Origin of the sequence: Microbacterium pumilum (assembly GCF_039530225.1) — a bacterium.
Taxonomy (GTDB): domain Bacteria; phylum Actinomycetota; class Actinomycetes; order Actinomycetales; family Microbacteriaceae; genus Microbacterium; species Microbacterium pumilum.
Genome location: NZ_BAAAOH010000001.1, coordinates 2,976,766 through 3,033,821 on the forward strand (window position 1 = coordinate 2,976,766; position 57,056 = coordinate 3,033,821).

General features: G+C 68.1%; 53 protein-coding genes, 3 tRNA genes and 1 pseudogene. 18 read left to right on the forward strand and 39 right to left on the reverse strand.

What is annotated here, in order from left to right; genetic code table 11:
• Nucleotides 1-11 precede the first annotated feature (11 nt).
• The 12 genes from ABD188_RS13320 to rplU form a co-directional block, all read right to left on the reverse strand.
• Nucleotides 12-1,283 (reverse strand): tyrosine-type recombinase/integrase, encoded by a 1,272-nt coding sequence (locus ABD188_RS13320; RefSeq protein ID WP_344063097.1) that lies wholly within the window; start codon nt 1,281-1,283, stop codon nt 12-14.
• Entirely contained in the window at nt 1,280-1,513 is a 234-nt protein-coding gene (locus ABD188_RS13325) for a helix-turn-helix transcriptional regulator (protein WP_344063100.1), read from the reverse strand. Before ABD188_RS13325 ends, ABD188_RS13320 begins: the two co-directional genes overlap by 4 nt.
• Before the next feature lie 157 nt (nt 1,514-1,670).
• Nucleotides 1,671-1,746, reverse strand: a tRNA-Ala gene (locus tag ABD188_RS13330).
• A gap of 73 nt (nt 1,747-1,819) precedes the next feature.
• Nucleotides 1,820-2,197, reverse strand: a complete 378-nt coding sequence (rsfS, locus tag ABD188_RS13335) for a ribosome silencing factor (protein ID WP_344063103.1) — start codon at nt 2,195-2,197, stop codon at nt 1,820-1,822.
• The gene (locus tag ABD188_RS13340; protein WP_344063106.1) at nt 2,194-3,399 is read right to left on the reverse strand and encodes a hypothetical protein; all 1,206 of its coding nucleotides are present in this window, start codon (nt 3,397-3,399) and stop codon (nt 2,194-2,196) included. The genes rsfS and ABD188_RS13340 overlap by 4 nt, the downstream gene beginning before the upstream one ends.
• Nucleotides 3,396-3,992, reverse strand: a complete 597-nt coding sequence (nadD, locus tag ABD188_RS13345; RefSeq protein WP_344063109.1) for a nicotinate-nucleotide adenylyltransferase — start codon at nt 3,990-3,992, stop codon at nt 3,396-3,398. Before nadD ends, ABD188_RS13340 begins: the two co-directional genes overlap by 4 nt.
• A gap of 9 nt (nt 3,993-4,001) precedes the next feature.
• Nucleotides 4,002-4,226: a hypothetical protein gene (locus ABD188_RS13350; protein WP_344063112.1), complete on the reverse strand. Its 225-nt coding sequence runs from the start codon at nt 4,224-4,226 to the stop codon at nt 4,002-4,004.
• Nucleotides 4,227-4,279: 53 nt separating this feature from the next.
• Entirely contained in the window at nt 4,280-5,539 is a 1,260-nt protein-coding gene (locus tag ABD188_RS13355) for a glutamate-5-semialdehyde dehydrogenase (RefSeq protein ID WP_344063115.1), read from the reverse strand.
• Nucleotides 5,536-6,378: a glutamate 5-kinase gene (gene proB / locus ABD188_RS13360; protein ID WP_344063118.1), complete on the reverse strand. Its 843-nt coding sequence runs from the start codon at nt 6,376-6,378 to the stop codon at nt 5,536-5,538. Before proB ends, ABD188_RS13355 begins: the two co-directional genes overlap by 4 nt.
• On the reverse strand, nt 6,375-7,880 hold the full coding sequence (obgE, locus tag ABD188_RS13365; RefSeq protein ID WP_344063120.1) for a GTPase ObgE: 1,506 nt from the start codon (nt 7,878-7,880) through the stop codon (nt 6,375-6,377). The genes proB and obgE overlap by 4 nt, the downstream gene beginning before the upstream one ends.
• 94 nt (nt 7,881-7,974) lie before the next feature.
• Nucleotides 7,975-8,232, reverse strand: a complete 258-nt coding sequence (gene rpmA / locus ABD188_RS13370) for a 50S ribosomal protein L27 (RefSeq protein ID WP_344063122.1) — start codon at nt 8,230-8,232, stop codon at nt 7,975-7,977.
• An 18-nt stretch (nt 8,233-8,250) separates the two neighbouring features.
• Nucleotides 8,251-8,559 carry a 50S ribosomal protein L21 gene (rplU, locus tag ABD188_RS13375; RefSeq protein WP_344063125.1) on the reverse strand — a complete coding sequence of 103 codons (309 nt, stop codon included), beginning with the start codon at nt 8,557-8,559 and terminating at the stop codon, nt 8,251-8,253.
• A gap of 232 nt (nt 8,560-8,791) precedes the next feature.
• Between rplU and ABD188_RS13380 the strand changes: the two genes are divergently transcribed.
• Nucleotides 8,792-9,067: a DUF4031 domain-containing protein gene (locus ABD188_RS13380; protein WP_344063128.1), complete on the forward strand. Its 276-nt coding sequence runs from the start codon at nt 8,792-8,794 to the stop codon at nt 9,065-9,067.
• Between the two features lie 22 nt (nt 9,068-9,089).
• Here the strand turns inward: ABD188_RS13380 and ABD188_RS13385 are convergent, their stop codons facing one another.
• Nucleotides 9,090-11,438 carry an Rne/Rng family ribonuclease gene (locus tag ABD188_RS13385; protein ID WP_344063131.1) on the reverse strand — a complete coding sequence of 783 codons (2,349 nt, stop codon included), beginning with the start codon at nt 11,436-11,438 and terminating at the stop codon, nt 9,090-9,092.
• A gap of 303 nt (nt 11,439-11,741) precedes the next feature.
• On the opposite strand from ABD188_RS13385, the gene ABD188_RS13390 reads away from it, so the two are divergent.
• Entirely contained in the window at nt 11,742-12,344 is a 603-nt protein-coding gene (locus ABD188_RS13390; protein ID WP_344063134.1) for a vitamin K epoxide reductase family protein, read from the forward strand.
• 6 nt (nt 12,345-12,350) lie between these two features.
• Here ABD188_RS13390 and ndk read toward each other — a convergent pair whose 3' ends face one another.
• The 4 genes from ndk to ileS are packed head-to-tail and all read right to left on the reverse strand — an operon-like array spanning nt 12,351 to nt 18,046.
• On the reverse strand, nt 12,351-12,764 hold the full coding sequence (gene ndk, locus ABD188_RS13395) for a nucleoside-diphosphate kinase (protein WP_344063137.1): 414 nt from the start codon (nt 12,762-12,764) through the stop codon (nt 12,351-12,353).
• Nucleotide 12,765: 1 nt separating this feature from the next.
• Entirely contained in the window at nt 12,766-13,206 is a 441-nt protein-coding gene (locus tag ABD188_RS13400) for a DUF4233 domain-containing protein (RefSeq protein WP_344063140.1), read from the reverse strand.
• The gene (locus tag ABD188_RS13405; protein WP_344063143.1) at nt 13,194-14,546 is read right to left on the reverse strand and encodes a bifunctional folylpolyglutamate synthase/dihydrofolate synthase; all 1,353 of its coding nucleotides are present in this window, start codon (nt 14,544-14,546) and stop codon (nt 13,194-13,196) included. Before ABD188_RS13405 ends, ABD188_RS13400 begins: the two co-directional genes overlap by 13 nt.
• Nucleotides 14,543-18,046: an isoleucine--tRNA ligase gene (gene ileS, locus ABD188_RS13410; protein WP_344063146.1), complete on the reverse strand. Its 3,504-nt coding sequence runs from the start codon at nt 18,044-18,046 to the stop codon at nt 14,543-14,545. Before ileS ends, ABD188_RS13405 begins: the two co-directional genes overlap by 4 nt.
• A 389-nt stretch (nt 18,047-18,435) precedes the next feature.
• On the opposite strand from ileS, the gene ABD188_RS13415 reads away from it, so the two are divergent.
• The 8 genes from ABD188_RS13415 (at nt 18,436) to ABD188_RS13450 (ending at nt 26,110) form a co-directional block, all read left to right on the forward strand.
• Nucleotides 18,436-18,897 (forward strand): hypothetical protein, encoded by a 462-nt coding sequence (locus tag ABD188_RS13415; protein ID WP_344063149.1) that lies wholly within the window; start codon nt 18,436-18,438, stop codon nt 18,895-18,897.
• Nucleotides 18,898-20,325 carry a sensor histidine kinase gene (locus ABD188_RS13420; protein ID WP_344063151.1) on the forward strand — a complete coding sequence of 476 codons (1,428 nt, stop codon included), beginning with the start codon at nt 18,898-18,900 and terminating at the stop codon, nt 20,323-20,325.
• Nucleotides 20,322-20,936 (forward strand): response regulator, encoded by a 615-nt coding sequence (locus tag ABD188_RS13425; RefSeq protein ID WP_344063153.1) that lies wholly within the window; start codon nt 20,322-20,324, stop codon nt 20,934-20,936. The genes ABD188_RS13420 and ABD188_RS13425 overlap by 4 nt, the downstream gene beginning before the upstream one ends.
• Nucleotides 20,937-20,983: 47 nt before the next feature.
• Nucleotides 20,984-22,324 (forward strand): MFS transporter, encoded by a 1,341-nt coding sequence (locus tag ABD188_RS13430; RefSeq protein WP_344063156.1) that lies wholly within the window; start codon nt 20,984-20,986, stop codon nt 22,322-22,324.
• Nucleotides 22,325-22,328: 4 nt separating this feature from the next.
• A complete protein-coding gene (locus ABD188_RS13435) occupies nt 22,329-22,988 on the forward strand; it encodes a pentapeptide repeat-containing protein (RefSeq protein WP_344063159.1) in 660 nt (219 codons plus the stop codon).
• A gap of 13 nt (nt 22,989-23,001) precedes the next feature.
• Complete coding sequence (locus ABD188_RS13440; protein WP_344063162.1) at nt 23,002-23,199, forward strand: hypothetical protein; 198 nt, start codon at nt 23,002-23,004, stop codon at nt 23,197-23,199.
• A 63-nt stretch (nt 23,200-23,262) separates the two neighbouring features.
• Nucleotides 23,263-25,860 carry a valine--tRNA ligase gene (gene valS / locus ABD188_RS13445; protein ID WP_344063165.1) on the forward strand — a complete coding sequence of 866 codons (2,598 nt, stop codon included), beginning with the start codon at nt 23,263-23,265 and terminating at the stop codon, nt 25,858-25,860.
• 1 nt (nt 25,861) lies between these two features.
• Nucleotides 25,862-26,110 (forward strand): hypothetical protein, encoded by a 249-nt coding sequence (locus ABD188_RS13450; RefSeq protein ID WP_344063168.1) that lies wholly within the window; start codon nt 25,862-25,864, stop codon nt 26,108-26,110.
• Here the strand turns inward: ABD188_RS13450 and ABD188_RS13455 are convergent.
• The 3 genes from ABD188_RS13455 to ABD188_RS13465 are packed head-to-tail and all read right to left on the reverse strand — an operon-like array spanning nt 26,107 to nt 28,332.
• On the reverse strand, nt 26,107-27,480 hold the full coding sequence (locus tag ABD188_RS13455; protein ID WP_344063170.1) for an MFS transporter: 1,374 nt from the start codon (nt 27,478-27,480) through the stop codon (nt 26,107-26,109). The genes ABD188_RS13450 and ABD188_RS13455 overlap by 4 nt on opposite strands.
• Nucleotides 27,477-27,692, reverse strand: a complete 216-nt coding sequence (locus ABD188_RS13460) for a hypothetical protein (protein ID WP_344063173.1) — start codon at nt 27,690-27,692, stop codon at nt 27,477-27,479. The genes ABD188_RS13455 and ABD188_RS13460 overlap by 4 nt, the downstream gene beginning before the upstream one ends.
• 1 nt (nt 27,693) lies before the next feature.
• On the reverse strand, nt 27,694-28,332 hold the full coding sequence (locus ABD188_RS13465; protein WP_344063176.1) for an ArsR/SmtB family transcription factor: 639 nt from the start codon (nt 28,330-28,332) through the stop codon (nt 27,694-27,696).
• 105 nt (nt 28,333-28,437) lie between these two features.
• Here ABD188_RS13465 and ABD188_RS13470 point away from each other — a divergent pair, with 105 nt between their 5' ends.
• A complete protein-coding gene (locus ABD188_RS13470; protein WP_344063179.1) occupies nt 28,438-30,489 on the forward strand; it encodes a M3 family metallopeptidase in 2,052 nt (683 codons plus the stop codon).
• A gap of 56 nt (nt 30,490-30,545) precedes the next feature.
• On the opposite strand, the gene ABD188_RS13475 is transcribed toward ABD188_RS13470, so the two are convergent.
• The 8 genes from ABD188_RS13475 to ABD188_RS13510 all read right to left on the reverse strand — a co-directional run bounded on the left by ABD188_RS13475 (nt 30,546) and on the right by ABD188_RS13510 (nt 36,896).
• Nucleotides 30,546-30,716, reverse strand: coding sequence for a hypothetical protein (locus tag ABD188_RS13475; protein ID WP_344063181.1), 171 nt, complete (start codon nt 30,714-30,716; stop codon nt 30,546-30,548).
• Nucleotides 30,713-31,828, reverse strand: a complete 1,116-nt coding sequence (locus tag ABD188_RS13480) for an epoxide hydrolase family protein (RefSeq protein WP_344063184.1) — start codon at nt 31,826-31,828, stop codon at nt 30,713-30,715. The genes ABD188_RS13475 and ABD188_RS13480 overlap by 4 nt, the downstream gene beginning before the upstream one ends.
• Nucleotides 31,829-31,874: 46 nt before the next feature.
• Entirely contained in the window at nt 31,875-33,143 is a 1,269-nt protein-coding gene (gene clpX / locus ABD188_RS13485) for an ATP-dependent Clp protease ATP-binding subunit ClpX (protein ID WP_344063187.1), read from the reverse strand.
• 211 nt (nt 33,144-33,354) lie between these two features.
• Entirely contained in the window at nt 33,355-34,026 is a 672-nt protein-coding gene (locus ABD188_RS13490) for an ATP-dependent Clp protease proteolytic subunit (RefSeq protein WP_344063189.1), read from the reverse strand.
• 28 nt (nt 34,027-34,054) lie between these two features.
• Nucleotides 34,055-34,639, reverse strand: coding sequence for an ATP-dependent Clp protease proteolytic subunit (locus tag ABD188_RS13495; RefSeq protein ID WP_344063191.1), 585 nt, complete (start codon nt 34,637-34,639; stop codon nt 34,055-34,057).
• 94 nt (nt 34,640-34,733) lie between these two features.
• Nucleotides 34,734-35,222 carry a tetratricopeptide repeat protein gene (locus ABD188_RS13500; protein ID WP_344063194.1) on the reverse strand — a complete coding sequence of 163 codons (489 nt, stop codon included), beginning with the start codon at nt 35,220-35,222 and terminating at the stop codon, nt 34,734-34,736.
• Between the two features lie 69 nt (nt 35,223-35,291).
• On the reverse strand, nt 35,292-36,737 hold the full coding sequence (tig, locus tag ABD188_RS13505) for a trigger factor (RefSeq protein WP_344063197.1): 1,446 nt from the start codon (nt 36,735-36,737) through the stop codon (nt 35,292-35,294).
• An 85-nt stretch (nt 36,738-36,822) separates the two neighbouring features.
• Nucleotides 36,823-36,896: transfer RNA gene (locus ABD188_RS13510), tRNA-Pro, on the reverse strand.
• A gap of 235 nt (nt 36,897-37,131) precedes the next feature.
• Here ABD188_RS13510 and ABD188_RS13515 point away from each other — a divergent pair.
• Nucleotides 37,132-37,205: transfer RNA gene (locus ABD188_RS13515), tRNA-Gly, on the forward strand.
• Between the two features lie 212 nt (nt 37,206-37,417).
• Nucleotides 37,418-38,314 carry an alpha/beta fold hydrolase gene (locus ABD188_RS13520; protein WP_344063200.1) on the forward strand — a complete coding sequence of 299 codons (897 nt, stop codon included), beginning with the start codon at nt 37,418-37,420 and terminating at the stop codon, nt 38,312-38,314.
• Nucleotides 38,315-38,318: 4 nt separating this feature from the next.
• Here the strand turns inward: ABD188_RS13520 and ABD188_RS13525 are convergent, their stop codons facing one another.
• Genes ABD188_RS13525 through ABD188_RS13535 form a run of 3 tightly spaced genes read right to left on the reverse strand, consistent with a single transcriptional unit; the run spans nt 38,319 to nt 41,376 of the window.
• Nucleotides 38,319-38,678: an A1S_2505 family phage non-structural protein gene (locus ABD188_RS13525; protein ID WP_344063203.1), complete on the reverse strand. Its 360-nt coding sequence runs from the start codon at nt 38,676-38,678 to the stop codon at nt 38,319-38,321.
• 1 nt (nt 38,679) lies between these two features.
• Nucleotides 38,680-39,219, reverse strand: coding sequence for a gamma carbonic anhydrase family protein (locus tag ABD188_RS13530; protein ID WP_344063205.1), 540 nt, complete (start codon nt 39,217-39,219; stop codon nt 38,680-38,682).
• 9 nt (nt 39,220-39,228) lie between these two features.
• Nucleotides 39,229-41,376: an acyltransferase family protein gene (locus ABD188_RS13535; protein ID WP_344063207.1), complete on the reverse strand. Its 2,148-nt coding sequence runs from the start codon at nt 41,374-41,376 to the stop codon at nt 39,229-39,231.
• Between the two features lie 174 nt (nt 41,377-41,550).
• On the opposite strand from ABD188_RS13535, the gene ABD188_RS13540 reads away from it, so the two are divergent.
• A complete protein-coding gene (locus ABD188_RS13540; protein ID WP_344063209.1) occupies nt 41,551-42,033 on the forward strand; it encodes a Dps family protein in 483 nt (160 codons plus the stop codon).
• Nucleotides 42,034-42,074: 41 nt separating this feature from the next.
• Here the strand turns inward: ABD188_RS13540 and ABD188_RS13545 are convergent.
• The 8 genes and pseudogenes from ABD188_RS13545 to ABD188_RS13580 form a co-directional block, all read right to left on the reverse strand.
• Nucleotides 42,075-42,743, reverse strand: a pseudogene (locus ABD188_RS13545) (response regulator transcription factor); the annotation flags it as partial.
• 20 nt (nt 42,744-42,763) lie between these two features.
• A complete protein-coding gene (locus ABD188_RS13550; protein ID WP_344063212.1) occupies nt 42,764-44,134 on the reverse strand; it encodes a sensor histidine kinase in 1,371 nt (456 codons plus the stop codon).
• Complete coding sequence (locus ABD188_RS13555; RefSeq protein WP_344063215.1) at nt 44,115-45,671, reverse strand: multicopper oxidase family protein; 1,557 nt, start codon at nt 45,669-45,671, stop codon at nt 44,115-44,117. Before ABD188_RS13555 ends, ABD188_RS13550 begins: the two co-directional genes overlap by 20 nt.
• Before the next feature lie 90 nt (nt 45,672-45,761).
• Nucleotides 45,762-47,267, reverse strand: coding sequence for an amidohydrolase (locus tag ABD188_RS13560; protein ID WP_344063218.1), 1,506 nt, complete (start codon nt 47,265-47,267; stop codon nt 45,762-45,764).
• Nucleotides 47,264-47,905, reverse strand: a complete 642-nt coding sequence (locus ABD188_RS13565) for an FMN-binding negative transcriptional regulator (RefSeq protein ID WP_344063221.1) — start codon at nt 47,903-47,905, stop codon at nt 47,264-47,266. The genes ABD188_RS13560 and ABD188_RS13565 overlap by 4 nt, the downstream gene beginning before the upstream one ends.
• A gap of 40 nt (nt 47,906-47,945) precedes the next feature.
• Nucleotides 47,946-48,992 carry an Fpg/Nei family DNA glycosylase gene (locus tag ABD188_RS13570; protein WP_344063224.1) on the reverse strand — a complete coding sequence of 349 codons (1,047 nt, stop codon included), beginning with the start codon at nt 48,990-48,992 and terminating at the stop codon, nt 47,946-47,948.
• Nucleotides 48,993-49,001: 9 nt separating this feature from the next.
• On the reverse strand, nt 49,002-49,547 hold the full coding sequence (locus tag ABD188_RS13575; RefSeq protein WP_344063226.1) for a ribose-5-phosphate isomerase: 546 nt from the start codon (nt 49,545-49,547) through the stop codon (nt 49,002-49,004).
• Nucleotides 49,548-49,610: 63 nt separating this feature from the next.
• On the reverse strand, nt 49,611-50,816 hold the full coding sequence (locus tag ABD188_RS13580) for a ferrochelatase (RefSeq protein ID WP_344067104.1): 1,206 nt from the start codon (nt 50,814-50,816) through the stop codon (nt 49,611-49,613).
• Between the two features lie 332 nt (nt 50,817-51,148).
• Here ABD188_RS13580 and pepN point away from each other — a divergent pair, with 332 nt between their 5' ends.
• The 4 genes from pepN (at nt 51,149) to ABD188_RS13600 (ending at nt 57,056) form a co-directional block, all read left to right on the forward strand.
• Entirely contained in the window at nt 51,149-53,695 is a 2,547-nt protein-coding gene (gene pepN / locus ABD188_RS13585; protein WP_344063229.1) for an aminopeptidase N, read from the forward strand.
• A gap of 66 nt (nt 53,696-53,761) precedes the next feature.
• Nucleotides 53,762-54,868 carry a mechanosensitive ion channel family protein gene (locus ABD188_RS13590; protein ID WP_344063232.1) on the forward strand — a complete coding sequence of 369 codons (1,107 nt, stop codon included), beginning with the start codon at nt 53,762-53,764 and terminating at the stop codon, nt 54,866-54,868.
• Complete coding sequence (locus ABD188_RS13595; RefSeq protein ID WP_344063235.1) at nt 54,865-55,362, forward strand: globin; 498 nt, start codon at nt 54,865-54,867, stop codon at nt 55,360-55,362. Before ABD188_RS13590 ends, ABD188_RS13595 begins: the two co-directional genes overlap by 4 nt.
• Before the next feature lie 23 nt (nt 55,363-55,385).
• Nucleotides 55,386-57,056, forward strand: a complete 1,671-nt coding sequence (locus ABD188_RS13600) for an FAD-binding dehydrogenase (protein ID WP_344063238.1) — start codon at nt 55,386-55,388, stop codon at nt 57,054-57,056.

The window sequence follows — 57,056 nt, forward strand, 5'->3', positions numbered from 1 at the left end:
TCGAACAGTCGCTACGCCGCTTCGATGTCTTCGTCGTCGAGGAAGTCGAGCGCCGGATCGTCGGCCGCTCCATCGTCGTTCGAGAGCAGCGAGGTGTCGAGGCTCTCGCGGCGGAGGGTCCGCTCGAGGATTCCGGCCGGTCCGCGGTCCACGGTGCGGTCGGGCTCGATGTAGTGTCCCTCGGTGATTGCGGTCGACCCGTGGCCGAGGAAGGTGGCGGCAGCATCGGCGCTCGCCCCGCGCGCGATGACCGTTGCGCCTGTCCGCCGATACCAGCGAAGTGTGATCCCCTCCCCCGCAAGGTCCGCCAACTCGAGGAACGCTCGGAAAGTCCGTCGCACATTGAACGGGCTCAGTGGCTTGCCGGCGCGATTGGCGAAGATGGTTCGCTGAGAATCGGAGGTCGGGATGCCGGCGAGCCGCGCACGAAGGACGACCGCGGCGAAGTTAGGGACCGCGATTCGTCGGATGGAGTGCTCGGTCTTTGGGTGATCTTGGCGCACAGCTCCGCTGCCCGTGCGCAGCACGACCGTGCCCGTCACCGAGATCGTCATCCCGCCGGGAGCGTCCTCGACATCGCACCCACGGAGAGCGAGGCACTCGCCGATGCGCAACGCGGTTCCGAGGAGCACTTCGATGATGTCGCGCACCTGGCCGTCGGGCTGGGGTCCCTTGACGTCCGGTCCGGTGCGCCAGCGACCTGCGGCGTCACGGATCGCGCTGATTTGATCAACGGTCAGCGCCCGCGGCTCGCCCTTCGGGCGGCGGAGTGGGCTCGTCCCCTGAACCGGGTTCCGCGGGATCGCGTCGTGGCGCAGCGCGAATCCGAATAGAAGATTGAGCATTGTCCTCGAATGCTTCGCGCGGGAGTACGACACCGAAGCCTCCGAGCGAAGGAACCACTCGACGCGGCCCGTCGTAATCTCACCGAGCGTGAAATGCTCGAACTGCGGCACCACGTGGAGGCGCAGGTCGTCGCGGTAGTTCTCCTTCGTTCCGGCTGAGAGCTTCTGCAACTCGAGATCTTCCAGCCACAGGTCCGCGAGGTCACCGAAGGAGCTGGTGAGATCGAGCAAGCCACCCGTTCCAAAGGCGGGCCGCTCCAGCATGCGCTGCTTCAACCGAGCGCGGGCCGCCGACTCCGTGCGCGCGGCACCCGTCACTCTCCGAAGTCGCCCATCGCCGTCGCGGATGCGCGCGAGAGCCACGTACGAGGCGCCGCGCCTGCTGACGTTGATGGTTCCGTAGGAGCCGATCAGGGTGCGTGGCCGCCCGCCGTTCATGATGCGCCGCCAGCGCGACGCTGTTCATCGGCCCGCTCCATGCGCTCAACCCATGCGTCGATCTCGCTCTCACGAAACCTCAGTTGCGTGCCGACACGGAACCCGCGGGGGCCGCGACCTTTGCTCCGCAGGTCGTAGATCGTCTGGACCGAGACTTTGAGCAGCTCCGCGAGCTCGGCTAACGAGACGTAGTTCCCGTGTGCCGACTGAGAGGTGCCCATGCCATCCATACAGCGAAGGTGCGTGGGCGTTGCCGCGTACCTTCCAGATACTCCGAGAAGGCTCGAGAGCGCGCTGCGGCGGACTCCCGAAGTGTCCAGTAAACGACTACCAAACATTCAAACTCCCTGATCAGGGAGTGAAGATTCGGTGCTTTACCGGGAGTTTTGGTGGACCTGAGGGGACTCGAACCCCTGACCCCCTGCATGCCATGCAGGTGCGCTACCAGCTGCGCCACAGGCCCGGATGATGCCCTCGCTCGCGCGAGGCAACCCGACCAGATTACTACATCCGGTCGTCGGGTCAGAACACGAGCCTCACTCGGCGGGGGCGGCCGCCGTCACTTCGATCGGCACCACAGGGCAGTCTTTCCAGAGCCGCTCCAGGCCGTAGTAGATGCGTTCCTGCTCGTGGAAGACGTGGACCACGAGGTCTCCGAAGTCGAGGAGCACCCACCGCGATTCCTGGCGGCCCTCACGGCGCAGGCGCCGGTGGCCCGCCTCGAGGAGCCTGTCCTCGATCTCATCCGCGATGGCTGCGACGTTCCGCTCGCTGCGGCCCGTGACGAGCAGGAAGATGTCGACGAGCGGCAACGGCTGCGACACGTCCAGCGCGACGAGGTCCTCGCCGCCCTTCGACTCTGCAGCGGCAGCGGCGACGTTCAGCATCTCGCGCGATTGTGATCCAGCCGTCATCGGAACACGCCCGTCACGAATGCCAGGATGAGCACGCCGACGAGGGCCAGCGCGAGCACGCCCGCGGTGATGGCGAGGGTCAGCATGAGTTTGCTCCCCTTCTCGGGCGCGGGTGGCTTGATGATCTCGCCGGAGTTCTTCACCGTGCTGATCGCGGCGCTGGCGGCGATCGGCGTCGGCGACGAGTGGGCGGGGAGCTCACCATCGATGAGAGATGCATCCACCTCCTTGCCGTCGGTGGAGCCGGGCGCATGACCGTTCGAGCCGAGGCCCTCGGGCAGATTCAAGGTGCCGGTGATGAGCACTTCGCCGGTGGCCGTGACAGGCGCGACGATCGATCCGCTGGGCGTCGCCTGGGACATGATCAGAGCGTGAGGTGTTCCTCCGGTGCCGGACGAACGCGACAGCAGCTGATCGAACGAGGGCGGCAGCTCGACGGCTGCGACGTCGCCCGCGAGGAGCTCGGCGCCGAACGTGGGGCTCACGACCGCGCGATCGGATGCCGCGCCGGCTGTGTCCGAATCTTCTTCCTGCGCGGTCTCGCTCGGCTCGGAGGCGGCTGCATCCGTGACGTCATCGGCCGCGACCTGCTCGCCGCTCGCCGCCCACGGGTCGGCGGTGTCGGTCTCGGCGGTGCCGGTCTCGACGCCCTCAGTCTCGATGACCTCCGCCTCGACCACATCCATCTCGCCGGTGCCCGGCAGCCCGAACAGGTCGCGGACCCCGGTGTCGAGTCGTTCGTCGGTCGAGTCCGCCGACGACGCCGGCACGGGCTCGGCGGCGGGTGCCGCCGCGGCCGAATACGCCGCGGCGATCTCGGGCGTGATCACGGGCACGGATGCGGTGCGGATGCGCTCCTGCTGCCGCGCCTGGCGGCGCGTCAGCGGCGATACTCCGAGGTCTACCGATGCGTCGGGAACCGGCGGCTCGCTGAGCACGACGGGTTCCGCGGCGCGGGCCAGCGACGCGACGGGAGCGTAAGCGGGTGCAGGCGCGGGCGCGGGCTGCGACGGGGGTTCGACGTCGGCCGATGCCTGCGCGGCATCTTCGGTCGTCGATTCAGGCGCATCTTCGGGTGCGGGTGCGGGTTCTGGTTCTGGCGCGGCTTCCGCGCTGACAATCGCATTCGATCCGGTGTTGCGGATCTCACGCATCTGCTTGCGCGTCAGCGGGGGCGTCGCCGGCTGCTCGGTTGTGCTCATTCCTGGCTCCGGTAGAGGTGGTGCTTCGCGATGTATTGGACAACCCCGTCGGGCACGAGGTACCACACGGGGTGACCTCGCTCGACGCGATCACGGCAGTCCGTCGACGAGATGGCGAGGGCGGGGACCTCGAGTTGGCTCACGTCATCAGTCGGCAGGCCGTCAGTGCTCAGCACGTGACCAGGTCGGGAGACGGCGACGAAATGAGCCAGGTTCCACAACTCATCATGGTCCCTCCAACTGAGAATTTGCGCTATTGCATCCGCACCGGTGATGAAGAACAGCTCCGAACCGGGCCGATCCGCCCGAAGATCCCGAAGGGTGTCGATCGTATACGTCGGTCCGCCGCGGTCGATGTCGACGCGACTGACGGTGAATCGTGGGTTCGAAGCGGTCGCGATGACGGTCATGAGGTAGCGGTGCTCGCTCGCCGAGACGCCCGACTTCTGCCAGGGTTCCCCGGTCGGGACGAACACGACCTCGTCGAGGTCGAACCACTGCGCGACCTCGCTCGCTGCCACGAGGTGACCGTGGTGGATGGGATCGAACGTCCCACCCATCACCCCGATCCTCGGGGTTCGCGTCACCGACATGCAGTCGGCCTAGTGGCCGTGGCCCGCCTGCTGGACATCGTCAGCGTGAGCTCGGGTGTATGCCTCGGCCTTGCGCGAGTGCCGGTTGGCGACGTTGCGGTACGACACGGTCACCAGCGCGAGCGTACCGAAGACCGCGAGCGCCGTGATGCCGTAGCCGACCGTCTCGAGGGCGACGTTGCCGTGGTGCTCGGACTCTTCGGCGGCGAAGGTGAGAATCGTGGCCAATGTCATTCGAGCTCCGTTTCGGATTCGCCTGGGGGCGCAGGCTCCCACCAGTTTATGCGTCAGGTGCGTACTTGTCCGTCACCCCGTGCCAGCCACTTGGTGCTGGTGAGTTCCGAGAGCCCCATCGGGCCACGGGCGTGGAGTTTCTGGGTGGAGATGCCTACCTCGGCGCCGAAGCCGAACTCGGCGCCGTCGGTGAACCGCGTCGAGGCATTGGTCATGACGACGGCGGAGTCCACCTCCGCGAGGAAGCGGTCCGCATTCGCGGCATCCTTCGTGATGATCGACTCGGTGTGGTGCGTCGAATACCGCCGGATGTGGTCGAGGGCCTCATCCAGATCGTCGACGACCTTCATCGCGACATCGAGACTCAGGTACTCGGTCGCCCAGTCCTCGTCGGTCGCGGGAACGGCATCGGGAACCAGCGCGACCACGGTCTCGTCGCCGTGCACGGTGACGCCGTCGGCGATCAGCGCGCCGGCTACCGCAGGAATGAGCCTGGTTGCCGCGGCTCGATGGACGAGCACGGTCTCGACCGAGTTGCAGACGCTCGGGCGCTGGACCTTGGCGTTCACGACGATGTCCTGTGCCCAGTCGAGGGGTGCCGACTCGTCGAGCAGGATGTGCACGACACCCGCTCCCGTCTCGATCACCGGGACGAGCGATTCGGTGAGGACAGTCTCGATGAGCTGGGCGCTCCCCCGCGGCACGAGCACGTCGACGATGCCGCGTGCCTGCATGAGTTCGCGCGCGCCCTCGCGCCCGAAGTCGTCGACGGTCTGGATCGCCTCGGGATCGATGCCCTGCTCGGCCAGCGCGCCCCGCATCGCGCGCACCAATGCCGCATTCGTGCGTTCGGCGGCGGAGCCGCCGCGCAGCACCACCGCGTTGCCCGAACGGAAGGCGAGTGCCGCAATGTCGACGGTCACGTTGGGGCGTGCCTCGTAGATCGAGCCGACGACCCCGAACGGCACACTGACCTTCGTGAGTTCGACGCCGTTCGCGAGCGTTCGTCGATCGAGCACGCGGCCCACGGGGTCGGGCAGGTCGGCGATGTCGCGCACCGCGGCCGCCAGTGCCAGCACCCTCGGCGCATCCAGCCTCAGGCGATCCTGCAGGGCCTCCGACAGGCCTGTCGCCCGACCGCGCTCGAGGTCGTCTCGGTTCGCCGCAATGATCTCGGGTGCGGCGGCCTCGATGGCCGCCGCGATGGCGACGAGCGCGTCGTGCTTGGCGGCATCCCGCAGCAGGCCGATGCCGCGCGCCGCATCCTTCGCGAGCAGCATGCGTTCGCGTGCGGTCGTCGCGATGATCGTCATCCGCCCAGTGTATCGACGGTGGTGCGGATGGGGCCGGTCAGGCTGGTAGGCACGGGCGCGGGATTCGGGCGGAACCATGTGCCGATGTCGTCCCCTGCGAGCGCCCGCGCCACAAGGTCGGCGCTCGTCACGAGCACGCCGATTCCGGATGCCGTAGCCAGCCGGGCGGCGGATACCTTCGTCGCGGCTCCCCCGGTCCCGACGCTGTTGACGACCACCGAGCCGAACTCGTAGCCGTGCATGTCGTCGCCGTACGCCACCTCGTCGATGGGCAGCGAGCCCGGCTCGCCGGGCGGGCGGGTGTACAGGCACTCGATGTCGCTGAGGAGCACGAGTGCGTCAGCGCCGATGAGCTCGCCGACCAGAGCCGCGAGCCGGTCGTTGTCGCCGAAACGGATCTCGTGCGTCGCGACGGTGTCGTTCTCATTCACGATCGGCAGGATGCGAAGCCCCAGCAAGCGCTCCATGGCGCGTTTCGCGTTCGAGCGGTGCATCGGGTTCTCGAGGTCTCCCGCGGTCAGCAGCACCTGGCCGGCGACGATGCGGAACGGGCGGAGAGCGTCCTGATACCGGTAGATGAGGACGTTCTGGCCGACGGCCGCGGCAGCCTGCTGCGTGGCGAGGTCGCTCGGTCGCTCATCGAGCAGGAGGTACGGCATTCCGGTCGCGATCGCACCGGACGAGACGAGCACCACCTCTGTGCCACGGGCGTGTGCGGCCGCGAGTGCCTCGACGATGGGTGCGATCTTCTCGACGTTGTCGCCGCTGATCGACGACGAGCCGACCTTGACCACGACCCGTCGAGCGGACGCGATCTCGCGGCGGTGACGTACGGTCACGCGCCGTCCTCGTCCCAGCTCGACGTCCCCAGACGCTCGGCTTCGAGCTCCGCACGCGCCTCGGCCTTCGCGCCCATGAGCTCGTGGTAGTGCTCTCGACGCTGCGCCGTGTTGCGTCGCGGGTTCTGGATGAGGCGCGGGTCGGTGCCTCGAGGTGCCGTCATCAGTTCGGCGGCCGAGGTGAGCGAGGGCTCCCAGTCGAAGATGATGCCGTCGCCTTCGCCGATGACGACCGTGGCGCCGGGAATCGCACCGGCGCGGAAGAGCGCATCCTCGACGCCCAGCTTCTCGAGCCGGTCGGCGAGGTACCCGACGGCCTCCTCGTTCTGGAAATCGGTCTGCTGCACCCAGCGCACCGGCTTCTCGCCCAGGATCCGGTAGACGTCGCCGTACGTTCCGCCGTCGACCCGGATGGTGAAGTCCTTCTTCGATCCATGAGGCCGGATGACGACCCGCTCGGGCACGGGCGTCGCAGCCAGCCGCGCCCGGTGGGCGAGGACGATGTCGGCGAGCGCGAAGTTCAGCTGGCGGAGCCCTTCGTGGCTCACAGTCGAGATCTCGAACACGCGGAACCCGCGCGCCTCGAGATCCGGGCGGACGAGCTCGGCGAGGTCCTTGCCCTCGGGTACATCCACCTTGTTGAGGGCGATCAGCTGGGGACGCTCGAGCAGCGGGAGCTGGCCCTCGGGGACGGGGTACGCCGCGAGTTCGGCGAGGATGATGTCGAGGTCGGTCAACGGGTCACGACCGGACTCGAGCGTGGCGCAATCCAGCACGTGCACGAGCGCAGTGCATCGCTCCACGTGACGGAGGAACTCCAGGCCGAGGCCCTTGCCCTCGCTCGCGCCCTCGATGAGCCCGGGAACATCGGCCACGGTGTAGCGGACGTCGCCCGCCTGCACGACGCCCAGATTCGGATGCAGGGTGGTGAAGGGGTAGTCGGCGATCTTGGGCCGTGCGGCCGAGATCGCGGCGATCAGGCTCGATTTGCCCGCAGAGGGGAAGCCGACGAGCGCGACGTCGGCGACGGTCTTCAGCTCGAGCTGGACGTCACCCTCCCACCCGGGAGTGCCGAGGAGCGCGAATCCGGGGGCCTTTCGCTTCGGGTTCGCGAGCGTCGCGTTGCCGAGACCGCCGATGCCGCCCGGTGCGACGACGAATCGCATGCCGGGTTCGATCATGTCGACCAGCGTCTCGCCCGAGGCATCCTTCACGACGGTGCCGACCGGAACGGGCAGCTCGAGGTGCTCGCCCGCGGCACCGGAGCGGTGGTCGCCCATTCCGAACCCACCGTTGCCGGCGGAACGGTGGGGCGAGTGGTGGTACGAGAGCAGCGTGGTCACCTGAGGGTCGGCCACCAGCACGACGTCACCGCCGTGTCCGCCGTTGCCGCCGTCGGGACCGGCGAGCGGCTTGAACTTCTCGCGCTTCACCGAGACGCAGCCGTTGCCGCCCTTGCCGGCGCGCAGGTGCAGCGTCACGCCATCGACGAACGTAACCATGCGCTCTCCTTCAGAGAATTGACCGGTGTGTCACTGAGAAGAGGGGGCGAGCCGAAGCCCGCCCCCTCCAAGACAAGATTGTGTGTGCGTGCGACTACTCCGCCACGGCCACGATGTTGACGACCTTGCGGCCGCCCTTCTGGCCGAACTCGACCGCACCCGGCGCGAGCGCGAACAGGGTGTCGTCCCCGCCACGGCCGACGTTCGCGCCGGGGTGGAAGTGTGTGCCGCGCTGGCGGACGATGATCTCGCCGGCGAGGACCTTCTGGCCGCCGAAACGCTTCACGCCCAGTCGCTGAGCGTTGGAGTCACGACCGTTGCGGGTGGAGCTTGCGCCCTTTTTGTGTGCCATCTCTGCGTCTCCCCTGGACTACTTGATTCCGGTGACCTTGACGCGCGTGAGGTCCTGACGGTGCCCCTGGCGCTTCTTGTAGCCGGTCTTGTTCTTGAACTTCTGGATCACGATCTTGGGGCCGCGCTCTTCGCCGAGCACCTCGGCCGTGACGGTCACCTTCGCGAGCTTGTCGGCGTCGGTGGTGACGGCGTCGCCATCCACGAGCAGGACGGCGGGCAGTTCGAGAGTGTCGCCCACCTTCGACTTCTGGCGGTCGAGGACGACGATCGTACCGACCTCGACCTTCTCCTGCCGGCCGCCGGCGCGCACTACTGCGTAAACCACTTCACACCTGTTTCTTCTGGGAGCGCACGGCTCCGATTGTCTTTGCGAGACTCTGCTCTTGCGAGACGAGGAAGTCTTGGTGCGGATGACGACTGCCCGAGCAGGCTGCTGAGCTTGTCGATGCACGCGAAAAGCATGACGCGGCACGCACCAAAGGGCTACTTTACCGGATGCCGCGACCAGCCGCAAAAGCTGAGGCCGTGTCGCGGCATCCGGATCATAGGATCACAACGTGACGATCCTCATCGACGATCCCCGCTGGCCCGCGCACGGGCGGCTGTGGGCTCACCTGGTGAGCGACAGCGACCTCGCTGAGCTGCATGACTTCGCGGCGGCGAACGGCATCCCGAGCCGCGGATTCGACCGCGATCACTACGACGTGCCCGAAGACGAGCACGCCCGACTGATCGCTGCGGGCGCCGAGCATGTCGACGGTCATGAGCTCGTCCGTCGGCTCATCGCCTCGGGATTGCGCGTGACAGCGCGAGAGCGCCGGTCCGGCCACTGACGACCGGCCGGCGCATCCGCACTCAGTCCTCGCTGGGCGTGTGCGCCACGGGAGTTCCCGTCAGCGCAGCGGTCGAGACGCGCCGACGAGAGCGCCCCTGACCTGGTGCCTTGGGCTCGGGAAGCGCGCTCAGGACGGAGTCGAGCAGCAGGTCCGCCTCGGTCCGCGGCTTCGCGCTCGATTCGTTCCGCTTCTTGCGCGGCTTCTTGGCACGCTCAACAGGGGGTGCCGGTGGTGCCTCGACGACAGCAGCCGACTCGTCGTGGTGATGGATCGTGGATGCCGCGATCTGGGCGAGCGCCGACTTCACGCCCTCGGTGATCACATGGGTGCCGTTCGAGCCGCCGGCATTGGGCGCCACGCCACCGCGAGGACGACGGGCAGCAGGCGGGCCCGCGGTCGCCGAACGATGCTTGACGACCGGGTCGTGGTGCACGACGACACCGCGGCCGGCGCACACCTCGCACGGCTCGCTGAAGGTCTCGAGCAGACCGAGACCCAGCTTCTTGCGAGTCATCTGCACGAGCCCGAGCGAGGTGACCTCGGCGACCTGATGCTTCGTGCGATCGCGGCTGAGGCACTCGACCAGGCGCCGGAGCACGAGATCGCGGTTCGACTCGAGCACCATGTCGATGAAGTCGACGACGATGATGCCGCCGATGTCGCGCAGCCGCAGCTGCCGGACGATCTCCTCCGCCGCCTCGAGGTTGTTCTTCGTGACCGTCTCTTCGAGGTTTCCGCCGGAACCGACGAACTTGCCGGTGTTGACGTCGACGACGGTCATGGCCTCGGTGCGATCGATGACGAGCGATCCGCCCGACGGCAGCCACACCTTGCGGTCGAGGGCCTTCTCGATCTGCTCCGTCACGCGGAACTCGTCGAACGGGTCGTTGTCACCCTCGTACGCCACGACGCGCTCGAGCAGATCGGGAGCGACGCTCTCGACGTACTTCGTGATCGTCTGATGAGCGTCCTCGCCCTGGATGAGCACCCGGGTGAAGTCCTCGTTGAAGACGTCACGGACGATCTTCACCAGCAGGTCGGGCTCGGAATGCAGCAGCGCCGGTGCCTGGATGGTCTCGAGCTGACGACTGATCAGCTCCCACTGGCTCGTGAGCCGCTGGACGTCGAGGGTCAGCTGATCCTCCGTGGCGCCTTCGGCGGCGGTTCGGACGATGACGCCGGACGACTCGGGCAGCACCTCCTTGAGGATCTTCTTCAGGCGCGCCCGCTCGGTGTCGGGGAGCTTGCGTGAGATGCCGTTCATCGAGCCGCCGGGCACGTACACGAGGTAGCGACCCGGAAGCGAGATCTGGCTCGTCAGGCGCGCGCCCTTGTGACCGACCGGGTCCTTCGTCACCTGGACGAGAACGCGGTCGCCGGACTTGAGTGCGAGCTCGATGCGGCGCGGCTGGTTGCCGGTCTCGACGGCAGCCCAGTCGACCTCGCCCGAGTACAGCACGGCGTTGCGGCCGCGACCGATGTCGACGAACGCCGCCTCCATGCTCGGAAGCACGTTCTGGACGCGGCCGAGATAGACATTGCCGATGAGCGACGCGTCCTGGTTGCGGGCGACGTAGTGCTCGACCAGCACGTTGTCTTCGAGCACCGCGATCTGCACGCGACCGTTCTTCGATCGGACGATCATGACCCGATCCACGGACTCGCGTCGCGCGAGGAACTCCGCTTCGGTCACGACGGCTCGCCGGCGCCCCGCCTCGCGGCCATCACGCCGACGCTGCTTCTTGGCCTCGAGCCTGGTGGATCCTTTGATGCGCTGCGGCTCGGTGATCAGCTCGACCGCACGCCGCCGCGGTGGTGCCGGCTCGGAGACGTCGGGCGCCTCGTCGCGTGGTTCGCTGCGACTGCGGCTGGTGCTCCGGCTGCGCCGGCGAGCGCTGCTCGGCGCGTTGTCGACCTCGACCTCGGGTGCCGGTCGTGCCGGGAGCGGCGCGATCTCGGGCGCGTGGAAGAGTAGCTGCGTCGATACCGCCGAGACGAAGGTCTCAGGCAGGAGACCCAGCGCGACCGCTGTCACGGGACCGGAGTCGGCGACCGGCTCGGCGTCAGGCCCTTCGACGGGCTCGGGGACCGACTCGGCCTCGGGCTCGGGGACCGGTTCGGCCTCGGGCTCGGGGACCGACTCGGCCTCGGGCTCGGGGACCGGTTCGGCCTCGGGCTCGGCGACCGGCTCGGGCTCGGGGACCGGCTCGGCCTCGGGCTCGGCGTCGGGCCCTTCGACGGGCTCGGCGACCGGCTCGGGGACCGACTCGGTCTCGTGGGCCGCCTCGGCATCGCCGCCGAGCTCCTGCGCTAGCGCGGAGTCCGGTTCTGTCTCGAGGGTGAAATCTGCATCTGTGTCATCGGCCATCACTGGCTTACTCCCTGCGGGGGCGACACCGCGCGTCCCCCGGCGAAATCTCGTGCGGCGCCGCACCTGCGGTGCCGCGAACTCACTCGGTCTGCAGCTGGATCCCGGCTCATGCGGGGGAACTCTCGCTGCCAAGGGCATTCGTCGCCCTGAAGTCTTCTGTGATGCGGTGGCGGCGCGGCCGCGATGCATCGAGGATCATTATCGCACTTTCGTCCGCGGATTGCTTGCGCGCGCGACATCGGCGATCCCCGCCGGCCCGGTCGCGGCATCCGGTCAGCCCGGAATGTGATAATCCGAGGCATGCCTCAACGCCTGACCCACACCCGCCCGACTGTCATGGCGGGGTGGCTGATCATCGCCGGCGCGGTCGGGTGGTGGGCTGCTTTCTCGCTCACCATGGAGCGGCTGCATCTGCTGGCGGATCCCGATGCGATCGCGTCATGCGACTTCAGTCCGCTGGTTCAGTGCACGGCGAATCTCGAGTCCTGGCAGGGGCAGGTCTTCGGCTTTCCCAACCCGATTCTGGGGCTCGCCGGATGGGTCGCGCCGATCGTGGTCGGGTTCGCGATTCTGGCTCACGCGAGATTCGCCCGGTGGTTCTGGTGGGTCTTCGAACTCGGGATGACGTTCGCGTTCGTCTTCGTCATCTGGTTGATCTCACAGAGCATCTTCGTACTCGGGACGCTCTGCCCGTGGTGCATGGTGACGTGGGTGGTCACGATACCGACGTACTACGTGGTGACGATCCACATGTTGCGCTCCGGCATCCTCCCGACCCCGGAGGGCGTTCGGAAGGCCGCCGAGACCCTCATGGGATGGGTGCCGGTGCTCGCCGTCGTGAGCTACGGGATCATCGCCGTGATCGCGCAGCTGCGCCTGGACGTGCTCGGGCGAGTGTTCTGACCCGCGTCAGAACCAGATATCGAGCTCTCGCGCGGCGGATTCCGGGCTGTCCGAACCGTGGACCAGGTTCTGCTGCACCTTGAGACCCCAGTCGCGTCCGAGGTCGCCGCGGATCGTGCCGGGCGCCGCGGTGGTCGGATCGGTGGTCCCGGCCAGCGACCGGAATCCCTCGATGACGCGGTTGCCCGCGAGGCGGATCGCCACCGACGGTCCCGACATCATGAAGTCCAGCAGCGGCTCGTAGAACGGCTTGCCCTCGTGCTCGGCGTAGTGGCGCTCGAGCGTCTCGCGATCGGGTTCGACGAGGCGGATGTCGACGAGAGAGTATCCCTTCGCCTCGATGCGGGCGAGGATCGCGCCGGTCAGTCCGCGCGCGACGCCGTCGGGCTTGACGAGGACGAGAGTCTCTTCGGTGGCCATGTCAGTCTCCGTTCACCATTCCTGGTTCGTTCGGGGGTTCAGCGGCACGTTCGGCGTTGCGACGATCGAGCGCACCTCCCTTGATCGTGGCATATCCGTACATGCCGCCGAAAAGCAGCGCCACGAGCGCGAGGCCCGGCACGAGGAATCCGCCCAGCGCGACGATCGCCTGAAGCACCCATCCGAGCCAGATGCCCCACGGGTAGCGGACGACCAGGGTCGTGAGCACCATGAGGACCGCGAGCACGACACCGGCGACGATCCCCCACCAGTCGGGGATCGACTCGGGAAGAACGTGCAGGCCGTATATCGCGAGGCCACCTAGGAAGACGACGATCGACTCGAAACCCAGCACGATCGTCGCGAGCGACTCCGCCGCACCGCGGGCACGCCGCTGACGGCCCGCAGGCGGCGTCGGAACCGGCTCGGTCACTCGTTCCACCCGGCCTTCCAGTCCTCGGCGGCGGCGAGGGTCACGGCCTCGCCTGCGAGCAGCACCGAGCCGGCGACGACGACCGCCCGCCGCTCCGATGAGGCAGCCCACGAACGAGCGGCCTCGGCGGCCTCGGCGACGTCACGGTGAACTGTGACCTCCAGGCCGTGCGACTCCGCGAGGTCTGCGATGTGGTCGGCATCGTCGGCGCGCTCCGACTCGGGCGCAGTGGCGAAGACGTGGGTGGCGACCGGCGCGATCTCGGCGATGATGCCGGCGACATCCTTGTCGGAGAGGATGCCGATGACGACGCCCCATTCGTCGAAGTCGAACGATTCGCGCAGCGCGGTGACCAGGGCGCGCGCGCCGTGCGGATTGTGGGCCGCGTCGACCAGGACTGTCGGGCTGATCCCGACGAGCTGCAGACGACCGGGCGATGTCGCGCCCGAGAGACCTTCGGCGAGGATGTCGCCCGGAATGGCGTTGGCTGCGGCTCCGATGAGGGATTCGACCGCGGCGATCGCGAGGGTCGCGTTGAACCCTTGGTGGCCGCCGTAGAGCGGGAGGTACTCGTCCTGGTAGGTGCCTGCCAGTCCCTGGACGGTGATCAGCTGCCCGCCGACGGCCAGCCGCTGTTCGGTGAGCGCGAACTCGGCGCCTTCGAACGCTATCGTGGCGCCTTTGGCCGCTGCGGCGGATCGGAGGATGGCTTCGGCTGCGGCATCCTGTCGTGCGGACACCACGGCCGCGCCGTCCTTGATGATCCCGGCCTTCACCGTTGCGATCTCGGCGATCGTCTCGCCGAGGCGATCAGCGTGATCGAGGTCGATGGGCGCGAACACCGCGACGTCCCCGTCGGCGGTGTTGGTCGAGTCCCATGCGCCGCCCATGCCGACCTCGAGCACCAGGACGTCGATGGGCGCATCGGCGAAGGCGACGAACGCGAGCACGGTCAGCAGCTCGAAGAACGTCAGCGCCGGGTCGCCCGCCGTCTGCAGTTCGGCATCGATGAGGGCGACGAACGGCGTGATCTCGTCCCACGCGTCGGCGATCGCCGCGTCGGGGATCGGCTCGCCGTCGATCATGATCCGTTCGGTGAACCGTTCCAGGTGCGGGCTCGTGAAGAGTCCGGTGCGCAGACCGTGGGCGCGCACCAGGCTCTCGATGATCCGGCTCGTCGAGGTCTTGCCGTTCGTGCCTGTGACATGCACGACCCGGTACGTCCGCTGCGGATCGTCAAGCAGCTCGAGCACGCGCCGCGTGCGCTCGATCCGCGGCTCGACCCACCGCTCTCCCTGGCGTTGCAGCAGCGCCGCGTAGACGGCGTCGGCGCGATCCCGGTCGTTCACTTGGTCCGGCTCCGCTCGCTCAGCGCATCGAATATCGGCGTTCCGACAAGCCGCGTGACGGCGACGTGGAAGCCGCCGCGATTGGCGTACGCCCCTGCCGGAACGTACTCGACGTGCTCCGGCGCGGCGCCGAAGACGATCGGATGCCACGTCTCCGGTGGTGCGTCCGCCGGGATGTGCACCCCGTGACCGTCGATCAGCACGGCGTGCTCGAGGGCGAGCGTCTCGCCCGCGACATCCGCCGTATCGAATGCGCCGGAGACGGCCCCGGCGTCTTCGTGGCTCGAGAAGAGCAGCTGCAGCCGGATGCGATCGCTGACGTCGAATCCGGCCGCCTTGCGGGTGTCCTGGACGGAGCGGATGACGTCGCGCGCGAGGCCTTCCGCTTCGAGTTCGGGCGTCGTCGATGTATCCAGCAGGACGAAGCCTCCGCTGGGAAGAAGCGCGAGAGCTTCGCCGGCGGGCCGTCCAGTGGTCTCGAGCACGAGCTCGTACTCCCCCGGTTCGAGCGCGATGGCGCCGTCGGGAGTCTGGACCGTGACCGCGCCGTCCACGCCCGACCAGTCGCCCGCCCTGGCGGCCTGGATGGCCTGCTGGACGCGCTTGCCGAGCCGCGGTCCCGCAGCGCGGGCGTTGACCGACAGCCGGTGCGTGATGCCGTAGACCGCGGGCGTGTCATCCTCGAGCTCGACGAGCTCGACGGATTTGACGTTCAGCTCGTCGCGGAGGATGTCTTCGAACTGTCCGAGTGATGCGGCATCCGCCTTCACGACGCTCAGGCTCGCGAGCGGCAGGCGCACGCGCTTGCCCTCTCGCTTGCGGAGGGCGTTCGCAACCGATGAGACGTCGCGGACGGCGTCCATCGCCGAGCGGATGTCGTCCGCCGCCGGGAAGGCATCGGCATCCGGCCAGTCCGCGAGATGCACACTGCGACCGCCGGTGAGGCCCTGCCAGACCCGGTCGGCGACGAGCGGGATGAGGGGCGCCGCGACGCGCGTGAGCGTCTCGAGCACGGTGTAGAGCGTGTCGAAGGCCTCGGTCGACGTCGGGTCGCTCGCATCGACGCCCACCCAGAACCGATCGCGTGAGCGGCGGATGTACCAGTTCGTCAGGGCCTCCGCGAAGTCGCGCAGCTTCGCAGCGGCCATCGTCGAGTCGAGTGCCTCGAGGTCTGCGGCGACACCGCGGACGAGGTCGCCGGTGCGGGCGAGGATATAGCGGTCCAGCACGTCGGTCGAATCGGTGCGCCAGATCGCCTCGTAGCCGCCGGCGCCCGTCGAACCGCCGCCCGCCGAAGCGTTCGCGTAGGTCGCGAAGAAGTACCACGCGTTCCACAGCGGAAGCATGAACTCCCGCACGCCCGCGCGGATCCCCTCTTCGGTGACGATGAGATTGCCGCCGCGGAGGACGCTCGACGACATCAGGAACCAGCGCATCGCGTCGGACCCGTCGCGGTCGAACACCTCGGACACGTCCGGATAGTTGCGCAGCGACTTCGACATCTTGAGGCCGTCGCTGCCCAGCACGATGCCGTGGCACGAGACACCGGTGAAGGCCGGGCGGTCGAACAGCGCGGTGGACAGCACGTGCATGAGGTAGAACCAGCCGCGGGTCTGGCCGATGTACTCGACGATGAAGTCCGCCGGCGAGTGCTCGTCGAACCACTCGTGATTCTCGAACGGATAGTGCACCTGCGCGAACGGCATCGAGCCGGAGTCGAACCAGACATCGAGGACGTCCTCGATGCGCCGCATCGTGCTTCCGCCGGTCGGATCATCGGGGTTCGGCCGCGTGAGGTCGTCGATATAGGGCCGGTGAAGGTCGACCTCGCCGTCGGCGTTGCGAGGCAGCCGCCCGAAGTCGCGCTCGAGATCCGCGAGCGAGCCGTACACGTCCACACGCGGGTGCTCCGGATCATCGCTCTTCCACACCGGGATGGGCGAGCCCCAGTACCGGTTGCGGCTGATCGACCAGTCGCGGGCGCCTTCGAGCCACTTGCCGAATTGGCCGTGCTTGACGTTCTCGGGAACCCACGTGATCTGCTCGTTGTTCTCGATCAAGCGGTCCTTGAAGTCCGTGACCCGCACGAACCAGCTCGAGACCGCCTTGTAGATCAGCGGATTGCGGCAGCGCCAGCAGTGCGGATACGAGTGCTCGTAGCTCGCGAGGCGCAGCAGGCGACCGTCCTGCCGCAGGATTCGGACGAGCGGCGTGTTCGCGTCCATCCACAGCTCGCCGGCGACATCCGTCACCTGCGGCAGGAACCGTCCGCCGTCGTCGAGGCTCATGATGAGCGGGATGCCGGCGGCTTCGGTCACGCGCTGGTCGTCCTCGCCGTACGCCGGAGCCTGGTGGACGATGCCGGTGCCGTCGCCCGTCGTCACGTAGTCGTCGACGAGGATCCGCCAGGCGGTCCCGGTGCCCCACGTCGCGGCATCCGCGTAGTAGTCGAACAGACGGTCGTACGTGACGTCCGCGAGCTCCGAGCCGAGCACGGTCTGAACGATCGCGCCGCGCGCCGCATCCGCCGACTCGTACCCGAGGTCCTTCGCGTAGTTATGCAGCAGCTCCTCGGCGAGGAGGTAGCGGTGCGAGGTCGCCTCGAGGGGGTCGTCCGCGTGGCCATCGGCGTCGTGGTGCACATCGGCGGCACCGGCTGGACCGCCCGGGACCACGACGTAGCGGATGTCGGGACCCACCGCGAGAGCGAGGTTCGTCGGCAGCGTCCATGGCGTGGTCGTCCACGCCAGGGCGCGCACGGCGGTGAGGCCGAGAGCCTCCGCCTTGGCGCCTGTCAGCGGGAAGGTGACCGTCACCGACGGGTCCTGCCGCATCTTGTAGACGTCGTCGTCCATGCGCAGCTCGTGGCTCGACAGCGGCGTCTCGTCACGCCAGCAGTACGGCAGCACGCGGTAGCCCTCGTACGCGAGGCCCTTGTCGTGGAGCGTCTTGAACGCCCACAGCACGCTCTCCATGTAGCCGGTGTCGAGCGTCTTGTATCCCCGCTCGAAATCGACCCAGCGCGCCTGACGGGTGACGTAGTCCTCCCACTCGTGCGTGTAAGTGAGCACCGAATCACGGGCCTTCGCGTTGAACGCGTCGATCCCCATGGTCTCGATCTCGGCCTTCTCGGTGATGCCGAGCTGCTTCATCGCCTCGAGTTCGGCCGGAAGGCCATGCGTGTCCCAGCCGAAGACGCGGTCGACGCGCTTGCCGAGCATCGTCTGGAAGCGCGGGAACACGTCCTTCGCGTAGCCGGTGAGCAGGTGCCCGTAGTGGGGCAGGCCGTTGGCGAAGGGCGGACCGTCGTAGAAGACCCATTCCTCGGCCCCCTCGCGCTGTGCGATCGACGCGCGGAAGGTGTCGTCCTGTTTCCAGAACTCGAGCACCTCGCGCTCGATGTCTGGGAAGCGCGGGCTCGGAACGACGGGATCTGCGGCAGCGCCGAACGATCCGGCCGCACCGGTCCCTGAGCGGGTCGAGGGTCGTGGGTAGGTCATGTCACTCCAGCAGGTTGCGATGCTTCCTGCGAGGACGATTCCCTGAACGGAGAACCGCGGTACCACCCCGCGTGACGTCCGGATCCTTCGGCAAGCTCGGGGACCGGATGCCCACTCTCACTGCGGCTGTGACGGGCCTGACCCGTTCGGTTCTAATGACGAGACGACGAACTGGTCGCGCCGCGCGTTCTTCCGAAGACTCCCCGGTGATGGCCGGATCGATGTCGGTGATCCCAGTCTAACGGCTGACCTGCGGCACAAGGGGTACTACGACCATCGTGCAATGGTGCGACCCCGCGGCCGCGGCGCACGCTTGATTCACCAGGACGGCGAGGCCGATGCGTCGCCACAGAGTCCGCAAACAGGTCACAATCGACAAAGGAACCACCATGAAGACTCGACTTCTCCTCGGCGCAGCCGTCGTGGCCGCGGCGATCCCCGCGGTGATCGGCCTGTGGGGCAACACCTCGTTCTCGCAGGATCTGCCGGTGCGCGTGCCCGCGTCGGGACAGGTCGTTTCGCTCACTCCGAGCCCGACGCCGACACCGTCTCTGTCGCCTTCGCCCACGCTCTCACCATCACCGTCGCCCTCCGCGGGTGTCGACGACAACGGCGGCGACACCCCTCGCGATCAACGCACCGAGCCGGGCGATGACCGCGACGTGCAGGGCGGGGTGGAACCCGGCGACGACAATGGCGGAACCTCGGGGCGCGACGGCGATGACTCCGGCAACAGCGGTTCCGGTGGCAGCGACGATTCGGGCAACAGCGGCTCGGCCGGCAGCGACGATTCCGGCGGTCACGATTCGGGCGACGATCACGGCGGCTCCGGACACGGGAGCGATGACTGAGTGAGCCCGGAGCCCCAGCCCGTCGCTCCGACCGGATCACCTCCGGCCGGGGCGGCGGGCGCGCCCTGGCTCACGATCGCGGATGGGTCTGCGGGAAGGATGGCATCGGATGCCGCGCCGATCCGCCCGCGGCGGGTCGTGCTTCGCCTGGCAGCCGGACTCCTCGTCGTCCTCATCGCGGTCGCCCTTCTCGGCGCCTTCGCGGCGCAGCTGCTGGCCGAACGCGAAGCCGTGAACGATGCGGCGAACATCACGGATGTCTTCGCCGAAGCGGTCATCCAGCCCTCTCTGACGGACGCCCTTGCTGACGGCGACCCCGACGCCGTCGACGCGTTCGACGCCGTCGTCCGGGAGCGCGTGCTCGGACCGGGGGTCGTCCGCGTCAAGATCTGGACTCCTGGCGGAACCATCCTGTACGCGGATGAGCCCGAGCTCATCGGACGCACGTTCGAGCTCGACCTGCCGCAGCGCGAGGCACTCGCCGATCCGCAGACCCGCGCCGAGGTCTCGGATCTGTCGAACTCCGAGAACGAGTTCGAGTCGGGCGATCGTCTGCTCGAGGTGTACCGACCTGTCTGGACGCCCGACGGACGCCAGCTGCTCTTCGAGATGTACGCGCCCTACGATCCCGTCGCGACTCGCTCTGGCGAGCTGTGGCGCGGGTTCGCCGGAGTGACGGTGAGTACGCTCCTGCTGCTGGTGGTGCTGACCGCGCCGATCGTGTGGCGGCTGCTCAATCGTGCGCGTCGTGACGAGAGCGACCGTGCTGCGCTGCTCCAGCACGCGGTCGACGCATCGGATGTCGAACGCCGGCGCATCGCCGGCACACTGCACGACGGGCCGGTGCAGGAACTCATCGCGACGACCTTCGCGGCCGAGAACGCCGCGTCGGTCGCGTCGGCCCACGGCGAGGATGGACTCGCCGACGACGTGCGCGACGTGGCGTCGTCGGTGCGCGGCAATGTGCGTGCCCTCCGCTCACTGCTCGTCGACATCTACCCGCCGAGTCTCGCTGACGCCGGAATCGCCCAGGCACTCGCCGACCTCGCAGCCGGCGTGCGCGGTCGCGGGGTCGAAGCGAGCGTCGACGTCTCCGCCGAGCTGCCCGAGCTTTCGGATGGCGAACAGCGACTGATCTACCGCGTCGCGCAGGAGTGTCTGCGGAACATCGCCGCGCATGCGAGCCCTGGCCAGGCGTGGGTGCGCCTCTTTCCGATGGAGGGCGCCTCGGTGCTCGAGGTGGTCGACGACGGCCCTGGATTCGATCCGGCGTCATTGCGCGATCCTCCGGAGGGTCATTTCGGCACCCGGATCGTCGGCGACCTGGCCACGGAGGCGGGTGCCCGGCTCGAGGTCGCGACGGCGCCCGGCGCCGGAACCGCGTGGCGTCTCACCGTGCCCCGGGCCGCAGATCGGGGCAGCTCATGATCCGCGTTCTGGTGGTCGATGACCATGCGATGGTGCGAACAGGCCTCGCCGCGATGCTCGCCGCCGACGGCGACATCGAGGTCGTCGGCCAAGCGCCGGATGGAAGGACCGCTGTTCTCGAGGCCGTGGAGCGGCATCCGGATGTCGTCCTCATGGATCTCTCGATGCCCGGCATCGACGGTGTCGAGGCGACGCGCGCGGTCCTCGACGCTGCGCCGGCGACCCGGGTCGTGGTGCTCACCTCGTTCTCTGATCGCGAGCGGGTCCGGCGGGCGCTCGAGGCCGGAGCGGTGGGTTACCAGCTGAAGGACGCCGAGCCCGATGTGCTGCGCGAAGCGGTCCGATCCGCGTCACGGGGGCACACCCCACTCGACCCGAGGATCGCCGGCGTGCTCCTCCCGCAGGCCGGTGCTCCGGCTGACCCGCTGAGCCCACGTGAGCGAGAGGTGCTCTCGCTCGTGACCGAGGGGATGGCGAACAAACAGATCGCGCGTGCCCTCGGCATCACCGAGCGCACCGTCAAGGCGCACCTCGGCAATGCGTATCGGCAGATCGGCGTTGCCGATCGGACAAGCGCAGCGATGTGGATGCGGGACCACCCGCCGTCGTGATTGTGCACTGCGTCCAGCAATGCGGATGAGTGGCAGGATGGATACTCGTGTCCACGACAGATCTGCCCTCATCAGCGTCCCCGTCCCCCACCCGTCGCGTCGCCTGGGCGTCGATGGTCGGAACCTCTCTCGAGTCCTTCGACTTCTACGTCTTCGCCTACTTCGCGGCGTTCTTCGTCGGTCCACTGTTCTTCGATCCGCTGGGTGAGTTCGGCGGTACTCTCGCCGCCTTCAGTACGATCGCGCTGGCCTTCATCGTCCGCCCGATCGGTGCCGTCCTCTTCGGCCACATGGGCGATCGACTGGGGCGGCGCACGACACTGCTCTGGACCGTCGGCATCATGGGCGTCGCGACGGGGGCCATCGGACTGCTTCCGACCTACGCCCAGGCAGGCTGGCTCGGCGCGATCCTGCTGGTCCTTCTCCGCATCGCGCAGGGGCTGTCGCTCGGCGGTGAGTGGGGCGGATCGATCCTGCTCGCGACCGAGCACTCGGGACGCATCAAGCGCGCGTTCTACGCCGCCATTCCGCAGCTCGGCTCACCCGTCGGTTCGATCCTGTCCGCCACGGTGTTCATCGTGATGGGCCTCGTGCTGCCGGCGGCAGCGATCGCGGAGTGGGGATGGCGCATCCCGTTCCTTCTCGCCCTCCCGCTGCTCGCGGTGTCGCTGTACCTGCGGTGGTCCATCACCGAGACACCGGTGTTCGAGGAGGTCGTCGCGCAACGCCGCCGCGACCGGATCCCGTTCGTCACGATGTTCCGCTCGCGGCCCGCCGCCATCGTCATCGCGATCGGCGCGGCAGTGCTCGGCATCGGCTCGTACTCGCTGATGAACACCTACACCGTGAACTACGGCGTGACGCAGCTCGACTTCAGCTTCCAGGACCTGCTGATCGCCACGACGGTCGGCGGCCTGCTGCAGCTCATCACCATTCCGCTGTTCGGCGTGTGGGCCACTCGCATCGGATCGGCCAGGGTGGTGGCGTGGGGTGCGCTCGGCACGCTCCTGATCGCGTTCCCGATGTACTACCTGCTGCAGTTCGCAACCTTCCCGATCCTCGTCGCCACGATGATCATCGGGGGAATCCTGCCCACCATGTCATGGGCGGCGCTCGGCGGGCTCATGAACGACCTCTTCCCCGATCACTTCCGCTACTCCGCGCTGTCGATCTCATACGCCATCGCAGCGACGGTGAGCGGATTCGTGCCGATCGTCACGGCGGCTCTCGGCGGTGCGACGGACTTCGCGTGGTGGCACCCCGGGATCGTTCTGGCCATCCTGTCGGCCGTGACCCTGGTCGCCGCATGGGCGGCATCGCGCCGCCCCGCCGAGCCGGAGTCCGGTCCTGAGGTGCCACTTCGTCGGGAGTCGGCCGGGGTAGCCTGACCGAATGGCGCGGCGCGAAGAGGGTCTGATCGCGCCGCGCGTGTCTGCCCCCGATCTGCCTCGCGAACTCGGCGACGGGCCGGCGCCGGCGCGTGGCGAGGAGTCGTTCCAGCTGCGGTGGACCACGCTTCGAGCGACGACGGATGCCGCGCACAGCAGCATCAGCGAGTGCGAAGTGCTCGACGCAGCCCTCGAGCGTCTGGATCTCACGGGAGCCACGCTCGTCGATGTCGACATCTCGGGGCTTCGCGCGACGGCCGTCGTCGGCCGAGACGCGAGGCTGCGGCGCGTTCGGATCTCGGGGGGCAGAATCGGAACCCTCGACCTCGCCGCCGCGGATGTCGACGAGGTCGAGCTGCGCGGCATCCGCATCGACTATCTCTCGCTCGCCGCAGCTCGCGTGCAGGACCTGCTCATCTCGGGCTGCACGATCGGCACGCTCGACATCCCGCGTGCCCGTCTCGTGCGAGTCGCGTTCCACGATTCGAAGTCGGACGAGGTGGATACACGCGGGCTTCAGGCCGAACATGTCGACCTGCGTGGCCTGGATGCCCTCTCGTACCTGGATCTCGCGGCGCTTCGAGGGACGACCCTTTCGCCCTCCCAGGTTGAGACGCTCGCTCCGGCGTTCGCGTCGGCGCTCGGCATCCGGGTCGAGATGTGACCGCGCATGGCCCGTGTGGTGGGCCCCGCACGACACGAATGCGCGCCACCCCGCCGAGCTGCCGAGCGCGGACACCACAGCGGCGACCTTCGGCGCCGCGGGGCTCGTCGGCACGGCGGGGACCACGATCATCGTCGGGAGCTTGTGGAGCATCCGCGGACCCGGCACGCTCGCCCGTGGCCGCTCGGGATCCACCGTCAACGACGCGTAGAATGGGGCGACATCCCACACTCAGGCACGCTCACACAGTGCCGCACATATCGCAGGAGACACCATGGCCGACGCCCTTCGACAAGCTCAGGGACCGGTTCCCGACAAGCCCGCCCTGGAAGGTCTCGAAAGCAAGTGGGATGCCGCGTGGAAGGAACAGGGCACGTACCTGTTCGACCGCGCGCGTGCCGCCGAGGTCGGCCGAGGCGGCGTCTACTCCGTCGACACGCCCCCGCCGACGGCATCCGGATCCCTTCACATCGGCCACGTGTTCTCGTTCACGCACACCGATCTCAAGGTGCGATTCGAGCGGATGCGCGGAAAGACCGTCTTCTACCCGATGGGGTGGGATGACAACGGCCTGCCGACCGAGCGCCGTGTGCAGAACTACTACGGCGTGCGATGCGACCCGTCGCTGCCGTACAACGCCGACTTTGCACCCCCCTTCGAAGGCGGCGACAACAAGTCGAGCCGTGCGGCAGATCAGGTGCCCGTCAGCCGCCGCAACTTCATCGAGCTCTGCGAGAAGCTCACCGTCGAGGACGAGAAGCACTTCGAAGAGCTCTTCCGCCAGCTCGGTCTGAGCGTCGACTGGACGCAGACCTATCGCACCATCTCGGACGACACGATCCGCACGAGCCAGCTCTCGTTCCTCCGCAACCTCGATCGCGGAGACGCATATCAGGCGCTCGCGCCGACGCTGTGGGACATCGACTTCCGCACCGCCATCGCTCAGGCCGAACTCGAGGATCGAGAGCAGCCGGCCGCGTACCACCGCATCGCCTTCCACAAGACCGACGGCTCGGGCGATCTGTTCATCGAGACGACGCGTCCCGAACTGCTCGCCGCGTGCGTGGCGCTCGTCGCCCATCCTGACGACGAGCGCTATCAGGCGCTCTTCGGCAGCACGGTCCGCACGCCGCTGTTCGACGTCGAGGTCCCCGTGCTCGCGCATCCGCTCGCCCAGCAGGACAAGGGCTCGGGCATCGCGATGATCTGCACGTTCGGCGACGTCACCGACATCATCTGGTGGCGTGAGCTCGAACTGCCGAACCGGACGATCCTCGGCCAGGACGGCCGCGTCCTCGTGGATGCGCCGGATGTGATCACGACGGATGCCGGGAGGGCCGCGTATGCGGAGCTCGCAGGCAAGACGGTTTTCAGCGCGAAGAAGCGCATCGTCGAGCTTCTGCAGGAGTCGGGCGAGCTGATCGGCGATCCGAAGCCCTTCACGCACGTGGTGAAGTTCTACGAGAAGGGCGATCGCCCGATGGAGATCGTCTCGACGCGCCAGTGGTACATCCGCAACGGCGCGCGCGACGAGGTTCTGCGCGACAAGCTCCTCGAACTCGGTCAGGGCATGTCGTGGCATCCGGACTTCATGCGAGTGCGGTTCGAGAACTGGACCAACGGACTCACCGGCGATTGGCTGGTGTCGAGGCAGCGGTTCTTCGGCGTGCCGATCCCGGTCTGGTACGGGCTGGACGAGAACGGTGAGCGCGATTTCAGCCGCGTGCTGACCCCCGACCACGCGTCGCTTCCGATCGATCCCACGATCGACGTGCCCCCGGGCTATACGGCCGACCAGCGCGGCGTGCCCGGCGGCTTCGAGCCCGAGCTCGACATCTTCGACACCTGGGCCACCTCATCGCTCACACCGCAGCTCGCGGGCGGCTGGGAGCGTGACGAAGAGCTCTGGAACCTGGTCGCGCCGTTCGACGTGCGTCCGCAGGGCCAGGACATCATCCGTACGTGGCTGTTCTCGACTCTGCTGCGCAGCGCCCTCGCGGATGACCGCGCGCCCTGGACGGATGCCGCGATCTCCGGCTTCATCGTCGACCCCGACCGCAAGAAGATGTCCAAGTCCAAGGGCAACGTCGTCACGCCCGCCGACATCCTGTCGCAGCACGGGTCGGATGCGGTGCGCTACTGGGCGGCGTCGAGCCGGCTCGGGACCGATGCGGCCTTCGATCCGCAGAATCCGACGCAGGTCAAGATCGGCCGTCGCCTCGCGATCAAGGTCCTGAACGCGGCGAAGTTCGTCCTCTCGTTCCCGGTCCCGGAGGGTGCGCAGGTCACGCATGCGCTCGATGCGAGCATGCTCGCCACGCTCGACGGCGTCGTCCGTGATGCCACCAAAGCGCTGGCTGCGTACGACCACGCCCGCGCGCTCGAGGTCACCGAATCCTTCTTCTGGACGTTCTGCGACGATTACCTCGAACTCGTCAAGGAGCGCGCGTACGATCGCACCGACGTCGCTCAGGCATCGGCCGCGCTCGCTCTGCGCATGGCCCTGTCGACGCTGCTGAGGCTCTTCGCGCCGGTGCTCGCCTTCGCCACCGAGGAGTCGTGGTCATGGTTCAACGACGGATCCGTCCACACCGCACCCTGGCCTGAGCCTCTCGGCATCGAGGGTGACCCCGCCGTGCTGGTCGCTGTGAGCGAGGCGTTGATCGGCATCCGCCGCGCGAAGACCGAGGCCAAGGCGTCGCAGAAGACACCCGTCACCCGGATGACGATCGCCGCGTCTGCGGAGGCTCTGGCATCGCTCGTGCTCGCTGAGGGCGATCTCAAGGCTGTCGGGCGCATCACCGAGCTCGAGTACGTGAACGCCGAGAGCACGTCCGTCGCGAGCTTCGAGCTCGCCCCGCAGGAGGCCTGAAATGCAGCTCGGCACTCGCTGGACGGCGGGCTCTCCGGCGCCCTCGTCGGTTCCCCCCGCCCTGCACATCCAGATCGCCGCCGTCGAGGCGACGCTCGTCGCGGATTCGCTCGGGCAGCCGATGCCGCGATGGACGCTCACCTGGCTCGAGGGTCGGCCGATCGTCGAGCTCGACACCGGTGTGATCGTCACGCTCGATCACGACGGTGAAGCGGTCGTGAGGCACGACGAGGCGGACGGGTTCGGCTAGGCCGTCCGGGCGTCGACCTCGGCGCCCGCCTCTTTCGTGCCCACGAGCAGCACCCGGATGGCGCACAGCGCCGCGACCAGGACGACGCCCGCGCCGATGAGCATGGGTGCTCGCAGGTCGTACCGAGCGACCCAGCCTCCGAGCAGTGTGGCAATGGGGAACAGACCCCACGTGACCATGCGGATGATGCCCAGCACACGACCGAAGAGGTGGGGAGGCACGATCTGCTGCCGCAGGGCCCCCCAGGGCACGTTCCAGATCGAGACGGCCAGGGCTGCGAGGCCGAATGCCGCCACCGCGGTGAAGACCTCGGGCGCCAAACCGGTCAGAAGCAGTCCTAGCGCGCCGACGAAGTTCGCACCCAGCATCACCGGCCCGCGACCGAACCTGCTGACAAGCCCGGATGCCACGATCGAGCCGATCAGCGCCCCCACGCCGATCCCGGCGGTCACGAATCCGATCGCCGCAGGCGCGACGCTGAGCGCATCGAGGAAGAACAGAATGAGCGGCGCCTGTGCGAATGAGAAGGCGGATCCGATGATCGCCGTGAACAGCACCATGGCGCGGAGGTAGTGGGCGTGCCAGAGGTACGAGACCGCCTCACGCGCCGACACGTTCGATCGGGGAAGAGGGGTGGGGACGGGCTCGGGCACCGGGGTGCCCACTTCGATGTCGGGGGCGCCGGCGTCGGACACGAGCGCGTCGGCCTCCGAAGCGGTCCGTCGGGCGAGCAGGGGACGCGCCGCCGAGATCGGCAGCATGAGCGCCAGCGCGATCGGCACGATGTACGCGGCGCCGCCGATCCACAGCGGCAGGGCGAGCGAGACCGCGAGCAGCACGCCGGCGATGGGCGTCGCGACGAAGTTGTCGATCGTGACCTGGGCCGCCTGCATCCGCCCGTTCGCACGGTCCAAGTGCGGTCGCTTGACCACGCCGGGGATGACGGCGTTCGTCGCGTTGTCGAAGAGGGTCTCGCCCAGACCGAACACGAGGGTGCCGATGAACAGGGTCCAGATGCTGATCTGTCCCGTAACGGTCAGGATCGCGAGCCACAGCGCGACGCCGCCGCGGATGGTGTTGGCGACCGCCATGATGATCCGACGGTCGTAGCGATCGACCAGCATGCCGGCGGGAAGCCCGAAGATGAGCCACGGCACGAAGGCGATCGCTCCGATCGCCGCGATGGCGAGCGGATCTTGCGTCAGCGTCGTCGCGATGAGGGGAACGGCCGTCCGGCCCAGGCCATCGGCGAGGTTGCTGAACATCGCCGCGGTCCACAGCTTGCCGAAGTCGCGGCCGAGCGGACCCTTGCCGCCCCGCTCGGCCGCTGGCTCAGTGGCGTCGCCCTTCGTGTCGGAGGTCATGCTCATCGCGGGAGCATTCCCACCGCGCCGTGCGCCTGAGCGTCGCTGCGCGCAGTGGCGAAGGCCGTCTGCGCGCTGACAGCGCGGCGGTGCCCGGCCGCAGCGCGGCGCTCGAGGCGCTGGGAGACGAAGTGGTCGAGTGTGGCGGATGCGCAGAGCAGTGTGCGCTCGAAGGCGGTCGTGCGTGCGTACCCGCGAGATGCGGAGATGGCGGTCATTTCAGTCTCCTAGGCCGGGCAGCGGGAAGAGATCGGCTCGGATGGTGACGGGCCGGACGTTCTCGCCGGTTTGATTGCGGTGGTTGTCGACGGCCTCATCGATCAGCGCCATGATCTTCAGCGCGAGGGTTTTGGCCTGTTCGGGATTGAGGCGTGCGGTGGCGGTGGAGACGAGCGTCCCCTCCTGCCACATCTCGTCCTCGCCGCCGATGCCTCGGTTGACGAAGTCGAGCAGCTGGTCGTTGCGGTTGCGCAGGAACTCGTTCATGACGACCTGCGTCGCCGCGCGGCCTGCCGGAGTCGCCATAGCAGCGGGACTCGCGAACGAGACGCCGCCGATGGGGCGTTCCCACCAGCGCTCACGGCCGGTCCCTCGGTCCTCTGCCTCGCGGATGAGGTCGTGCTTGGCGAGGGCGCGAAGGTGATAGCTGGTCGAGCCGCTCGACTCTCCCAGCCGCTCCGCGAGCGAGCTCGCGGTCTGCGGTCCGTATTGGCTGAGGATGTCGTAGATCCTCACCCGCAGCGGGTGCGCCAATGCCCGAAGGGCACCGGAGTCGAGGACGCGGTCCTCGTTGTGGCGCTTCTCGGTGCGAGCAGCGGCATCCATCGGCTCCGTGCTCTCGGGCGGCTGTTCTTCCATGCCTCCAAGATAGCCATGCAAAGGTTTCTTTGCAAGCTTTTCTTTGCAATATATATTTTGCAAAGGTTTCTCGGGATGATCGAAGCCTCGCACTAAGCTGACGGGATGTCGACCGAGAATCCGCTCCTGTCCCCCTCGACGCTCCCATACGGGCTGCCCGACTATTCGGCCATCCGTCCTGAGCACTATCTCCCCGCTTTCGAAGCCGCCTTCGCGGCACACAAGCGCGAGGTGGATGCGATCACCTTCGTCCGCTCCATGCCCACCTTCGGGAACACCCTGGTGCGGCTGGAGGAGTCGGGAAAGCTCCTCGGCGACGTGTCACGTGCGTTCTACACGGTGTCATCGGCCGACGCGACACCCGAGATCCAGGAGATCGAAGAGACCCTCGCGCCCCTGATGTCGGCACACCAGGACTCGATCCAGCTCAATTCGCAGCTGTTCTGGCGCATCAAGACTGTTCACGAGCAGCTCGACGACCTGCAGCTCGAACCAGAGCAGCGGTATCTCGTCGAGCGCCACTTCCGCGAGATGTCCCAGGCGGGCGCTGGGCTGGATGACGAGGCGAAGCAGACGCTCACCGCCCTCAACCAGCGCCTCTCGACGCTGACCACCACATTCGAGAAGAACCTCCTGAACGACACGAATGACCTCGCCGTCGTCTTCGACGACGACGCGGAGCTCGACGGACTCACCGAGGGCGAGCTGTCCGCGGCCGCCCAAGCTGCGGTCGATCGCGACCTCGCCGGCAAGTGGGTCGTGACCCTCACGCTCTTCACCGGACATCCGTATCTCTCCTCACTGACGAACCGCACGAGTCGCAAGCGGATCATCGACGCCTCCCGCTCACGTGGGTCACGAGGCAACGCCAACGACAATCGCGACGTGCTCCGCGAGATCGTGCGGCTGCGCGCCGAGCGCGCCGCCCTGCTCGGCTACGAGTCCCACGCGGCGTACGTCACGTCAGACGAGACGGCCGGCTCTCCCGAGGCGGTGCACGATCTGCTGCGCCGACTCGCGGTGCCCGCCGCGGCGAATGCGCTCCGAGAGCAGGCGGCGCTGCAGCGCATCATCGATGCCGAAGCCGAGCCGTTCCCACTCGAGGCGCATGACTGGGCGTTCTACACCGAGAAGGTGCGGGCGGCCGAGTACGACCTCGACCGCAGCGCACTGCGTCCGTGGTTCGAAGCCGAGCGCGTGCTGAAAGACGGCGTGTTCCAGGCCGCGACCAGCCTCTACGGCATCACCTTCACCGAGCGCAGCGATCTGTCGGCGTACCACCCCGACGCGCGAGTCTTCGAGATCCGCAACGCGGACGGAAGCGAGGTCGGACTGTTCGTCCTCGACCTCTTCACCCGAGACACGAAGCGCGGCGGTGCGTGGATGAACTCGATCGTGTCGCAATCGCGGCTGCGCGGCACCAAGCCCGTCGTCGTCAACAACCTCAATGTGCCCAAGCCCGCACCGGGCATGCCGGCGCTGCTCACGCTCGATGAGGTCACCACGTTGTTCCACGAGTTCGGCCATGCGCTTCACGGCCTCTTCGCGACGGTGACTTATCCTCATTTCGCAGGAACGAACGTCTTCCGCGACTTCGTGGAGTTCCCGAGCCAGGTCAACGAGATGTGGATCTACTGGCCCGAGATCCTCGCGTCGTACGCGCGGCACGTCGAGACCGGCGAGCCGCTGCCGGGCGAGGTCGTCGAGAAGCTCCACGCGTCCGAGGCCTTCAACCAGGGCTTCGCCACCAGCGAGTATCTCGCGGCGAGCTGGCTGGACCAGGCCTGGCATTCCCTCACCGCCGAACAGGCGGCAGCCGACATCGATGTCGCAGAGTTCGAGGCCGGCGCCCTCGCCGACATCGGACTCGACAACCCCGTGGTGCCCACACGGTACTCGTCGACGTACTTCGCACACGTCTTCTCGGGTGGCTACAGCGCCGGCTACTACTCGTACATCTGGAGCGAGGTGCTCGACGCCGACACGGTCCAGTGGTTCCACGAGAACGACGGACTGACGCGCGCCAACGGCGACCGCTTCCGCGATCGACTGCTGGGAGTCGGCGGTTCGAAGGACCCGCTCGAGGCCTACCGTGACTTCCGTGGCCGGGATGCCGACATCCAGCCTCTGCTCGAACGCCGAGGCCTCACGGCCTGAGATCGCCCGCTGGCCGAGATGGGCGCGACGCGATCGCGCTCAGTTCGGCAGCGAGGTCATCGGGCCGTGACCACATCGGCCAGTGCCCCGTGAAATCCGTCGACGACGAACCCGTCGTCTCGGAGCGGCTCGGCGACGGCATCCCACGCCCAGCCGCCCCGACAGAAGCCCGGAACGGCGATGAACGTCGTCGTGCTGGTCGGGGGTCTCTCCTCGAGTTCGATCACAGTGCACCTACCTCTCGTGCGAATGCCCGCGCTCGGTCCGCCATCGCCGCCGGAACCTCGGCGACCGCGAAGTGCCCGCCCTCGTCGAGGCGCTCGAAAGTGCGCAGGTCGCGGTAGAACGCGCGGGCCAGGGACTCGGGGTAGTCCCCCTCGTGGCGTTGGATGTAGACAGCCGCGGGGACGTCGACGGGCGGAATCGAGTCGGGCTGATCGGCGCCCTCGTAGTACGGGCGGAACGAGGTCGCGATGCTTTCGGAGACCCAGTAGATCGTCGCCTCTGTCAGGATCCGCTCCCGCGAGATGCGACGCTCGACTGCCCGTGGGTCGCCGGGCGGGGTATCGCTCCATTCGACGAGCTTCTCGGTGATCCACGCCAGAAGCCCAGCGGGTGAGTCGTTGAGCGCGGCGGCCAAGGTGTCCGGTCGGGTCGCCTGCACATGGCCATACGCGCCGGCGCTGCCATGATCGGCGGACAGGCGTTCGAAGAACGCGACCTCATCGGGCGCGGTGAGCGTCTTGCGCTCCTCGCCGCTGGGGAAGTGGGAGTGCGTGACGAGGATGCCGAGCACTTGAGCGGGATGCTGCGACGCGATCAGATCGTTCACGTTGGCCGACACATCCTCACCGTAGGTGAGGTACCTCTCGTAGCCGAGCACCTCGGTCATCAACGCGTGCACCGTATCGGCCAGCCGCTGCTCGGTCATGAGCCCGTCGGCATACGCCGTCGAGAACGCGAAGCCGGGGAAGCTCGGCACAACCACGTGGAAGTCGGGCAGCAGGTCGGCGAAGTCGAGCTGAAGCGCGAAGGTGTGCGGCCAGCCGTGCATCACCACCAGCGCGGGAGCGTCGTCCCGCTGGGATCTCAGGTGGACGAAGTGGATGGTCGCATCGCCGACGTCGGCTGTGAACTGCGGATGCCGGTTGAGCCATGCCTCCCGAGAGCGCCAGTCGAACACGCGCCATGCGTCGACGAGCTCCGCGAGATAACCCGAGGTCATTCCCGACGGCGATCGGTGCGGCGAGTCCGGCAGGAGGCGAGCGCGGTCGAGCCTGTCGTTCAGATCGACGATCTGCTCGTCGGAGACGCGGACCGCGAATGGGGTGACAGCCATCCCCCGACGCTACGGCGGGGGTCGGACATTACGGCGCGAGGCAGAGTCAGGCGCTCTTGCGCTTCTCCCGGAGGACGAAGGTCGCGGGTGCCCCCTCGTCGACGGCAGCGCGGGTCACGATGACCTTGTCGACGTCATCCGTGGAGGGGATCTCGAACATGATCGGACCGAGAACGTCTTCGAGGATCGCGCGCAGTCCTCGTGCGCCGGTCTTGCGCTCGACAGCGAGGTCGGCGATCGCACCGAGTGCTTCGGCGTCGAACTCGAGCGAGACGCCATCGAGCTCGAACATACGCTGATACTGCTTGACCAGTGCGTTCTTCGGCTCGGTGAGGATCTCCATCAGGGCGTCCCGATCGAGTGGCGATACCGATGCGACCACGGGCAGGCGGCCGATGAACTCGGGGATGAGGCCGAATTTGTGGAGGTCTTCCGGACGCACCTCGCTGAAGAGGCTCAGGTCGTCGCCCTTGTTGTGAAGCGGGGCGCCGAATCCGATGCCGTGCTTGCCGACGCGCGACGAGATGATGTCTTCCAGCCCGGCGAACGCCCCGGCCACGATGAACAGCACGTTCGTCGTGTCGATCTGGATGAATTCCTGGTGGGGATGCTTGCGGCCACCCTGCGGCGGAACGGAGGCGATGGTGCCCTCGAGGATCTTGAGCAGTGCCTGCTGGACGCCCTCGCCCGAGACATCGCGGGTGATCGAGGGGTTCTCGGCCTTGCGCGCGATCTTGTCGACCTCGTCGATGTAGATGATGCCGGTCTCGGCGCGCTTGGTGTCGAAGTCGGCAGCCTGCAGAAGCTTGAGGAGGATGTTCTCGACATCCTCGCCGACGTAGCCGGCCTCCGTGAGAGCGGTCGCGTCGGCGACGGCGAACGGCACGTTGAGACGCTTCGCAAGAGTCTGCGCGAGGTAGGTTTTGCCGCAGCCGGTCGGACCCAGGAGCAGGATGTTGCTCTTGGCGATCTCGACCTCGTCGGCGCGCTGCTCGGCGGACTGGATGGTGCCGTGCGCACGCACCCGCTTGTAGTGGTTGTAGACGGCGACCGACAGCGCGCGCTTCGCGGCGTGCTGGCCGACCACATACTCCTCGAGGAATCCGAAGATCTCGCGCGGCTTGGGCAGGTCGAAGTCGGTGACGACGCCTGACGCGGATTCGGCCATGCGCTCTTCGATGATCTCGTTGCACAGCTCGACGCATTCATCGCAGATGTAGACGCCGGGGCCGGCGATGAGCTGCTGCACCTGCTTCTGGCTCTTGCCGCAGAAGGAGCACTTGAACAAGTCGGCGCTCTCACCGATACGTGCCATGAGCTCCTCCTCATCAGGTCGGGGGCTGCCCCCCGGCTGACATCGAGCCTAACCGCTGGCGGCGACAGGCGGTGGGATTGCGACGCGCATGTGGAGGACGAGTCGTCCGCTCAGAGCGGAACGGTCGTGCCGCCGCCGCCGCAGACGCCTTTCGGCACGACGAAGCCCCGCCGCCCGAGGATCGAGCGGCGGGGCTGAGGGTCGGACGGACCTACTTCGTCAACGCGGCCGGGACGCGCTTGCGGGTGGTGAGCACCTGGTCGATGAGGCCGTAGTCCAGCGCCTCGACACCCGAGAGGATCTTGTCGCGGTCGATGTCGCGGTTGACCTCCTCCTGAGTCCGCTTCGAGTGCTTGGCCAGCGTCTCCTCCAGCCAGGTGCGCATCCGGAGGATCTCGGCGGCCTGGATCTCGATGTCGGAGGCCTGACCGTGGCCAGCCTCGCCCATCGCCGGCTGGTGGATGAGGATCCGGGCGTTGGGCAGCGCGAGCCTCTTGCCCGGCGCGCCGGCCGCCAATAGCACCGCTGCCGCGGAGGCGGCCTGCCCGAGCACCACGGTCTGGATGCTCGGCGACACGTACTGCATGGTGTCGTAGATCGCCGTCATCGCCGTGAACGAGCCACCGGGCGAGTTGATGTACATGATGATGTCGCGGTCGGGATCCTGGCTCTCGAGCACCAGAAGCTGCGCCATGACGTCGTCAGCAGACGCATCGTCGACCTGCACGCCGAGGAAGATGACGCGATCCTCGAAGAGCTTGTTGTAGGGATCCTGGCGCTTGTAGCCGTAGGCCGTGCGCTCCTCGAACTGCGGCAGGATGTACCGGCTGTTCGGGACCTGCAGGCCTTGCGGAACGGGGGTGCCGAAGGTGGGGGTGTTCATATCGGGTTCTCTCTCTTCGCCTTCGGACTCAGCTCGCGGTTCCGCCGCCGCCGACGACATCGCTGAGGTGCGCGCGGATGTGGTCGACGAAGCCGTACTCGAGCGCCTCTTCGGCGCCGAACCAGCGGTCGCGGTCACCGTCTGCGTTGATCTGCTCCACGGTCTTGCCCGTCTGGGCTGCGGTGATCTCGGCGAGACGGCGCTTCATGTCGAGGATGAGCTGCGCCTGGGTCTGGATGTCGCTCGCGGTACCGCCGAAGCCGCCGTGCGGCTGGTGCAGCAGCACCCGGGCGTTCGGGGTGATGTAGCGCTTGCCCTTCGTGCCGCTGGTCAGCAGCAGCTGACCCATCGATGCGGCCATGCCGATGCCGACCGTCACGATGTCGTTGGGCACGAACTGCATCGTGTCGTAGATCGCCATACCCGCGGTGATGGAGCCACCGGGTGAGTTGACGTAGAGGTAGATGTCCTTCTCCGGATCCTCGGCGGCGAGCAGCAGGATCTTCGCGCAGATCTCGTTCGCGTTGTCATCGCGCACCTCCGACCCCAGCCAGATGATGCGGTCTCGCAGCAGCCTGTCGAAGACGCTTGTCGCGACAAGTGGTTCGGCCATGTGTGTAACTCCTGATTCCGTGGTCGTCGCATTGAATCTACCGGCGCGCCCGGGGCGACCCGCCCGTGTTCGCCCTGGGCAGAGAGACCGGCGATCAGTCCCGCTCGCCGACGAGCTCGTCGGCGTACCCCGTCACCGAGCGGGTGTACCGCGGCAGATGCGGCGCGAGCGCCGTGAGAGCGACGGACGCCGCGGCCACCGCGTCGCCGGTCGACACGAGCGCCAGCGCATAGAACGCGGCCGCGGCGTCGTGCAGCGGTGCGTCGGGTCCGCGGTCGAACTCGACGCGCAGCATCCAGAGTGCCTCGTCGGTGCGTCCAAGATTGCGCAGAGTGCTCGCGAGCTGGATCACCGCCCTGGTGCGGTACTCGTCGTCGAGCCCGGCCTCGAGGGCCTGGCGGTAGAGCGGCTCGGCCTCCGTCTCGATGCCGGCCGAGTCCCTTGCTCCGGCGCGCTCGAACAGCGCTCGTGCGTCGAGCTCGTCGCGCTCGGCCGCCAGCGCGTCGATGTGCGCGATGCGCTCCTGGTCGCTCAGCGATTCGTCTTCCCAGACCGCCTCGACCCGTTCGTCCCACGTCGGCATTGATCCTCCTCAGACAGACGAGGGGGCGGATGCCGCAGCATCCACCCCCTCGTTCAGTGACGGTGATTCCTACTCGGAGTCCGCAGACTTCTTCTTGCTCGAAGCGCGCGGCTTCTTGGCGGGCTTCTCTTCGGCTTGCACGGTCTCTTCGGCCTCGATGATCGCGTCAGCCTCGGCCGCGGCATCCGCGATCTCTTCGGCCTCTTCGATGACCTCTTCCTCAGCCTCGTCCTCATCCTCGACGGCGACGAAGCCGGTGAGGTCGACGGGGTTGCCGTTCGTGTCGACGACGGTGACCTTGCCGAGGGCGACCGCGAGTGCCTTGTTGCGCGCGACCTCGCCGACGATGGCGGGAAGCTGGTTGTTCTCCTGCAGGGTGTTGACGAAGTCCTGCGGCGCCATGCCGTACTGCGACGCGGACTGCACCAGGTACTGCGTGAGCTCGTCCTGCGAGACCGAGACGTTCACGTTCTCGGCGATCGCGTCGAGCAGCATCTGGGTCTTGAACTGCTTCTCGCTGGCCTCGGCGACCTCGGCGCGGTGGACATCGTCTTCGAGACGGCCTTCGCCCTCGAGGTGGGTGTGCACCTCATCCTCGATCAGCTGCGGCGGCACCGGGATGTCGACCTGCTCGAGCAGCTGCTCGATGAGCTTGTCGCGCGCGGCAGATCCCTGGGTGAACACGGACTGCTGGCCGACGCGCTCCTGCAGGCTGTCGCGGAGCTCGGCGATCGTGTCGAACTCGCTCGCGATCTGGGCGAAGTCGTCATCGGCCTCCGGAAGCTCGCGCTCCTTCACGGCCTTGACGGTCACGGCGACCTCGGCCTCTTCGCCGGCGTGGTCGCCGCCGACGAGCGTCGAGCGGAACGTGGTCTCCTCACCGGCGGTGAGCGAGTCGATCGCCTCGTCGATGCCCTCGAGCAGCTCGCCCGAGCCGACCTCGTACGAGACGCCCTCGGCGCGGTCGATCTCAGCGCCGTCGATCGTCGCGACGAGGTCGAGCTCGACGAAGTCACCGGTCGTCGCCGGACGGTCGACGGTCACGAGCGTGCCGAAGCGCGCGCGCAGGCGGTCGAGCTCCTCGTCGATCGCGGCGTCGTCGATCTCGACCGCGTCGATCTCCACGGTCGTGCCTTCGAGAGCCGGAAGCTCGAACTCGGGACGCACGTCGACCTCGACCTCGACGAGTAGGTCGCCCGAGAAGTCCTTCTCGTTCGGCCATTCGACGACATCCGCGCTGGGACGACCGAGCACCCGCAGCTCGTTGGCCTCGACGGCCTGGCGGTAGAACGTGTCGAGTCCCTCGCTGACGGCGTGCTCGAGGACGGCGCCGCGCCCGACCCGCTGGTCGATGATGGGGGCCGGAACCTTGCCCTTGCGGAATCCGGGGATCTGCACGTCCTGCGCGATGTGCTCGTATGCGTGAGCGATGCTCGGCTTGAGCTCGTCGGGCGAAACCGTGATGTGCAGCTTCACCCGGGTCGGCGTGAGCTTCTCGACGGTGCTGTTGACCATGCCTGTTCGTTCTCCTCGTGATCGACCGCGCGGCCGCGCGGCAGCTGAAGTCTGGGTCTGGATGTCGTGGGGATGGGCCGTGACGTCGGGGCGACAGGATTTGAACCTGCGGCCTCCCGCTCCCAAAGCGGGCGCTCTACCAAGCTGAGCTACGCCCCGGGCGGGTGCGCACGCATGTGCGTGCTGATCGGCCCAAAGCAGTCTAGCCGACGCGCTCGAACTCCTCCGCCGTCGCGTGTTCGCTCGCCACATCAGGCGATTCGGCCGATTCAGGAGGGTTTCTGCGGCGATCGTCCTGAATTCGCTGATTCGCCTGATCTCGTCGACGGCGGGCGGGTGACGGGGGCGGACGTGAAGGTCCAGTAGACTGTCGGATGCCGCGGCTCGCCGCTGCGGGGATGTAGCTCAATGGTAGAGCCTCAGTCTTCCAAACTGATGGTGCGGGTTCGATTCCCGTCATCCCCTCCACGCATGTTCCCCGCGCCCGGCCGCCCCGCCGCCGGCCCCCGCCGCCGGCCCCGCGCGGTTACGGACGCGACACGCCGTCGCCCGTCCACGCGAGACGGCGTGTCGCGTCCGTAACCGCAAAAGGTTGCGGGCGACTCATCCGCATCGGGTGATGGCGGTAGCTCCGCTCACGCGCCAGGATTACGCTCAGGACGGGGGGTAGAAGAATGTCCATGAGTCCGAAATCCGCCAAGCATCGGGTCCGGAACACGCCGCGCAAGCCCGCCTCCACGCTCGCCGAAAAGTGGACGACGGTCGACGGCGTCGACGTGTTCTACCGCGAGTCGCCGTCCCCGACGCCGGGCGCGCGGGTCATGGCGCACGTCCACGGCTTCGGACTGTCGGGTCGGTATCTGCTGCCGACCGCTGAGCTGCTCGCCGACGAGTTCCACACCTTCGTGCCGGATCTGCCCGGCTTCGGCCGCAGCGGCAAGCGCAAGGACATGCTCGACATCCCCGACCTGGCGCACGCGACCGCGCGGTTTCTGGACGATCGCGGCGTGGAGCGTGCCTCGCTCGTCGGCAACTCGATGGGCTGCCCCGTGATCATCGAGTTCGCGCATCACTACCCGGAGCGCATCGAGCGGGCAGTGCTCGTCTCGCCGGCGGGCGGCCTGTTCAACCAGCCGCTGCGGCGCGCGATCGGCCAGCTCTCGCGGGACACACCGCGCGAGCCCACCCGTATGGCCAGGGTCGCGGTGCCCGACTACGTGCGGTTCGGCGTGCCCAGTACGGCCCGCCTGTTCCGGGCCCTCACGCAATACCCGTCACTGCAGCGCCTCCTGGAGATGCGGATTCCGACTCTCGTCGTCCTCGGTGAGCGTGACCCGCTGCTGCCCGGCACTCATCGCATCAACGAGATCGCCAGTCAGACAGACACCCATGTGCTCGTGGTGCTGCTCGAGGGCGCCGCCCACGCCATCAATTTCAGCCACCCCGAGGAGCTCGCGCACCTCATCAGGCTGTTCATGGACGACCAGCCGATCGTGAGCAATCCCGACTGGCCGAGTCAGGCCAAGGTGTTCGAGATCCATCGCGGCAAGCACCACCCGGCTCCGAAGACCGACTGACCCGCTACGCGCCGAGCACACGTACGAAGGTCTCCGGCAGTTCGACGTTCTCTGGCGCGCCGCGGAAGAACCCGGCGACCTGCTCCGGCGTGTACCCCGCGATGCCGCACCCGACCTCGGTCACGAGAAAGCGCAGGTCGGGATGCTCCCGCGCGAATCGGAGGAATCGCCCTGCCTGCTCCTCGAACACGCCGAGTCCCGACATCGTGTCGATGGCGTAGGACTGCCCCTGCGGTCCTTCGGACTGACCCCAGACCGCGCCGAAACGCTGGTACGCGAACAGCGCCGCTCCCCCGCCGTGAGCGCCCGAACCGTTCGAGCCGAAGACGAACACCTCGTCGGGCGCCAGCGACTCGATGCGCATGTCAGCGCGCCTCCGCGGACACAGCGTGCGTGCCGAGGTGCGCGCGATAGGTGTCGGCGTTGCGCCGGATGCCGGCTCGCTCCTCGTCGCTCAGCTCGCGGCGCACCTTCGCAGGCACACCCGCGACGAGCGAGCCCGGCGGGATGACGGAGCCCTCGAGCACGACTGCGCCCGCGGCGATGAGGCATCCCTCGCCGACCACGGCTCCGCTGAGCACGACGGCGCCCATGCCGATGAGCGAGGCGTCGCCGATCGTGCAGCCGTGGACGACGGCGTTGTGACCGACCGAGACGTTCGCGCCGATCACGACCGGGCGTCCGGCATCCACGTGCACCGAAACGTTGTCCTGCAGGTTGCTCCCCGCCCCGACGGTGATCGAGTCGCTGTCGGCCCGAAGCACCGCGTTGTACCAGACGCTCGAGTCCTCAGCGAGGGTGACCGCGCCGATCACGCGTGCGCCGGGTGCCACGAATGCGGTGGGGGCGACATCCGGAGTCTTGCCCGACACGGACAGCACAGAGGCCTGCTCGGCGATCGTCATGCCTCGACCCTATTGATCCCGGGATGCCAGGGCATCCTCGATCGCCGACGAGTACCACGGCTTGAGGGTGTCGGCGAAGGTCACCGTCACGTGATCCTGGTCGCGATAGATGTTCGCACCGCCAACCACGGGCCAGCAGACATCCTGTCCGCAGTAGACGTCGGTGAAGTCGAGCAGGGTCGCCCGATCGAGACCGGATGCGGCATCTCGAAGCGGATCGTCCGCCACCAGCACAGCCGACCGCTCGCCGTCGCAGGCCGCCGCCTCGGCGCGGGTCCGGAGGCACTTGTTGGGATCCGTCTCCCACACCGGGTTGTCGACCACCGTGATGACCGGGATCCCGCGGTCGAGCATGTCGCTCCAGGCCTCGCGGTAGCCGGCGACCGCCGCGTCGTGCGACGACGGATAGCCGTCAGACGAGTAGGGGGTGGTCGCGAGCGCCGCGGTGAAGACGGCATCGATATCAGCATCGGCCAGTTCGGCCGACATGCTGTCCCGCCATTCGGTGCACGCTGCGCCGAATGCCCCGGGCGTCGCGAGCGGCGTCGTGTTCCACGGGCAGGCACCCTTGAAGTACGTGACGAGCTGCCAGCCGTTCTCCTCCGCCATGCTCTCGAACGTCGAGAGCAGCTGGTACGCGTGGCTGTCGCCGATGAGCGCGACGCGCGGCGCATCGGGGTCGTCGGACCCGAACGTGCACGACACCGGGCGTGCGTCGTTCAGCTGCACGAAGCACTCTGGGCTCGTCGGGCGATCGACCCCCGCGAACCCCGCGGCGGGCAGGATCGTGTCGGCGAAGTCGGTGTCGGCGCATGTCGGATCGAGAACGGATGCCGCGCCGAAGCATTCGGGCGGATTCTCGCGCAGGTCTTGCAATGCCTTGACCCCTGCGGTGTAGGTGCCGGCGTTGACCGCCCACGCCGCCCCGGCCACGCCGGCCACGAGGACCATGGCGCCCAGCGACGACCACAGCGTCACTCGCGCAGGGCGGGATGTCAGCACTTTCCAGCCGCGCGCCGGATCTTCGACGAACTTCTTGGTCAGCCAGGCGAGCACGAAGCACAGCGCGAGCAGGGCGAGCCGGTGATAGATCGTGAGACCCCAGAACGGCACCGAGGGCGCGATGATGATGAGCGGCCAGTGCCAGAGGTACAGCGAGTACGAGATATTGCCCACGAACTGCGCGGGCCGGATGGCGAGCACCCGCGTCGGATACCACCACCGCTCGTGGTTCGAGGCCATGATGACCGCCGCCGCGCCGAGCGTCGGCACTGCCGCTGCGTATCCGGGGAAGGGCGTTTGCGCATCGAACGTGAAGACCACATAGAGCAGCACGAGGATGCCGGCCCACCCGAGCACGAAGCTGCCGATCGCGTTGCGGATGCGCAGCATCGGCACGAGCGCGACCATCGCCCCGATGCCGAACTGCCACATCCGGCCGAAGGTGACGAAGTACGCCGGTGCGGGGTTCGTGAGCGTGAAGACCACGCAGAAGGCGAAGGAAACCACCGACACGACCGCGAGCGTCACGATGACGGCACGGCGGCGCGAGCCACGGAACCACTTCACGCCGATCCATGCCGCAAGCAGCATGAGCAGCGGCCACATCACGTAGAACTGCTCCTCGAGCGACAGCGACCAGTAGTGCTGCACGGTCGTCGGGTCGCCGGAGTGGTTGAGGTAGTCGGCGGAGTTGAGCGCCAGGTACCAGTTCTCGACGTAGAACGTCGATGCGAGGATCTCGCGCACCTCGTTCGGCAGGGCCGATGTGGGTGTGAGGTACGGCGACATCGCGACCAGGGCGCAGAAGAGCAGAACGAGAAGGGATGCCGGCAGCAGTCGTCGCGCACGACGCGCCCAGAACTGCCCGAGGCGTACGGTGCCGGTCGCGGTGAGCTCGCGCATCAGGTGCGAGGTGATGAGGAAGCCCGAGATGACGAAGAAGATGTCGACGCCCACGTAGCCGCCGGGGAATCGGCCGGGCCAGAAGTGGTAGAGCACGACCGCCAGCACGGCGATCGCCCGAAGTCCCTGCACATGCGGGATGAAGCGGGACGGCTCGGCGTGCTCGGGCGAGCGGTCGCGAGGTTCGGCGGTCACCGTCCGGCGCGGCTCGGCGAGATGCTGCGGTCCGAGGTCGTCGTCAGCGGAAGGCACGCCTCGACGTTAGCCGCTGACGGGGCTGGTTCCGTGCACCGAGCGGGGCCCGACGCCAAGCCGGGTTAGCCCAGCCTTGTCTTGCTTGCGGAATGTTCGGGGCTGAGTACCGTTGAAACGACTGAAGCGGGGCCGTGCCGGCCGGCACCGGATCCGCTCGACACGGAGGCGAAGATGACAAACACGCAGACCACTCCGGCCACCTCGGCCGATCCGACCGCGGCAGCCGCCGCGGCCCAGTTCCTCACTCCCGTCGTCCTCGGTATGCAGGCCCTGGCCGTGAACGGCAAGCAGGCGCACTGGAACGTGCGCGGCGCGAATTTCATCGCGATCCACGAACTCCTCGACACTCTCGTCGACCACGCTCAGGACGGGGCCGACCTGGCCGCAGAGCGGATCGTCGCACTCGGCCTGCCGATCGACGCGCGAGTCTCGGCGGTCGCCGCGAAGACGACGACGGCGGTTCCTGCCGGCTTCACGCAGTGGGAAGACATGATCCGCGCAGTCATCGCCGACATGGACGCTGTGATCGGCGACGTGAAGACAGCGATCGACGGACTCGATGAGGTCGACCTGTCGAGCCAGGACATCGCGATCCAGATCGCAGAGTCGCTCGAGAAGGACCGCTGGTTCCTGTTCGCGCACCTCGCTGAGTAGGCGCGAGCTTCAGAACGGCCCTCGGCATCCGCCGAGGAGTCTCGCTGCAGCCAGGCGAGCACGGCGAGCACTCGCCGGTGCTCCGTGCCGGACTCCTCGAGCCCGAGCTTCGCGAAGATCGAGCTGATGTTCTTCTCGACCGCGCCGACGCCGACGAAGAGCCGACCGGCGATGCTCGCGTTGCTGCGACCTTCTGCCATCAACTCGAGAACGTCCCGCTCGCGGGGCGTCAGGGCCGCGAGCGGATCCGGTCGCGCCGCCAAGAGACCCCGTACGACGAGGGGATCGAGCACCGTTCCCCGCTCATGGATGCGGCGCACGGCATCCGTGAACTCCTCCAGCGAGGTCACCCGGTCCTTCAGCAGATAGCCCACTCCGCCCTCGCCGCTCGCGAGGAGCTCGCGGGCATACACGCCCTCGACGTACTGACTGAGCACCAGGATGCCGGTGCGAGGCAGCGCCTCACGCAGCTGGAGCGCCGCGCGGATGCCCTCGTCGCGGAACGTGGGCGGCAGCCGGACGTCGAGGATGGCGACATCCGCCATCGCGCCGGAAACCCGGGCGACGATGTCGTCGGCATCGCCCCACGCACCCGCCGTGAGGTACCCCGCCTCGTCGAACAGCCGGATGAGTCCCTCACGCAGCAGCACGGAGTCCTCGATCAGCACGACGCGGAGTGGTGCCGAGCCGGCATCCCGCGGCGTGCCCATGCCCTCAGGATATGCCGCGTTCACGGTGCCGTCACGGCAAGCGGCACGTGCGCGCCGATCGTCGTCGGTCCGCCCGGCGCACTGTCGATCACCAGTACGCCGCGGAGTCCTGCCACCCGATCGCGGAGACCCTCGAGGCCGTGTCCCGGCTGCAGACCGGCTCCCCCACGGCCGTTGTCGACCACCCACACGTCGAGCATCGCGGGCTGATCCGCGTAGCTCGGCCGCAGCGACGCCTTGAGCGTCGCGGCCGACGCGCCGGAGTGCTTGACGGCGTTCGTCAAGAGTTCGGCGACGACGAAGTAGATCGTGCGGGCGACCTCGGGGCTCACGGCGGTGTCGACCGCTGGGTCGATGTCGACGCCCACCGGCAGGGCGCTGCCCGCGGCGACCGCGCCGAGCGCCGCGGCGAGACCGCGATCCTGCAGGAGAGGCGGTGCCACACCCGCCGACAGGGCACGAAGCTCGTCGAGAGCGGTCTTCGCGTGCACCTGGGCTTCGCGGGCGAGTGCCACTGCGGCGCCGGAGTCACCGGCTGTGGCCCGACGCTCCAGGGCAGCGAGGTCGAGCTGCAGGCGAACCAGGCGCTGCTGAGGGCCGTCGTGGATGTCGCGCTCGAGCCGTCGCAGCGCGGCGTCTTCCGCCTGCACGGCTGCTCCGCGTGCGGCCGCTTCTGCCCTGACCTCCGCTGCAAGGTCGTCCGACGGCCAGCGGCCCAGCATCCCGCTCGCGATCGCGTGGTGGAGCCGCGCGAAGCCGCCCATGGCCCACGGCAGGGTGATCGTGAACACGATTCCCGCGAGGGCGTAGAGGACGATCTCGACCGTGTCGTTCGACCATCTGCCGAACAGCCAGGGAAGGGCTTCGGACACGTAGGTGCCCCAATCGCCGTTGTCCGGCCCGCTGGGCAGGAACACACCCCACACCGAGTAGGTCAGACCGCCGAGGCCGACGCTCAGCCACACCGTGGTCAGCGTGAACGTGACGATGCTGACGATCGGACTCACGATCATGCCGTGCACGAGGTACACCCAGTAGTGTCCGTTGCGCAGCGGGCGGGTGAGCGTCATCCAGAAGCCATCGGCTTCCGGCCGATCGCGATTCCACGTCGGCTCGGCGATCGGGGGCAGCCCGGTCAAGCGGAGCAGGTAGCGATCGGCGACGCCGAACCCGCGCGCAGCGAGCAGCGCGAGCGCGAGGAGCGGCAGGCCGATCACGAGGACGATGAGGCCGCCGCCGGTCGAGAGGAGCGTGATGAGCACCACCAGCGACGTGATGGCGAGCGCGAACACGACGAGCAGATAAAGCGCGCTGCCCGGCGTGCGCTTCCACCATTCGCCGTACTCGGCCCATGCGGAGCGTGGTCGGGTGTCAGTGGTCGTGGCGGTCATCGGTCTCTCCCTCGGTTGTTGTCAGGGCGGGCTGCTGCCCGGGTTCGACGACCAGGAACTGTCCCATCATGCCCTGGTCCTCGTGCCACAGCAGGTGGCAGTGATACATGTACGGAGTCGTCGGATCCGCGTAGTCGTCGAAGGTCACGAGCAGCCGATACACACGGTCCTTCTCGAGGGCGATGGTGTCTTTCCATCCCGCGAGACGCGGTGGCGGCGCAGCGCCGTCGATCGTCAGGACCCGGAACTGCGTGTCGTGCACGTGGAACGAATGCGGCAGCGGATTCTCGTTGCGCACCGTCCACACTTCGCTCGTGTCGACGTTCACCGTGAAGTCGACCCGTGACATGTCCATCTGGCGGTCATTGATGTTGTGGCCCGACATCACGAACGACCGCTCGGTAACGGAGTGCGCGGCATCCGGCGCAGGCAGTTCGGCGAGTACGGGCGCGACCTCGGGCGACGGTGAGGGGGCGTCCGCCCCACGCAGCTGCATGACGTCGAACGTCGCTGCGCCGGCATTGAGAGCAGGATCGGGCGCACGAGACTGCAGCGCCACCCGCTCCCCCGACGCGATCGTGACGACGATCTCCGCCCGCTCGCCCGGCGACAGCGGAATGCTGGTCGACGGCACCGGCGCCTCCAGCAGTCCACCGTCGGTCGCGATCAGATCGAACGTGCGGTCGTCGGCGAACGTGAAGTCGTACATCCTCGCGCTGGATCCGTTGAGCAGGCGCAGGCGCACCCGCTCGGTGGCCACGTCCAGGTGCGGTGTCGGCGTGCCGTTCACCAGCACGGTGTCCCCCAGCACGCCGTCGAACTGCATCCCGAGACCGCCGGAGAAGGCGCCGTCGGACGAGAAGGACCGATCCTGCACGATCACCGGGATGTCGTCGACTCCGTAGTCACGCGGGAGAGCGAGCGCCGCCTCGTCCGGATCGCGGAGCAGGAACATGCCCGCGAGTCCCGCATCCACCTGCGCTCGGGTCTCGCCGTGCAGGTGCGGGTGGTACCAGAGGGTGGCCGCCGGCTGATCGATCGTCCATTCCGGATGCCACGTCGCGCCAGGCTGTATCGGCGAGTGCGGTCCCCCGTCCATCGCGGCAGGAAGGTGCATGCCGTGCCAGTGGACGGTCGTGTCGGCATCGAGGGAGTTCGTGACGTCGACCCGGACGGTCTCACCACGCGCGGCGACGAGTGTCGGCCCGAGGTAGGTCCCGTTGTAGCCGAGCGTCGGCGTGGGGCCCTGCGAGACGAAGTCGGTCGCGCCCGACTGGGCCTCGAGCCGGAACACCCGCACTCCGTCGATCACGAGCGAGTCGGCGAGTGGCGGGATGCGCAGCGGGTCGTCGAACGAGACCGTTCCGGTGGCAGGGGGCGTCGGCCGCCCGGTCTGCGTCGCGATCCAGATTGCGCCGGTGGCGACCACGACCACGACGGGGGCGGCGACGAGGACCCCGACGAGGCCGCGTCGGCGTCGCGGGCGGGGCGCGACAGGAGCCGGAGGCAGCTGCGGGATCGACAGGGAGGAAGTCATGCTCCCAGCCTCGCGACGCGCGGCGGACGGAGGCATCCGATGTCCACCCCGATCGCGAGGGGGGCTGTCCCCCCTCCCGCACTGGCTACCTCACGTCACGTGGGTGACGCGGCCGGACACGAGCGTCGCGGCCACCGACAGGCTGCGAAGCTCACGCTCTGAAGCGACAAGCGGGTCTACGGCGCACAGAGCCAGATCAGCCGGTTCGCCCGGCTCGATCCTCGAGGCGTCGTCCGAACCGCCGTGGGTCGACGCGGCGAGAGCGGTTGCAGCATCCAGCGCCTGGTGGGGCTGCCACGGCTCTCGCCCGTCGCGCGTACGGAACACCGCCGCCGCGATCGCCGCCCACGGATCGAGCGGCGAGACCGGCGCGTCGGATCCGAACAGGAGGTTCGCACCGGTGTCGGCCAGCGTGCGGAGCGGATACGGCTGCGCGGTCTGTCCCGCCCAGATGGCATCGGTCAGATCGCGGTCGTCGATCGCGTGCTCGGGCTGCACCGATGCCCCCACCCCCAGTCGACCGAATCGCGGGATGTCGGCATGCGCGACGAGCTGAGCGTGCTCGATCGTCCCCCACGCACCTGTGGCTGCGAAGGCGTCGAGTGCGTACGAGTTGGCGATGTCGCCGATCGCGTGGATCGCCGAGGCGAGCCCCGCGGCCGTCCCCCGCGTCATGATCTCGACCAAAGCCGCCGGTTCCACGGTCAGCAGCCCGTGATCGTGGGGATCGCCGGGGTAGGCGTGTGAGCACGCCGCGGTCCGGGTGCCGAGCGACCCGTCGGTGATGACCTTGAGCGCGCCGACGCGGACGAGGTCGGATGTCGCGCCGCGCACCGGATCGCCGCTGCGAAGTCCCTCGGCGATCGCCCGATCGAGGTGCTGCGGATAGATGCCGAATTCGACGCGCAGGATGTCGAAACCCGCCGACAGGCGGCGCTGCCAGGATTCCTCGTTCCAGGCCATGTCGAGATCCACGAGCCCGACGATCCCGCGCGCCGCGGCATCCCGCGCCATCCTCGCGACGAGCGGATCGGAGACCGTCGGATCCACGTCGTTGAGCCGCCGCGAGATCTCGAACGCGGGCACTTCGCGCAGAATGCCGACGCCGTCGGGTTCGAAACCCTCGCGGCGCAGGGCAGCGGAGTTCAGCCACACGCTGTGCACATCCGCGTTGATCAGGTAGGTCGGCACGTCGCCTGTTGCGGCATCCAGCACCGCGAGCGTCGGTGTATCCGGCCAGAGCGCGTCGCGGAATCCGGATCCGACCCTTCGGCCGTCCCCGAGCACGGGCGCCGTGGACATGATCGCTGCCGCCTCAGCGGCCGAGGTCGCCAGGCCGAGCGGCTCGCGCTGCGCCGACAGCGCCCACTGCACGACATGGACGTGGTGATCCCAGAGTCCCGGGATCAGCCAAAGACCCTGACCGTCGAGCACCAGACCCCGCCGGCGGAGTGAACCGACGGGTGCGATGTCGGCGATCACGCCGTCGGCGAGATGCACGTCGACCGGTTCGTCGACGAACGGATCAGTGCGCTCGGAGCCCGTCAGCCTGACGTTCGTCACGACATCGACGGTGTCTCCGCGGCCTGCCGTCATCGTGCGACCCTGCGCGCGTCGAGTGCTCGCTGCATCTCGGCGGCCAGGCGAGGATCGGCGTACGGACTCGCACCGGCGTCGAGCTCGGCGATGATCGTCTCGACGACCTCATGCGGGCGATTCTGGCTGAGCTTGCGCTTGGCGACCACCTTCGTCGGGGTCAGCCGGAAGCCGACCGTGCCGCGCTCGAGCTTCGTGACGAAGTCGCGATCGTTCGGCAGCTCCCACAGGAGGCGGGGCTGCGGCATCCCGCTCTCGAATCGTGCGACCAGGCGGTCGAGCACGCGGAGGTTTTCGTCGGGAGTGAGCAGCTCCGGGATGCCGGTCAGGTGCGCGGAAACGAAGTTCCACGTGGGCACGTTCGCGCCGTCGCCGTACCAACCGGGCGAGATGTAGCCGTGCGGGCCCTGCACGACGACGAGCAGCTCCCGCTCACCGAGGCCGAGGATCAGGTCGTCCGGGCGGCCGACATGCCCGACGATCGTGAGGTCGTCGCGGTCCTCGTCGAGCAGCACCGCATAGTGCGACGCGACCAGCCCGTCGTCGGTCGCGCTGACCAGGGTCATCCAGGGATTCGCATCGATCAGCCGGCGGAGTTCGCCGACGTCGGTCATCGCAAAGCTGGGATTCTGACGCATGGTCCCAGCCTACGAGTCTGGGCCGGACCGGCAGCGCGAGTCATGCCTGGCAGCTCGGGCACCAGTACAGCTTGCGAGTCGCGACCTCCTCGACGACGATCGCGGTTCCGCAGATGCGGCAGGGCAGCCCGGCGCGGTGATACACCCAGTGGCGATCGTCGCGGCTCGCCATCGCCGCCCGGTACGCCGCGGGATCGAGGTCGTCCATGGTCATCATCTGACCCGTCTCGACGCCGATCGCGAGGAGTCGCACCCAGTCGCGCCAGATCTCCCGGACGATCTCCTCGGGCACCTCGCGACCTGGAGTGTGCGGGTTCTGGCGGGCGCGGAACAGGAGCTCCGCGCGGTACACGTTGCCGATGCCGCCGACGACCGACTGATCCATGAGCAGCAGACCGATGCTCGTCGGCTTGCGGCGCACGACCGAGGTGAACCGCTCCTCGCCCGCGGCGACGTCATCGACGAGCGGATCGGGGCCGAGCTTGGCGATCGTTGCGGCGACTTCATCCGGCGTCTGGAGCTCACAGGCCGTCGGACCACGCAAGTCCGCGCAGGTCAGCTCCGTGAGCAGCCGCAGCCGCACCTGACCGACGATCGGCGGCGGCCACATCTCGCCCTCATCCGCCAAGCCGGTGGTCTGCTCCGACATGCGCACGTGCACCCGCGTGCGCCGCGGGGCGCCGATCGAGGTCAGCGAGTTCTCGCCTGCGGCATCCAGTATCCGCTCATCGACGCCGACCGGATCCGCGGCGCCCTCGGCGTGATCGCCGTCGGGCGGGAGCGTGGTGCCCCGCTGGTTCGTCTGCCCCATCCGCCCGTTCGCCGACGCGATCGTCGGATCCGCGAAGATCTGGCCGGCGAAGTCCCATGCTCCGTACATCCCCAGATGGACGCGAAGCCACAGGTCGTCGTCGAACTCGAGGAACATCTGCTTGCCGACCGCCTTCACGGCGGTCGCGGTGCGACCGTCGAGCACCGACGCGCCCTCGACGAACCGGCCCTGGGGGCTGCTGGCGCCGACGGGGCGGCCGACGATGTTGCGATCGAACTGCCGCGCGATGCGATGAACGGAATGGCCCTCTGGCATGCAGCGGGCTCAGCCGGCTTCAGGGTCGAACGAGCTGTCGTCCGACGCCAGCACGTCGGGCCGGCCGGCCTCGCCGCGGGGATCCGGCTCCAGTGTGCCGTCGTCCTCGAACGCCGCGATCTGCGCGATCCTGCGCACGTGGCGCTCCTCATTGGAGAACGGGGTCGCGACGAAGCGGTCGATGAACGTCGTCGCTTCCTCGAACGTGTGCTGGCGCGCCCCGATCGCTATGACGTTCGCGTCGTTGTGCTCGCGGGCGAGCTCCGCTGTGGCGATGCTCCACACGAGCGCGGCGCGCACGCCGCGCACCTTGTTGGCCGAGATCTGCTCACCGTTCCCCGACCCGCCGAAGACGATGCCGAGCGCTTCGATGCCGGCTTCCTGGTCGCGCACCACGGCTTGGGCAGCCCTGATGCAGAACGCCGGATAGTCATCGAGCGGCTCGAAGTCGACCGGTCCGTGGTCGACGACGTCGTGCCCCTGCTCGGCGAGGTGATGGACGAGCTGCGTGGCGAACTCGAGGCCGGCGTGGTCGGTCGCGATGTGGAGGCGCATGCGTCAATCCTAGGGAGGCGCGCGTCAGCACGTCGCGGGTTTGGGGCGGAGCCCCATCGAGCACTAGGGTGCCAGGCCGGCGGCGGCAGGCTTGAAGCCGGCGCGCACGTTCTCGCAGCATCCGGGCCGGCACACGTCGAACCAGGGACCGAGCGCGGTCTCGTGCGGCCGGGTGACGGCCGGCGTGCCGTTGCGACGCTCCTCGATCAGATCGACGAGCCCAGCCACGTAGGCGGGATCGATGCCCGGGGTCGGGGTGCGCACTGCCGGCAGACCGGCTGCGGATGCGGCATCCATCGCCTCGGTGTCGAGATCCCAGAGCACCTCCATGTGGTCCGAGACGAACCCGAGCGGCACGATCACGAGGGCCTCGGCGCCCTGAGCAGGGAGCTGCTCGATCACGTCGCACACGTCGGGCTCGAGCCACGGCTGCGACGGCGGACCGGAGCGCGACTGGTAGACGAGCTGCCAGGGCACGTCGACGGCATCCGGAATCTCGACCGACACCCGCTCCATGACGCGAGCGCCGACAGCCAGATGCTGCGCTTCGTAGGCACCGCCCGGCCCGAAGTCGATGTCCCTCGGACCCGAGCGCTCTGCGTCCGCCATCGGGATGCTGTGCGTCGAGAACAGCACGTGCACGGCGCTCGGCGGCATGCCCGCGTCGAGGAATGCGGCGATCGCGTCGCGTACCCCGGTGAAGAACGGCTCGACGAAACCAGGGTGATCGAAGAATTGCCTGACCTTGTCGATCGTCACCTCCCCCGCGAGTCCGGTGTCGGTGAGCACACGCGCGTAGTCCTCGCGGTACTGCCGACAGCTCGAGAACGAGGAGTAGGCGCTCGTCGACAGTGCGAGCAGCGTGGTGTCGCCCGCCGCGGCGGCCTCGCGGACGGCGTCGTCGAGGTAGGGCGCCCAGTTTCGATTGCCCCAGTAGACCGGCAGCTCGATGCCGCGCGCGCTGAGCTCGGCTTCGAGCGCTCGCTTCAACGCGCGGTTCTGGGCGTTGATGGGACTCACTCCGCCGAAGTGTCGGTAGTGGTGCGCGACCTCCTCGAGCCGCTCGTCGGGGATCCCACGACCGCGCGTGACGTTCCGAAGGAACGGGATGACGTCATCCTGTCCTTCGGGTCCTCCGAAGCCGGCGAGCAGCACGCCGTCGTAGGCAACCGGAACCTCCACGTGCGCCGGCCCGGATGCCGCCGCATCCGATGCGAACGGTACCGTTCCCCGTTGTTCGTCTACGCCCGTCGTCCCATTCGCACTGATCTCGGTCACTCCTCCATCCTGACACCGCGCGAGGCGACACCGGCCTGCACTCCCGACCATGGACGATGCGAGTGCGGCGACCGCGGCGGAAGCGGCACTGGCCGCGCTCCGGGAGGAGAGCGGCGCGCTCCTTCTCCAGCGCCGAGGTGAGTGCTGGGTGTGCGTCTTCACGGAGAATTCCCCAATCGTCTGACTCCTCGTCGCGCGGGATCGGCCTGACGTACGCTTGTACGGTTGTCGCCGGCGCCATCAGCGCGGGTGGCGTCCGACGGATCCCGTGCGGCTTCAGCCGTCCATCGAGATCCCCCACCCTCACCCACGGGAGCAACGCAGTGCCTGGAGAGAACCTGACCCGCATCGAGGCGCAGGAGCGCCGTGCGATCGTCGACACGCAGTCTTACGAGATCGCACTCGACCTGACGAGGGGCGCCGAGGTCTTCGGCTCGAGGACCGTCGTCCGGTTCACCGCGAACGAGGGCGCAGACACGTTCATCGACCTGATCTCGGGCCACGTCCGCACGATCACCCTCAACGGGCGTGACGTGCCGGTGTCTGCCCACGCCGACTCGCGCATCGCTCTGACCGGTCTGGCTGCGGAGAACGAGTTGATCGTCGACGCGGACTGCAGCTACACGAACACGGGTGAGGGCCTCCACCGCTTCGTCGACCCCGTCGACGACGAGGTCTACCTCTATTCGCAGTTCGAGGTGCCCGACTCCCGCCGCGTGTTCGCGGTGTTCGAGCAGCCCGACCTCAAGGCGACGTTCCAGTTCACCGTCACCGCCCCGGAGCCGTGGCAGATCGTGTCGAACTCACCGACCCCCGAGCCGAAGAAGCACGGCGACGGCACCGCCACGTGGACCTTCGAGCAGACTCCCCGCATCTCGTCCTACATCACGGCACTTGTCGCCGGACCGTACGAGTCGACGTTCTCCGAGCTCACGAGCGCATCGGGCCGCGTCATCCCGCTCGGCGTCTTCGCGCGCAAGAGCCTCTGGCAGCACCTCGACACCGACTACGTCTTCGACATCACCCGCAAGGGCTTCGCGTACTTCGAGGAGAAGTTCGGCTACGCGTATCCGTTTGCGAAGTACGACCAGCTCTTCGTGCCGGAGTTCAACGCGGGTGCGATGGAGAACGCGGGCGCCGTCACATTCACCGAGGCGTACGTCTTCCGCAGCAAGGTGACGGATGCCGTCAAGGAGCGTCGCGTCGTCACGATCCTGCACGAGCTCGCCCACATGTGGTTCGGCGACCTCGTCACGATGAAGTGGTGGAACGACCTGTGGCTGAACGAGTCGTTCGCCGAGTGGGCGTCGACGATCGCCACGGCCGAGGCCACCGAGTGGACCGAGGCGTGGACGACCTTCAACGCAATGGAGAAGACCTGGGCGTACCGCCAGGATCAGCTACCCTCCACCCACCCCGTCGTCGCCACGATCAACGACCTCGAGGATGTCCAGGTCAACTTCGACGGCATCACCTACGCCAAGGGCGGCTCGGTGCTCAAGCAGCTCGCAGCGTGGGTGGGCATCGAGCAGTTCTTCGCGGGCGTCTCGCAGTATTTCCAGAAGCACGAGTGGTCCAATACCGAGCTCGGCGACCTGCTCTCGGAGCTCGAGAAGACCAGCGGGCGCGAACTCGGCACGTGGTCGAAGAAGTGGCTCGAGACAGCGGGCGTCAACACCCTGTCGCCCGAGATCGCAACGGATGCGCAGGGCCTCATCACGCGCTTCGCGATCGTGCAGACGGCACCGGCGGACTATCCCACGATCCGCCCGCACCGACTGGGCGTCGGGTTCTACGCACTGCAGGGTGACGAGCTGGTGCGCGTGCACAAGCTCGAGCTGGATGTCGACGGCGACCTCACCGAGGTGCCCGAGCTCCGCGGCCGCACCCAGCCCGAACTCGTGCTCCTCAACGACGAAGACCTCGCCTACGCGAAGATCCGCCTCGATGCCCGCTCGCTGCGGACGGCGATCGACCACCTGGCCAAGATCAGCGATCCCCTCGCGCGCTCGCTCGTGTGGGGTGCGGCGTGGGATCAGACGCGGGATGCCGAGGCTTCCGCGACCGACTACGTTGCCCTCGTGCTGCGCAACATCGGCGCCGAGACCGAGTCGACGACGGTTCGCACCACGCTCGCCCAGCTGCAGCTTGCGGCGAACTCCTATGTCGCTCCTGAGAAACGGGACGCCACGCGAGAGCGCGTTGCGGACGCGCTCTGGGAGCTGGCCCGGCAGTCCGCGGCGGGCAGCGACAACCAGCTCCAGTTCGTCACGGCCTTCGCGACGGCTGCGTCCACCGCCGCGCAGTGGGAGCAAGTGCGCCAGGTGCGCGACGGCGAGGTGACGTTCGAGGGGCTCGAGATCGACACCGACCTCTCGTGGCAGCTCCTCGTGTCGCTGGCTGCGGGCGGCGTCGTCTCCACGGCCGATATCGATGAGGCGCTCGAGGCCGACAACACCGCGAAGGGCGGTGAGTTCGCCGCGCAGGCGAAGGCTGTGCTGCCGAATCTCGATGCGCGCAAGGCGGCCTGGGCATCGCTCATCGACAACGACGATCTGCCCAACACGATCGTGCGCTCGACGGCCGCCGGGTTCACCCATCCGGCCGGTGTGGCCCTCCTCGGCGACTTCGTCCAGCCGTACTTCGAGATGCTGCTGCCGATCTGGAACTCGCGCTCGTACCAGATCGCGCAGTACCTGATCGTCGGCCTCTACCCCGCCGCCCTCGCGAACAAGGCGCTGCGCGACGCGACGCGTGCGTGGCTCGCCGCCAACAGCGATGCTCCCGCGGCGCTGCGTCGGCTCGTCCACGAGAATGTCGCGGGCGTCGAACGTGCCCTCGCCGTCCAGGATCGCGACGCGCAGCAATAGCCTCAACCGGATGCCTTGGCCCCGCACTCAGGTAGGGCCAAGGCGTCCGTCGTTAGGATCGTGCCGATGAGAGTCATTCCCTCCGAAGTGATCGTCGTCGACCCTCCCGAGACCTGGTCGTGGGAGTGGTGGCTGAACCTCCTTGCCGGCGTCGGGTTGAACATCCTGACCGTCGCCGGAATCATCATCGGCGCGTTCGTCCTCAGCTGGATCCTCAAGCTCGTCATCCGCAGGGTCGTCAACCGGATCGTCTCGGGCGCCAAGAACAAGGCGAACGTCGTCGACACCCAGGCGCTCGAACGCTCACCGCTCGCCGCCGTTCGGCTCGTCCAGCGCACCCGCACGCTGGGCTCGATCATGCAGAACATCGTCAACGTGGTGATCGTGATCATCGCGATCGTGATGATCATCTCGCTGCTCGCTCCCAACGCCCTCGGCTCGCTCACGTTGCTCTCCGCCGCGATCGGCGCGGGACTCGGCTTCGGAGCTCAGAACATCGTCAAGGACGTCCTCAACGGCATCTTCATCGTCGCCGAGGACCAGGTGGGGATCGGGGATGTCGTCGACCTCGGACTCGCAACGGGCATCGTGGAGTACGTGAGCGTGCGCGTGACGCACGTCCGCGACGTGAACGGCACGCTCTGGTACGTGCGAAACGGCGAGGTCCTCCGCATCGGCAACATGTCGCAGGGCTGGTCGAGGTGCATCATCGACCTGTCGGTGCCGGTGAACGCCGACATCGATGAGGTCGAGACGACCATGCTCGAGACCGCCAAAGACCTCGCGAAGGACCCGAAGTGGCGCACGCGCATCATCGAGCAGCCGGAGGTCTGGGGCCTCGAGTCGGTGTCGGGCGATGCGCTCGTCATCCGGCTCGTGATGAAGACCCGTGCCAACGCGAAGGACGACGTCGCCCGTGAGCTCCGGATGCGCCTGAAGCGGGCGATCGACGCGCTCGACCTCGCGGTGCCGCAGCTGAACTCGGTCACGCTGACGGGGCTGGAGGGTGCTCAGCGGGTGCGCGGAGCCAATCCCCCCAAGACCAAGCCGACTCCCGTTCCGACGACCCCCGAGCGCCCGGTGTGGCGGCCCAAGAAGGGCGGGGCGAAGAAGGCGACCGAGTCGGAGGAGTCGGCCGACGCGGCGCCGGACGATCCGGACGGGCTGTCATGAGCGATCAATCGAGCGTGCCGCTCAGCTTCTACGACGAGGTCGGCGGGCACCAGACCTTCGTGCGGCTCGTCGACGCGTTCTACCGCGGCGTCGCCGAAGACGACGTTCTGCGTCCGATGTATCCCGAACAGGATCTCGAGCCCGCCAAGGAGCGGCTGACACTCTTCCTCGAGCAGTACTGGGGCGGACCGACCACCTACAGCCGTGAGCGCGGCCACCCTCGCCTGCGGATGCGTCACGCCGCTTTTCACGTGAACCCCGAGGCCCGCGATCACTGGCTCGCGCACATGCGCCGTGCCGTCGACGAGCTCCGCCTCCCCCCGCTGCACGAGACGACGCTGTGGGACTATCTGCAGCGAGCCGCCTACGCAATGGTCAACACATTCGAGCCGACCGGCATCGGGCCGGCGTCCCACGGTCGCGCTGCGTCCGGCCTCCCCCTCACCACCGAACCTGCCACCGCTGAGCCGCCGACCGGCGACGCTCGCGCTTGAATCCCACCGACGAAGGAGTCGACATGCCCCCAGCCCCGACCAGCCACACCACCGACGTGCTCGTCATCGGATGGGGCCTCGCCGGTCTCGTCGCGGCGAGCGAGGCGGCCGCAGCGGGCAAGCGGGTGGTCATCGTCGACCAGGAGCCCCGCACGAACCTCGGCGGTCAGGCCTGGTGGTCGTTCGGCGGGCTGTTCTTCGTCGACTCCCCCGAACAGCGACGCATGGGAATCACGGATTCGCTCGATCTCGCGCGACAGGACTGGTTCGGCACCGCGGGCTTCGATCGCGACGAGGATGCCTGGCCTCGCCGCTGGGCGGAGGCTTACCTCCAGTTCGCGCACGAAGAGAAGCGGGCGTGGCTGCGCGAGAAGGGCATGGGATTCTTCCCGGTCGTCGGCTGGGCAGAACGCGGCGGCTACACCGCGATGGGTCCGGGCAACTCCGTTCCCCGATTCCACATCACATGGGGCACCGGCCCGGGAGTCGTCGCACCGTTCCAGGCTGCGGTCGAAGCGGCGGAGTCCCAGGGCCGCATCACGATCCTCGGGCGTCATCGTGTGATTGCGCTCACCACCTCGGACGGCACGGTCACCGGCGCGGCAGGCGACATCCTCTCGCCATCCGGCGCGCCGCGCGGCGTGGTCTCGTCGCGCGCAGTCGTCGGCTCCTTCGAGATCAGCGCGGCTGCCACGATCGTCTCGTCCGGGGGTATCGGCGGCAATCACGACCTCGTGCGTGCCAGCTGGCCCCCGCGCCTGGGCACACCACCCGCGAGCATGCTGATGGGCGTTCCCGCCTACGTCGACGGCTCGATGCTGTCGATCAGCGAGATCGCCGGCGCGCGGCTGATCAACGGCGACCGGATGTGGCACTACGTCGAGGGCATTCAGAACTGGGATCCGATCTGGCCGGAGCACGGCATCCGGATCCTGCCCGGTCCGTCATCGATCTGGCTCGACGCGACCGGCAGGCGTCTGCCGGTGCCGCTCTTTCCCGGATACGACACGCTGGGGACCCTTGCGCACCTCCGCGGAACGGGCCACGATCACTCGTGGTTCGTGCTGTCGCAGAAGATCATCGAGAAGGAGTTCACGCTCTCGGGCAGCGAGCAGAACCCGGATCTGACGGGCAAGGATGTGCCGCTCCTCGTGAAGTCCCGGTTGGGAAAGGGCGCCATCGGCCCGGTGAAGGCGTTCATGGACAAGGGTGCGGACTTCATCGTTCGTGACACGCTGGACGAGCTCATCGCGGGCATGAGGGCGCTTCCGGGCGGCGACGTGCTGGACGGCGACCGCGTGCGTCTCGAGGTGGAGGCGCGAGACCGCGAGATCGACAACGATTTCACGAAGGATGCCCAGATCGCGATGCTCCGCTCGGCGCGGTCGTATCGCGGCGACAAGCTGATCCGAACCGCCGCGCCGCACCGCATCCTGGACCCGAAGTCCGGGCCACTGATCGCGGTGAAGCTTCACGTGGTGACCCGCAAGTCGCTGGGCGGTATCGAGACCGACCTGTCGGCGCGAGCCCTCGCACCGAGTGGCGAGCCGGTGCCGGGCCTGTATGCGGCCGGCGAGGCGAGCGGATTCGGCGGCGGCGGCGTGCACGGATACCGGGCGCTCGAGGGGACGTTCCTCGGCGGATGCCTGTTCTCCGGACGCACCGCGGGTCGTGCGGCGGCTGACGCGATCTAA

Coding starts and splice junctions, on each gene's coding strand:
- ABD188_RS13320 (WP_344063097.1), bottom strand. CDS start 1,283: ATGAACGGCGGGCGGCCACGCACCCTGATCGGCTCCTACGGAACCATC.
- ABD188_RS13325 (WP_344063100.1), bottom strand. CDS start 1,513: ATGGATGGCATGGGCACCTCTCAGTCGGCACACGGGAACTACGTCTCG.
- rsfS (WP_344063103.1), bottom strand. CDS start 2,197: ATGACGGCTGGATCACAATCGCGCGAGATGCTGAACGTCGCCGCTGCC.
- ABD188_RS13340 (WP_344063106.1), bottom strand. CDS start 3,399: ATGAGCACAACCGAGCAGCCGGCGACGCCCCCGCTGACGCGCAAGCAG.
- nadD (WP_344063109.1), bottom strand. CDS start 3,992: ATGTCGGTGACGCGAACCCCGAGGATCGGGGTGATGGGTGGGACGTTC.
- ABD188_RS13350 (WP_344063112.1), bottom strand. CDS start 4,226: ATGACATTGGCCACGATTCTCACCTTCGCCGCCGAAGAGTCCGAGCAC.
- ABD188_RS13355 (WP_344063115.1), bottom strand. CDS start 5,539: ATGACGATCATCGCGACGACCGCACGCGAACGCATGCTGCTCGCGAAG.
- obgE (WP_344063120.1), bottom strand. CDS start 7,880: ATGGTTACGTTCGTCGATGGCGTGACGCTGCACCTGCGCGCCGGCAAG.
- rpmA (WP_344063122.1), bottom strand. CDS start 8,232: ATGGCACACAAAAAGGGCGCAAGCTCCACCCGCAACGGTCGTGACTCC.
- ABD188_RS13385 (WP_344063131.1), bottom strand. CDS start 11,438: ATGGCCGATGACACAGATGCAGATTTCACCCTCGAGACAGAACCGGAC.
- ABD188_RS13390 (WP_344063134.1), top strand. CDS start 11,742: ATGCCTCAACGCCTGACCCACACCCGCCCGACTGTCATGGCGGGGTGG.
- ndk (WP_344063137.1), bottom strand. CDS start 12,764: ATGGCCACCGAAGAGACTCTCGTCCTCGTCAAGCCCGACGGCGTCGCG.
- ileS (WP_344063146.1), bottom strand. CDS start 18,046: ATGACCTACCCACGACCCTCGACCCGCTCAGGGACCGGTGCGGCCGGA.
- ABD188_RS13415 (WP_344063149.1), top strand. CDS start 18,436: ATGAAGACTCGACTTCTCCTCGGCGCAGCCGTCGTGGCCGCGGCGATC.
- ABD188_RS13425 (WP_344063153.1), top strand. CDS start 20,322: ATGATCCGCGTTCTGGTGGTCGATGACCATGCGATGGTGCGAACAGGC.
- ABD188_RS13435 (WP_344063159.1), top strand. CDS start 22,329: ATGGCGCGGCGCGAAGAGGGTCTGATCGCGCCGCGCGTGTCTGCCCCC.
- valS (WP_344063165.1), top strand. CDS start 23,263: ATGGCCGACGCCCTTCGACAAGCTCAGGGACCGGTTCCCGACAAGCCC.
- ABD188_RS13450 (WP_344063168.1), top strand. CDS start 25,862: ATGCAGCTCGGCACTCGCTGGACGGCGGGCTCTCCGGCGCCCTCGTCG.
- ABD188_RS13455 (WP_344063170.1), bottom strand. CDS start 27,480: ATGAGCATGACCTCCGACACGAAGGGCGACGCCACTGAGCCAGCGGCC.
- ABD188_RS13460 (WP_344063173.1), bottom strand. CDS start 27,692: ATGACCGCCATCTCCGCATCTCGCGGGTACGCACGCACGACCGCCTTC.
- ABD188_RS13465 (WP_344063176.1), bottom strand. CDS start 28,332: ATGGAAGAACAGCCGCCCGAGAGCACGGAGCCGATGGATGCCGCTGCT.
- ABD188_RS13470 (WP_344063179.1), top strand. CDS start 28,438: ATGTCGACCGAGAATCCGCTCCTGTCCCCCTCGACGCTCCCATACGGG.
- ABD188_RS13480 (WP_344063184.1), bottom strand. CDS start 31,828: ATGGCTGTCACCCCATTCGCGGTCCGCGTCTCCGACGAGCAGATCGTC.
- clpX (WP_344063187.1), bottom strand. CDS start 33,143: ATGGCACGTATCGGTGAGAGCGCCGACTTGTTCAAGTGCTCCTTCTGC.
- ABD188_RS13490 (WP_344063189.1), bottom strand. CDS start 34,026: ATGAACACCCCCACCTTCGGCACCCCCGTTCCGCAAGGCCTGCAGGTC.
- ABD188_RS13495 (WP_344063191.1), bottom strand. CDS start 34,639: ATGGCCGAACCACTTGTCGCGACAAGCGTCTTCGACAGGCTGCTGCGA.
- ABD188_RS13500 (WP_344063194.1), bottom strand. CDS start 35,222: ATGCCGACGTGGGACGAACGGGTCGAGGCGGTCTGGGAAGACGAATCG.
- tig (WP_344063197.1), bottom strand. CDS start 36,737: ATGGTCAACAGCACCGTCGAGAAGCTCACGCCGACCCGGGTGAAGCTG.
- ABD188_RS13520 (WP_344063200.1), top strand. CDS start 37,418: ATGAGTCCGAAATCCGCCAAGCATCGGGTCCGGAACACGCCGCGCAAG.
- ABD188_RS13525 (WP_344063203.1), bottom strand. CDS start 38,678: ATGCGCATCGAGTCGCTGGCGCCCGACGAGGTGTTCGTCTTCGGCTCG.
- ABD188_RS13530 (WP_344063205.1), bottom strand. CDS start 39,219: ATGACGATCGCCGAGCAGGCCTCTGTGCTGTCCGTGTCGGGCAAGACT.
- ABD188_RS13540 (WP_344063209.1), top strand. CDS start 41,551: ATGACAAACACGCAGACCACTCCGGCCACCTCGGCCGATCCGACCGCG.
- ABD188_RS13550 (WP_344063212.1), bottom strand. CDS start 44,134: ATGACCGCCACGACCACTGACACCCGACCACGCTCCGCATGGGCCGAG.
- ABD188_RS13555 (WP_344063215.1), bottom strand. CDS start 45,671: ATGACTTCCTCCCTGTCGATCCCGCAGCTGCCTCCGGCTCCTGTCGCG.
- ABD188_RS13560 (WP_344063218.1), bottom strand. CDS start 47,267: ATGACGGCAGGCCGCGGAGACACCGTCGATGTCGTGACGAACGTCAGG.
- ABD188_RS13565 (WP_344063221.1), bottom strand. CDS start 47,905: ATGCGTCAGAATCCCAGCTTTGCGATGACCGACGTCGGCGAACTCCGC.
- ABD188_RS13570 (WP_344063224.1), bottom strand. CDS start 48,992: ATGCCAGAGGGCCATTCCGTTCATCGCATCGCGCGGCAGTTCGATCGC.
- ABD188_RS13575 (WP_344063226.1), bottom strand. CDS start 49,547: ATGCGCCTCCACATCGCGACCGACCACGCCGGCCTCGAGTTCGCCACG.
- ABD188_RS13590 (WP_344063232.1), top strand. CDS start 53,762: ATGAGAGTCATTCCCTCCGAAGTGATCGTCGTCGACCCTCCCGAGACC.
- ABD188_RS13595 (WP_344063235.1), top strand. CDS start 54,865: ATGAGCGATCAATCGAGCGTGCCGCTCAGCTTCTACGACGAGGTCGGC.
- ABD188_RS13600 (WP_344063238.1), top strand. CDS start 55,386: ATGCCCCCAGCCCCGACCAGCCACACCACCGACGTGCTCGTCATCGGA.